The organism is Bradyrhizobium liaoningense (assembly GCF_018130955.1).
Classification (GTDB): Bacteria; Pseudomonadota; Alphaproteobacteria; order Rhizobiales; family Xanthobacteraceae; genus Bradyrhizobium; species Bradyrhizobium liaoningense_C.
Map to the genome: position 1 here is coordinate 1 of NZ_JAFCJM010000011.1, position 56,937 is coordinate 56,937.

The 56,937-nt window shown below is 63.7% G+C and carries 53 protein-coding genes (1 of these 53 only partly in view); 24 read left to right on the forward strand and 29 right to left on the reverse strand.

Going from position 1 to position 56,937, the window contains the following annotated elements; all coding sequences use genetic code 11:
- Positions 1-139 precede the first annotated feature (139 nt).
- Complete coding sequence (locus JQ632_RS11595) at positions 140-1,213, reverse strand: transporter (RefSeq protein WP_249151767.1); 1,074 nt, start codon at positions 1,211-1,213, stop codon at positions 140-142.
- A 623-nt stretch (positions 1,214-1,836) separates the two neighbouring features.
- On the opposite strand from JQ632_RS11595, the gene JQ632_RS11600 reads away from it, so the two are divergent.
- From JQ632_RS11600 to JQ632_RS11620, 5 genes are all read left to right on the forward strand, one after another.
- A complete protein-coding gene (locus JQ632_RS11600; protein WP_212402449.1) occupies positions 1,837-4,518 on the forward strand; it encodes an arylsulfatase in 2,682 nt (893 codons plus the stop codon).
- Positions 4,519-4,796: 278 nt separating this feature from the next.
- Positions 4,797-6,533 (forward strand): adenylate/guanylate cyclase domain-containing protein, encoded by a 1,737-nt coding sequence (locus JQ632_RS11605; protein WP_212402595.1) that lies wholly within the window; start codon positions 4,797-4,799, stop codon positions 6,531-6,533.
- Positions 6,534-6,552: 19 nt separating this feature from the next.
- Positions 6,553-6,822 (forward strand): hypothetical protein, encoded by a 270-nt coding sequence (locus JQ632_RS11610; RefSeq protein WP_249151769.1) that lies wholly within the window; start codon positions 6,553-6,555, stop codon positions 6,820-6,822.
- 98 nt (positions 6,823-6,920) lie between these two features.
- A complete protein-coding gene (locus JQ632_RS11615; RefSeq protein WP_212402450.1) occupies positions 6,921-9,326 on the forward strand; it encodes a cytochrome c3 family protein in 2,406 nt (801 codons plus the stop codon).
- Between the two features lie 127 nt (positions 9,327-9,453).
- On the forward strand, positions 9,454-10,029 hold the full coding sequence (locus tag JQ632_RS11620; RefSeq protein ID WP_212402451.1) for a cysteine rich repeat-containing protein: 576 nt from the start codon (positions 9,454-9,456) through the stop codon (positions 10,027-10,029).
- A gap of 67 nt (positions 10,030-10,096) precedes the next feature.
- On the opposite strand, the gene frc is transcribed toward JQ632_RS11620, so the two are convergent.
- From frc to JQ632_RS11635, 3 genes are all read right to left on the reverse strand, one after another.
- A complete protein-coding gene (gene frc / locus JQ632_RS11625; protein WP_212402452.1) occupies positions 10,097-11,374 on the reverse strand; it encodes a formyl-CoA transferase in 1,278 nt (425 codons plus the stop codon).
- 151 nt (positions 11,375-11,525) lie between these two features.
- A complete protein-coding gene (gene oxc, locus JQ632_RS11630) occupies positions 11,526-13,259 on the reverse strand; it encodes an oxalyl-CoA decarboxylase (RefSeq protein ID WP_212402453.1) in 1,734 nt (577 codons plus the stop codon).
- Between the two features lie 62 nt (positions 13,260-13,321).
- Positions 13,322-14,017, reverse strand: coding sequence for a GntR family transcriptional regulator (locus JQ632_RS11635; protein ID WP_249151794.1), 696 nt, complete (start codon positions 14,015-14,017; stop codon positions 13,322-13,324).
- Between the two features lie 347 nt (positions 14,018-14,364).
- Between JQ632_RS11635 and JQ632_RS11640 the strand changes: the two genes are divergently transcribed.
- The 5 genes from JQ632_RS11640 to JQ632_RS11660 all read left to right on the forward strand — a co-directional run bounded on the left by JQ632_RS11640 (position 14,365) and on the right by JQ632_RS11660 (position 20,510).
- Positions 14,365-16,494, forward strand: a complete 2,130-nt coding sequence (locus JQ632_RS11640; RefSeq protein ID WP_212402455.1) for an acetate--CoA ligase family protein — start codon at positions 14,365-14,367, stop codon at positions 16,492-16,494.
- Between the two features lie 117 nt (positions 16,495-16,611).
- Positions 16,612-17,457 carry an IclR family transcriptional regulator gene (locus JQ632_RS11645; protein WP_212402456.1) on the forward strand — a complete coding sequence of 282 codons (846 nt, stop codon included), beginning with the start codon at positions 16,612-16,614 and terminating at the stop codon, positions 17,455-17,457.
- A gap of 103 nt (positions 17,458-17,560) precedes the next feature.
- A complete protein-coding gene (locus tag JQ632_RS11650; RefSeq protein ID WP_212402457.1) occupies positions 17,561-18,529 on the forward strand; it encodes a tripartite tricarboxylate transporter substrate binding protein in 969 nt (322 codons plus the stop codon).
- Positions 18,526-19,011, forward strand: coding sequence for a tripartite tricarboxylate transporter TctB family protein (locus tag JQ632_RS11655; RefSeq protein ID WP_212402458.1), 486 nt, complete (start codon positions 18,526-18,528; stop codon positions 19,009-19,011). The genes JQ632_RS11650 and JQ632_RS11655 overlap by 4 nt, the downstream gene beginning before the upstream one ends.
- Complete coding sequence (locus JQ632_RS11660; RefSeq protein ID WP_212402459.1) at positions 19,011-20,510, forward strand: tripartite tricarboxylate transporter permease; 1,500 nt, start codon at positions 19,011-19,013, stop codon at positions 20,508-20,510. Before JQ632_RS11655 ends, JQ632_RS11660 begins: the two co-directional genes overlap by 1 nt.
- 31 nt (positions 20,511-20,541) lie before the next feature.
- Here the strand turns inward: JQ632_RS11660 and JQ632_RS11665 are convergent, their stop codons facing one another.
- Positions 20,542-21,744: a tetratricopeptide repeat protein gene (locus JQ632_RS11665; protein ID WP_212402460.1), complete on the reverse strand. Its 1,203-nt coding sequence runs from the start codon at positions 21,742-21,744 to the stop codon at positions 20,542-20,544.
- A 440-nt stretch (positions 21,745-22,184) separates the two neighbouring features.
- Between JQ632_RS11665 and gcl the strand changes: the two genes are divergently transcribed.
- From gcl to JQ632_RS11685, 4 genes are all read left to right on the forward strand, one after another.
- Positions 22,185-23,975, forward strand: a complete 1,791-nt coding sequence (gene gcl / locus JQ632_RS11670; RefSeq protein ID WP_212402461.1) for a glyoxylate carboligase — start codon at positions 22,185-22,187, stop codon at positions 23,973-23,975.
- A gap of 10 nt (positions 23,976-23,985) precedes the next feature.
- On the forward strand, positions 23,986-24,771 hold the full coding sequence (hyi, locus tag JQ632_RS11675; protein WP_212402462.1) for a hydroxypyruvate isomerase: 786 nt from the start codon (positions 23,986-23,988) through the stop codon (positions 24,769-24,771).
- A gap of 12 nt (positions 24,772-24,783) precedes the next feature.
- Complete coding sequence (locus tag JQ632_RS11680) at positions 24,784-25,671, forward strand: 2-hydroxy-3-oxopropionate reductase (RefSeq protein ID WP_212402463.1); 888 nt, start codon at positions 24,784-24,786, stop codon at positions 25,669-25,671.
- Between the two features lie 113 nt (positions 25,672-25,784).
- Positions 25,785-26,168, forward strand: coding sequence for a DUF1236 domain-containing protein (locus JQ632_RS11685; protein WP_212402464.1), 384 nt, complete (start codon positions 25,785-25,787; stop codon positions 26,166-26,168).
- A 36-nt stretch (positions 26,169-26,204) separates the two neighbouring features.
- On the opposite strand, the gene JQ632_RS11690 is transcribed toward JQ632_RS11685, so the two are convergent.
- The 3 genes from JQ632_RS11690 to JQ632_RS11700 form a co-directional block, all read right to left on the reverse strand.
- The gene (locus JQ632_RS11690; RefSeq protein ID WP_212402465.1) at positions 26,205-26,579 is read right to left on the reverse strand and encodes a VanZ family protein; all 375 of its coding nucleotides are present in this window, start codon (positions 26,577-26,579) and stop codon (positions 26,205-26,207) included.
- A 77-nt stretch (positions 26,580-26,656) separates the two neighbouring features.
- Positions 26,657-27,265, reverse strand: a complete 609-nt coding sequence (locus JQ632_RS11695; RefSeq protein WP_212402466.1) for a thiamine pyrophosphate-dependent enzyme — start codon at positions 27,263-27,265, stop codon at positions 26,657-26,659.
- Between the two features lie 8 nt (positions 27,266-27,273).
- Positions 27,274-27,840: a thiamine pyrophosphate-binding protein gene (locus JQ632_RS11700; protein WP_212402467.1), complete on the reverse strand. Its 567-nt coding sequence runs from the start codon at positions 27,838-27,840 to the stop codon at positions 27,274-27,276.
- Between the two features lie 250 nt (positions 27,841-28,090).
- Between JQ632_RS11700 and JQ632_RS11705 the strand changes: the two genes are divergently transcribed.
- Together JQ632_RS11705 and JQ632_RS11710 are read left to right on the forward strand one after the other, a co-directional pair.
- Positions 28,091-29,140, forward strand: a complete 1,050-nt coding sequence (locus JQ632_RS11705; protein ID WP_212402468.1) for a hydroxyacid dehydrogenase — start codon at positions 28,091-28,093, stop codon at positions 29,138-29,140.
- A 126-nt stretch (positions 29,141-29,266) separates the two neighbouring features.
- On the forward strand, positions 29,267-29,479 hold the full coding sequence (locus JQ632_RS11710; protein ID WP_212402469.1) for a hypothetical protein: 213 nt from the start codon (positions 29,267-29,269) through the stop codon (positions 29,477-29,479).
- An 84-nt stretch (positions 29,480-29,563) separates the two neighbouring features.
- On the opposite strand, the gene JQ632_RS11715 is transcribed toward JQ632_RS11710, so the two are convergent.
- Positions 29,564-30,043 (reverse strand): Lrp/AsnC family transcriptional regulator, encoded by a 480-nt coding sequence (locus tag JQ632_RS11715; RefSeq protein ID WP_212402470.1) that lies wholly within the window; start codon positions 30,041-30,043, stop codon positions 29,564-29,566.
- Between the two features lie 152 nt (positions 30,044-30,195).
- Here JQ632_RS11715 and ald point away from each other — a divergent pair, with 152 nt between their 5' ends.
- Complete coding sequence (gene ald / locus JQ632_RS11720; RefSeq protein WP_212402471.1) at positions 30,196-31,308, forward strand: alanine dehydrogenase; 1,113 nt, start codon at positions 30,196-30,198, stop codon at positions 31,306-31,308.
- Between the two features lie 195 nt (positions 31,309-31,503).
- Here the strand turns inward: ald and JQ632_RS11725 are convergent, their stop codons facing one another.
- A complete protein-coding gene (locus tag JQ632_RS11725) occupies positions 31,504-33,414 on the reverse strand; it encodes an NAD(P)/FAD-dependent oxidoreductase (RefSeq protein ID WP_212402472.1) in 1,911 nt (636 codons plus the stop codon).
- Positions 33,411-34,058 carry a TetR/AcrR family transcriptional regulator gene (locus JQ632_RS11730; RefSeq protein WP_212402473.1) on the reverse strand — a complete coding sequence of 216 codons (648 nt, stop codon included), beginning with the start codon at positions 34,056-34,058 and terminating at the stop codon, positions 33,411-33,413. The genes JQ632_RS11725 and JQ632_RS11730 overlap by 4 nt, the downstream gene beginning before the upstream one ends.
- 188 nt (positions 34,059-34,246) lie before the next feature.
- On the opposite strand from JQ632_RS11730, the gene JQ632_RS39425 reads away from it, so the two are divergent.
- The 3 genes from JQ632_RS39425 (at position 34,247) to JQ632_RS11745 (ending at position 36,109) form a co-directional block, all read left to right on the forward strand.
- A complete protein-coding gene (locus JQ632_RS39425; protein ID WP_249151771.1) occupies positions 34,247-34,387 on the forward strand; it encodes a hypothetical protein in 141 nt (46 codons plus the stop codon).
- Positions 34,381-34,896: a hypothetical protein gene (locus JQ632_RS39430; protein WP_249151781.1), complete on the forward strand. Its 516-nt coding sequence runs from the start codon at positions 34,381-34,383 to the stop codon at positions 34,894-34,896. The genes JQ632_RS39425 and JQ632_RS39430 overlap by 7 nt, the downstream gene beginning before the upstream one ends.
- A gap of 154 nt (positions 34,897-35,050) precedes the next feature.
- Positions 35,051-36,109 (forward strand): putative sulfate exporter family transporter, encoded by a 1,059-nt coding sequence (locus JQ632_RS11745; RefSeq protein ID WP_212402475.1) that lies wholly within the window; start codon positions 35,051-35,053, stop codon positions 36,107-36,109.
- Between the two features lie 170 nt (positions 36,110-36,279).
- On the opposite strand, the gene JQ632_RS11750 is transcribed toward JQ632_RS11745, so the two are convergent.
- From JQ632_RS11750 to JQ632_RS11770, 5 genes are all read right to left on the reverse strand, one after another.
- The gene (locus tag JQ632_RS11750) at positions 36,280-37,152 is read right to left on the reverse strand and encodes an ABC transporter ATP-binding protein (protein WP_212402476.1); all 873 of its coding nucleotides are present in this window, start codon (positions 37,150-37,152) and stop codon (positions 36,280-36,282) included.
- Complete coding sequence (locus JQ632_RS11755) at positions 37,149-38,051, reverse strand: ABC transporter permease (RefSeq protein ID WP_312015598.1); 903 nt, start codon at positions 38,049-38,051, stop codon at positions 37,149-37,151. The genes JQ632_RS11750 and JQ632_RS11755 overlap by 4 nt, the downstream gene beginning before the upstream one ends.
- The gene (locus JQ632_RS11760) at positions 38,048-39,469 is read right to left on the reverse strand and encodes an ABC transporter substrate-binding protein (RefSeq protein WP_212402477.1); all 1,422 of its coding nucleotides are present in this window, start codon (positions 39,467-39,469) and stop codon (positions 38,048-38,050) included. Before JQ632_RS11760 ends, JQ632_RS11755 begins: the two co-directional genes overlap by 4 nt.
- Before the next feature lie 181 nt (positions 39,470-39,650).
- On the reverse strand, positions 39,651-40,424 hold the full coding sequence (locus JQ632_RS11765; protein WP_212402478.1) for a Crp/Fnr family transcriptional regulator: 774 nt from the start codon (positions 40,422-40,424) through the stop codon (positions 39,651-39,653).
- A gap of 185 nt (positions 40,425-40,609) precedes the next feature.
- Positions 40,610-40,915 (reverse strand): gamma-butyrobetaine hydroxylase-like domain-containing protein, encoded by a 306-nt coding sequence (locus JQ632_RS11770; protein ID WP_212402479.1) that lies wholly within the window; start codon positions 40,913-40,915, stop codon positions 40,610-40,612.
- Positions 40,916-41,113: 198 nt separating this feature from the next.
- Between JQ632_RS11770 and JQ632_RS11775 the strand changes: the two genes are divergently transcribed.
- The 4 genes from JQ632_RS11775 to JQ632_RS11790 all read left to right on the forward strand — a co-directional run bounded on the left by JQ632_RS11775 (position 41,114) and on the right by JQ632_RS11790 (position 45,041).
- Positions 41,114-41,887, forward strand: a complete 774-nt coding sequence (locus tag JQ632_RS11775) for a ferredoxin--NADP reductase (protein WP_212402480.1) — start codon at positions 41,114-41,116, stop codon at positions 41,885-41,887.
- 163 nt (positions 41,888-42,050) lie between these two features.
- Positions 42,051-43,793: a fumarate reductase/succinate dehydrogenase flavoprotein subunit gene (locus tag JQ632_RS11780; RefSeq protein ID WP_212402481.1), complete on the forward strand. Its 1,743-nt coding sequence runs from the start codon at positions 42,051-42,053 to the stop codon at positions 43,791-43,793.
- 34 nt (positions 43,794-43,827) lie between these two features.
- On the forward strand, positions 43,828-44,061 hold the full coding sequence (locus JQ632_RS11785; protein ID WP_008141081.1) for a ferredoxin family protein: 234 nt from the start codon (positions 43,828-43,830) through the stop codon (positions 44,059-44,061).
- 2 nt (positions 44,062-44,063) lie between these two features.
- Complete coding sequence (locus JQ632_RS11790; RefSeq protein ID WP_212402482.1) at positions 44,064-45,041, forward strand: HEAT repeat domain-containing protein; 978 nt, start codon at positions 44,064-44,066, stop codon at positions 45,039-45,041.
- A gap of 3 nt (positions 45,042-45,044) precedes the next feature.
- Here JQ632_RS11790 and JQ632_RS11795 read toward each other — a convergent pair whose 3' ends face one another.
- The 13 genes in view from JQ632_RS11795 to JQ632_RS11855 are tightly spaced (at most 37 nt apart) and all read right to left on the reverse strand, a layout consistent with a single transcriptional unit that may run on beyond the window.
- Positions 45,045-45,671, reverse strand: a complete 627-nt coding sequence (locus JQ632_RS11795) for an NAD(P)H-dependent oxidoreductase (protein WP_212402483.1) — start codon at positions 45,669-45,671, stop codon at positions 45,045-45,047.
- A gap of 6 nt (positions 45,672-45,677) precedes the next feature.
- Positions 45,678-47,258, reverse strand: a complete 1,581-nt coding sequence (locus tag JQ632_RS11800) for an isochorismatase family protein (RefSeq protein ID WP_212402484.1) — start codon at positions 47,256-47,258, stop codon at positions 45,678-45,680.
- An 18-nt stretch (positions 47,259-47,276) separates the two neighbouring features.
- Positions 47,277-48,125, reverse strand: coding sequence for an MBL fold metallo-hydrolase (locus tag JQ632_RS11805; protein ID WP_212402485.1), 849 nt, complete (start codon positions 48,123-48,125; stop codon positions 47,277-47,279).
- Positions 48,126-48,162: 37 nt separating this feature from the next.
- Positions 48,163-49,053 (reverse strand): amidohydrolase, encoded by an 891-nt coding sequence (locus JQ632_RS11810; protein WP_212402486.1) that lies wholly within the window; start codon positions 49,051-49,053, stop codon positions 48,163-48,165.
- Positions 49,050-50,171: a VWA domain-containing protein gene (locus tag JQ632_RS11815; protein WP_212402487.1), complete on the reverse strand. Its 1,122-nt coding sequence runs from the start codon at positions 50,169-50,171 to the stop codon at positions 49,050-49,052. Before JQ632_RS11815 ends, JQ632_RS11810 begins: the two co-directional genes overlap by 4 nt.
- On the reverse strand, positions 50,168-51,049 hold the full coding sequence (locus JQ632_RS11820) for a MoxR family ATPase (protein WP_212402488.1): 882 nt from the start codon (positions 51,047-51,049) through the stop codon (positions 50,168-50,170). The genes JQ632_RS11815 and JQ632_RS11820 overlap by 4 nt, the downstream gene beginning before the upstream one ends.
- 9 nt (positions 51,050-51,058) lie before the next feature.
- On the reverse strand, positions 51,059-52,081 hold the full coding sequence (locus JQ632_RS11825) for a xanthine dehydrogenase family protein molybdopterin-binding subunit (RefSeq protein ID WP_212402489.1): 1,023 nt from the start codon (positions 52,079-52,081) through the stop codon (positions 51,059-51,061).
- Position 52,082: 1 nt separating this feature from the next.
- Positions 52,083-53,675 carry a xanthine dehydrogenase family protein molybdopterin-binding subunit gene (locus JQ632_RS11830; protein WP_212402490.1) on the reverse strand — a complete coding sequence of 531 codons (1,593 nt, stop codon included), beginning with the start codon at positions 53,673-53,675 and terminating at the stop codon, positions 52,083-52,085.
- A gap of 10 nt (positions 53,676-53,685) precedes the next feature.
- Positions 53,686-54,162, reverse strand: coding sequence for a (2Fe-2S)-binding protein (locus JQ632_RS11835; protein WP_212402491.1), 477 nt, complete (start codon positions 54,160-54,162; stop codon positions 53,686-53,688).
- A gap of 17 nt (positions 54,163-54,179) precedes the next feature.
- Positions 54,180-54,998, reverse strand: coding sequence for a xanthine dehydrogenase family protein subunit M (locus JQ632_RS11840; RefSeq protein WP_212402492.1), 819 nt, complete (start codon positions 54,996-54,998; stop codon positions 54,180-54,182).
- Between the two features lie 2 nt (positions 54,999-55,000).
- Positions 55,001-55,444, reverse strand: coding sequence for an SRPBCC family protein (locus JQ632_RS11845; RefSeq protein WP_212402493.1), 444 nt, complete (start codon positions 55,442-55,444; stop codon positions 55,001-55,003).
- A gap of 2 nt (positions 55,445-55,446) precedes the next feature.
- On the reverse strand, positions 55,447-55,884 hold the full coding sequence (locus tag JQ632_RS11850) for an SRPBCC family protein (RefSeq protein WP_212402494.1): 438 nt from the start codon (positions 55,882-55,884) through the stop codon (positions 55,447-55,449).
- Between the two features lie 11 nt (positions 55,885-55,895).
- A protein-coding gene (locus JQ632_RS11855) for a flotillin family protein (protein ID WP_212402495.1) crosses the window boundary here: on the reverse strand, positions 55,896-56,937 show its final stretch. 1,868 nt of this gene lie beyond the right edge of the window; only the last 1,042 of its 2,910 coding nucleotides appear in the window; its start codon lies beyond the right edge, outside the window; the stop codon is at positions 55,896-55,898.

Sequence of the window (56,937 nt, forward strand, 5' to 3'; positions counted from 1 at the left end):
TCGCTACCACCGCCCAACCGGGCAAATCCAACAGCCGGAGCGAACTCAGGATTGGATAAAACTTGGGGGCAAGGTCAGTGATCATCCGCCTTGGCGGCCTGGTCGGTGGCACCGACGATATGACGAACGTGGGCCGCGATTACTTCGTCACGATCCTTCGCGTCGGCGCGACCGTGCTGGTCGGCGCCATCGGCGACAGCGAGAAAGTCAGCCACGTATTCCAGCCGGCCGGCCGATTTTCTGCGGCAAACTCGCCGTACCCTTTCAGGTTCAAATATCCCTGCAGGTCACCGACCGGAAACAGGTATCCGATCTGAGGGCCGACTCCCACCACGCGCGACCGGAAACCGCCCAGGATCGGCGGCTGACCAAAATCGTCCGTGATCTGTTGATAGTAGTAGCCGACCAGCCCGACGAAGAGCTGCTTCGAGAGAAACTGCGAAGCACCCCAATCGATGTGGAAATCGATGCCATTCTGATATTGCGTGTCAGGGTTCTTGAAATTGTAGGTGAAGCCTGCAACCGCCGAGAATTCGTGCCCCAACTTCTCATTAAAATAGGTATAGCCGCCGCCGCCGTCGATCGCGCCGTGACCGATGCCAAGGTTGGCAAGACGGGTTGAAGAGTAGGCGCCAACCGGAATGTCGCCGGTCAAATAAGTCATGTAATTGTGGACGCCGGCGTTCCACTTCAGCGTTACCTGCGGATACAGATCGCCCACCGAGGTGATTGAATCAGAGAGGCTCCCCGTACGGGTTATCGCAAAGGGCCCGACGGCCGCCGTCAGCGTTCCGTCGAGCGATGCGGCGGATCGGCCAAACAAGCCGATAATGCCGACTGCCAATTGTCCGCCGAGCACCGGCGTCGCGAACGTGTAGGTCGGGTTGAGCAGGACTAGGTCCGCCTGCGCGTTCAGACGCAAATTCAGATCGACATTGACGTTGGCGGGGATCCGGCCGACGCGGATTTGTCTTGCCGCGGCTGCGTTACCGAAGGCGGACACGCTGGTGTGATAATAGACCTCGGCCATCGACCAGCCGGGGACCGCAGGGGCTGCCGCGAGGCTGCTGAAGCGCCCCGGAAGCCAGTACGAAACGCCGTCCTCGTCGGCGTATGCAGCGTCGGACAAGAATCCGGCCAATGCCACAGTCAGGCCGATCGTTGCGCGAGTGAGCCGACATTGAGACTTTGGTTCGGATAGGTTCCGCGTCATTTGCTTGTCCTCCCGCGAACAGATGACAGTGTATCTATCGGGGATTCAATGTCTCGCTCCAACGTAGCAACCTCGTCGGATTCGGCTCAGCATGTTGCGCTAGGGTCACTCAGCACTGCCGCTGACTCCTGGGAATACGGACAGCATCGTTGACCTGAGGTATCCATGTCTAGGCGAGGTGCGCACGTGTGTAGCGAGAAGACTGCAGGATAGTTCATCCTCATTGCCAGAAGCGGCGGTCACATCGCTCCTGGTTGAGTCGCTGTGACACTTCGTCACGCACTCGTGCGGGGTGATCAGCGAGCAAACCTCAGCCGTTGGCGTCGCTCATGTCTCCGGCATCGTTCGGGTGTCATTGATTTAGATCAGCGCTCGACAGCCGGATGCGATCTGAAGTCGAGTGATCGTGCGTGCTCGGAGTATATTGCAATGGATATTCGCAAGATACCCATTGCGCTGATCGCCGCCGTCACCGTCACGCCTCCGGCAACTACACAGCAAACATAACGACCACGAGCTGCTCAAAGCATCGCTCGTGCGCGAACGGTTTTGATTTGGATCAACGCACGAAATCCGGATGCGATCTGGAGTAGAGGCATCCTGCGTACTGGAAGGATATTGCAATGAATATTCGCAAGATCTTTACCGCGCTGATTCCCGCCCTCGTCATCTCGGCTCCGGTGTTTGCACAGCAAACGCAACAAGCCGCGCCTCCACCCGGCTCACCCGCCGCGACCATCACCATTCCCGGCGACCAGCTTCCACCGCCGCCACAAAAATTCGGCGGCAAGATCGAGCGCGATGCCACGAATTCAAAACCGTATTGGCCATCGCGCGTGGTGCCACCGAAAGGCGCACCGAACGTCCTGCTGATCATCACTGACGATGCCGGCTATGGTGTTCCCAGCACATTCGGAGGCGTTATCCCGACGCCTGCACTTGATCGCATCGCGCAGAACGGCTTGCGCTACACGAATTTCCACTCGACCGCATTGTGCTCGCCGACGCGCGCAGCCCTCATCACCGGCCGTAACCATCACTCTGTGGGCTACGGCGTGATCGCCGAACAGGCCACCGGCTTCCCCGGCTATGACAGCATCATCACCAAGGACAAGGCCACGATCGGCCGGATCCTTTCCGACAACGGATATCGCACCGCGTGGTTCGGCAAGAACCACAATACGCCGGAATACCAGGCGAGCCAGGCAGGTCCGTTCGACCAGTGGCCGACCGGTATGGGCTTTGAATATTTCTACGGCTTCATGGGCGGCGACACCAACCAATGGCAACCCGGCAATCTCGTCCGCAACACCACGCCCATCTATCCCTATGAAGGCAAGCCCGGCTGGAATCTGGTGACGGCCATGGCTGACGAGGCCATCGACTATGTCAATCGCATGAACGCGCTGTCGCCGGACACGCCGTTCTTTGTGAAGTTCGCGCCCGGCGCAACCCATGCGCCGCATCACCCGACGCCGGAGTGGGTCAAGAAGATCAGCGACATGCACCTGTTCGACCAGGGCTGGAACAAGCTGCGCGACACGATCTTCGAAAATCAGAAGCGCCTGGGCGTCATTCCGCAGGATGCGAAGATGACCCTATGGCCGAAAGACCTGATCAAGGAATGGGATCAGCTCTCGGCGGACGAGAAGAAGCTGTTCATCCGTCAGGCCGAAGTCTTTGCCGCCTATGCAGCGTACGCCGACAATGAAATCGGCCGCGTGATCCAGTCCATTGAGGACATGGGCAAGCTCGACAACACGTTGATCATCTACATTGAGGGTGACAACGGGACGAGCGCGGAAGGGCAACCCAACGGCACGCCGAATGAAGTGGCGATGTTCAACCAGATCACCCCATCGGTCGAGGACCAGCTCAAATATTTCTACGACGTCTGGGGCACCGACCGCACTTACAATCACATGTCGATCGGCTGGGCCTGGGCGTTCGACACGCCGTTCTCCTGGACCAAGCAGATCGTCTCCCACTTCGGCGGCACGCGCCAGGGCATGGCGATTTCGTGGCCCAAGGTGATCACGGACAAGGGCGGCATCCGCACTCAGTTCCACCACGTCATCGACGTCGTGCCGACCATTCTCGAGGCTGCGCAGATCAAGCAGCCGGAATTCGTCGACGGCATCAAGCAGAGCCCGATCGAGGGCGTCAGCATGATGTACACGTTCGATGCCAAGAACGCGAACGCGCCCTCGACGCACACGACGCAATATTTCGAGATGTTTGCCGATCGCGCCATCTATAGCGACGGCTGGATCGCCAGCACCAAGGTCTTGCGTCCTCCGTGGGTGACGATCGCGAAGCTGCCGAGCCCGGGCGACTACCCCTGGGAGCTGTACGACCTGCGCAACGACTGGACGCAGGCCGACGATGTTGCCGCCAGGAATCCGGACAAGCTGAAGGAGCTGCAGGCGCTGTTCTGGAAGGAGGCGGAAAAGTATCAGGTGCTGCCGCTCGATTCGACGGTGGCTTCGCGCATGATCACGCCGCGTCCCAGTCTCAGCGCCGGCCGCACAAGCTTTGCCTGGACGCGACCGATGACCGGCACGCCGAATGGCGACGCGCCGAGCCTGCTCAACTCCTCCTACAACTTCAAGGCCGACGTGGACATTCCGCAAGGAGGTGCGGAGGGCGTGCTTGTGACCCAGGGCGGCCGGTTTGGCGGCTATGGCCTCTATGTCCTGAAGAACAAGCCCGTGTTCACGTGGAACCTCGTCGACCTCAAGCGCGTGCGTTGGGAAGGGCCGGAACTCACGCCGGGCAAGCACGTGGTCGAGTTTGACTTCAAGTACGATGGTCTTGGTGCGGGCACGATGGTGTTCGGCAACTACACCGGCATCGGACAAGGCGGCACCGGAATGCTCAAGGTCGACGGCAAGGCGGTGGCGACCGAGAAGATGGAGCACACGCTTCCCTTCATTCTGCAATGGGACGAGGCGTTCGACATCGGGTCCGACACCGGCACGCCGGTCGACGACAACGACTATCAGGCACCGTTCGCTTTCACCGGTAAGATCAACAAGCTCACGCTGGACATCGACCGGCCCAAGCTGAGCCCGGACGATATCAAGCGCCTGCAGGAGGCCGCCCGCGCGGCGGGCGATGGACCATCTACCGACGACGGAAAGACCGCGTCGGCCGGACCACAAGTCGGCACCGTCGGCCTGAGCCTGGTCGACAAGATCCAGCTGCGGATCGACAAGCGCGAGGGCTGCCGCAAGCAGGCCGAGGCGAAGGGATTGGGCATGGTGGACCGCATCAAGTTTGTCCAGACATGCGTCCAGCAGTGATGCCGGGCGCCGGAATAGCTCAGTCGACGAACAAGGGCGGGCGCTTCCCGCCCTTGTTCAACAACTCGAGTCGGCCGTAGCAGAGATTGGCTGGGTGGCTCAGACGGGACGCTCGGCGAGGAAGACGAGACCAGGATCTCTCCCTTTGTACTTGCAATCGCTCCCAGCGGGGCGGTGATGTGGGTACCGCGGCGGATCCGAGGTGCGAGGGCAGTACTGTGACAGACATTGCCAGCACGACCGGAGTTCCTCCTCGGCGGGGCAACCAGCTGGGCGGCCTGCTCGTCTTTCGCCAGTCGATCAGACGCAAGATCGTCGGAATTTCCGTGGCATTGATCGTCCTGATGGTGATCACGTCGGTTCTATCGATGGTGATGTCCAAGCGCGTGGAACACCTGCTCGACGAACTGACCGTCCGATATATCCCCGCCTATGGTCACCTGGCACGAGCCAACATCCGCTCGCTCGAACGCGCGCTGGCGCTGCGTCGAATGGTGATCGCCAAGATGCAGGTGCCTCCGGACGAGGAGGGTTATGCTGCGCGCCTGCGTTTCTTTGAGGAAAAGGACGGCGAAGTCGAGCAGGAGGCGAACGCTGCGCGCAAGCTTATCAACGCGATCATAAACGACGTCAGCACCCCGTCAGACAACGCCGCCCTGGCGCGCATCGAGACCCGGATCGACAACGCCATGGCAGAGGGGCGCCGCCAACTGGGCGAGGAACAGGCGAAGTTGCTGAAGCAGATCGGATCCGGGGACTTCGTGGACGCTCGTGGCACGCTCGCGCGCGTGGACACTCTGCGCGATCAGTTCACCCAGAAGATCGATGCAATCCGGGCCGACATGCTGTCGCAGGTGTTTGCAAGTGCATCGACCGTGATCCGCGATCAGCAGCAAGCGATAGACGTATCAGTCGTTGTCACAGGTCTTGCGGCCGCGCTTGGCCTGGGCTTCGCTTTCCTTGTCAGCAGCGGCATCACCCGTCCGGTGCGACGGTTGCTGGAAGGCACCCGGGAAATCGAAGCCGGCCACCTCGATCAATCGATCAGCGTCTCCACAAAAGACGAGATCGGTCAGCTTTCAGCCGCATTCAACCGGATGGTCGAGCAGCTGCGCCGGAATGAACGTATCCGCGAAACGTTCGGTCGGTATATCGATCCGAGGGTCGTGGAAGGACTGCTCGACCGGCCCGACGCGGCGACCCAGGGCCAGCGCCGTGTCATGACCGTGATGTTCTGCGACATGCAGGGCTTCACGTCCATGAGTGAAGGCATGACCCCACAAGGGCTCGTCAAGGTCATGAACTGCTATTTGACGATGATGTCGGAGCCGATCCGGGACCGCCACGGGGTGATCGACAAGTACATCGGCGATGCCATCATGGCCTATTGGGGCCCGCCGTTCATTGACGAAGCGGACCAGACTCGCCTGGCATGCCTCGCCGCAATTGACATGGTCGATCGGGTGCCCAAGCTTCGCAAGCAATTGCCGGAGCTTCTGGGAGTGCGCGTGATACCCGCCGAATGCGACGTCCGCATCGGTATTGCGACGGGCGAGGTCTTGACCGGCAGCATCGGTTCAGAGCTCATGATGAGTTTCACCGTCATGGGCGATGCCGTCAATCTCGCGTCCCGTCTTGAGGCGGTCAACAAGGTCTATGGCTGCCGCATTCTGATATCTGAAGCCACCGCCGCCACGGTCGGGACCGAACTCGAACTGCGTGAGATCGATCGTCTGGCGGTCGTCGGACAGAGCAAGCCACAAACCGTGTTCGAAGTGATGGGAAAGCATGGCGACCTTACTACGCAGCAGGAGCTGTTGCGATCCCGGTATAAAGAGGGACTTGCCGCCTATCGGGTTGGGCGCTGGGAAGATGCACTTAACGCCTTCAACGCTGCTCTTGAGGTATTCCCAGGTGATGGCCCGTCGCTTGCCCTCTTGAGCCGCCTCGACCATCTTCAATCCGATCCGCCACCGGCCGACTGGAATGGTTCGTGGCACATGGAGCACAAGTGAAAGACGGGGAAGGCGAGACATGTATAAGGTTTTTGGCTTACTGGTGCTGGCAGGCACGATGGGCGGACTGACGGCCTCTTTCGCCCAAACCGCTCAGGAAACACCGCAGACCATGCTCGCCGCGCAGATACGCATGCAAGGGTTTGCCTGTGACAAGGCGCTCGGCGCGAGGAGAGACGCGAAGCGCTCCAAGCCGGATCATGCCGTCTGGGTGCTCAGGTGCAGTAACGCGACCTACCGGGTGAGCCGTGCCCCCGACATGGCTGCGAGAGTGGAGCCGCTGCGCTGAAGGCCTCATCGACTGGACTCGCGTGATATGGATTGCGCTTCACGATCATGACGTGAGCAGGTAGGATTGCCGTGACACGCTCAGATCGGTGAGCAGATGTGGCCAAAGGCTCCGGAAAGCACCGCAAGCGCGACAAGGCCCGCAAGGCAGGAACGCCCGCGCGGGATCATTCCGCACCGCAGGTACCGTCCGCCCCACGCGGCATCACGAAGCGGCTGATCGCCGGCGCGAGCGCGCTGGTCGCCGCGATCGCAGTCGGATTGCTCTGGTTCGAGACGTCGAAGGCTCCGGTCCAATCGCCTGAGCATACCGAGTTGGCCCTTATCGGCAGCGAGTCCTGTGCCGGCTGTCACGAAGCGGAGACAAGGCTCTGGCAAGGCTCGCAGCACCGTCACGCCATGGATCATGCGACCGGGCAATCCGTGCGCGGGGATTTCAACGACGCGGCCTTTGACTATGCCGGTACACATTCGCGCTTCTTCCGGAAGGACGGCAAGTTCCTGGTCGAGACCGACGGGTCCGACGGCAAGCTCGCTGTCTTCGAAGTCATGTACACCTTTGGCATCGACCCGCTGCAGCAATATCTGATCGAATTTCCGGACGGCCGCATCCAGGCTCTGTCCATCGCGTGGGACACACGGCCGAAAGAGCAGGGCGGTCAGCGCTGGTTTCATCTCTATCCCGATGGAGCGATCACGCATGACGACCCCTTGCATTGGACCAAGCTGAACCAGAACTGGAATTTCATGTGCGCGGAGTGCCACTCGACCGCCGTGCGCAAGAATTACGACGCCGGCAGGAATAGCTTCGCGACGGCATTTGCCGAGATCAGCGTCGGCTGTGAGGCTTGCCATGGTGCGGGTTCGCGGCACGTCGCCTGGGCCCGCGGCAAGCCTGCCGCGCGCGGCGCCGATAACGGCCTGCTGGTCCGCTTTGACGAGCGCTCCGGCATCACCTGGTCCGCCTCCGCCGGCACATTGACGCCGACACGCAGCGCTCCGGCACCTATGTTGCGCAAGGAGGTCGAGACCTGCGGACGCTGCCATGCGCGTCGCGGCCAGCTTTCTGAGGACTGGACGCCGGGACGGCCGCTGTCGGACACGCATCTGGTCTCGCTGCTCGAACGGCAACGTTTTCATGCCGACGGCCAGATGCGCGACGACGAGGAGATCTACAACTACGCACCGTTCAAGCAGAGCAAGATGTTCGCCAGGGGCGTGACCTGCAGCGACTGTCACGACCCGCACAGCGCTGCGCTGAAGGCGCCTGGGGACGGCGTCTGTGCACAGTGTCATGCGCCCGAGAAGTATCAATCAGCCGCGCATCGGCACCACGCCGATGTCTCTCCGCCCCCCGGCTGCCCGTCCTGCCATATGCCGGAGCGCCGCTACATGGTCGTGGACCGCCGCCACGACCACGGCTTTCGCATTCCGCGCCCCGATCTTTCCGCGCGGACAGGTGTGCCGAATGCGTGCAACGATTGCCATCGCGACAAGCCTGCAACATGGGCTGCGCAACAGGTCGAGAGCTGGTTCGGCCCTGAGCGGCGCGGCTACGAGACCTGGGCGCGCGCATTCGATGCCGCATGGGGCGAGGCTGCCGACGGGCAAGCATTGCTTGCCGCGATCGCGGGATCTGGCGACGTTCCCGGCATTGTCCGCGCCAGTGCGCTGGCCGAGCTTCCTGCGCCGGACATGGACCTGATCCGGCGCGGGCTTTCCGATCCCGATCCGCTCGTGAGGCTGGGCGCTCTCGACGGGCTTGAAGGAGCGCAGGCCGATCAGCTCTGGCCGCTCGCCTCTCCGCGACTGAGCGATCCGGTGCGCGGCGTGCGCATTCGCGCCGCCGAGCTTCTCGCCGCCGTGCCCGCAGCGCGCCAGCCCGCGGCCGATCGCGACCAGTTCGCGCAAGCTGCCGCCGAGTTCCTCGCTGCGCAGAAGCTGAACGCCGACCGGCCGGACGCGCGCACTGCGCTCGGCAGCTTCTTCGCACGCCAGGCCAATGCTGGCGAAGCGGAGACCGAGTATCGCGCCGCGCTCAGGCTTGATCCTTCGTTTGCGGCCGCCGCCGTCAATCTGTCCGACCTGTATCGGCAGCTCGGACGCGACGGTGACGGTGAGCGGGTCCTGCGCGAGGCGCTGGTCACATCGGCGCGGGACGCCTCGCTCCACCACGCGCTCGGTCTGACGCTCGTGCGCCAGAAGCGCAACGATGCAGCGCTCGAAGAGCTACAAAAGGCCGCGTCACTGGCTCCCGGTCAGGCGCCCTACGCCTACGTCTATGCCGTCGGTCTGAACGGGATCGGCCGGCGCGACGACGCGCTGGCCGTGCTGAAAGCGAGTCTGCGCGGGCATCCCAACAATCTGGAGCTGCTCTCGGCTGCGCTGAACTTCAGCCGCGAGAAGGGAGACGTCGTGGCCGCGCTTGAATATGCCGAGCGAATGGCGCTGCTCCTGCCTGACGATTCACGTCTGGCGAACCTGATCAAGGAGCTGAAGCGATAGATGAGCCGAGAAGCCGGATGCCGTTGGGGGCGATAACGGACATCAGGAGGTAAATTACTCAATGATAGGCTTTTACCACCGATTTGCCCGACGTGTCAAGCGAATTTCGTAAAATCCGCAGGGGGCCGTGTCGGTGATCCTCGGCTACTTTGCATGGGGTTGTTTTTCAAGTTTTTGGCGGGCGGGTCGCGAGCGGGAGCTTTCGGCGCTCTGGAACGGAGCGGCGCAGCCGAGACCGAATTCTTCCCGCGGCATCGTCTTTCTGGCGCCGCGGCCGGCGTTCGGTTATGATCCTGTCCTGGCTGAGGGCATCAAAATGACAGGGATCCGATCCGGGCTCGTCATCGTGATAGCGTTGCTGCTGTCAGATTCCGTCGCGGTCGCGCAGCAGGCGGGACCGCCTTGCGCTGGTGACATCAAGACGCTGTGTGCAGGCATTCGACCCGGCGAGGGCCGGATCAAGGCCTGCATCAAATCTCACCTGAAAGACGTGTCGGAGGCCTGCCGGGACCGCCTGCTCACGGTGGCGGTGACCGGAAAGACCTGCAAGGCCGATGTCGCGAAACTGTGTGCCGGTATTAGGCCTGGCACCGGAGGCATCAGGGAGTGCATTAAATCGCATCTCGCAGAGCTGAGCGAGCCTTGCAGGGATGCGATGTCGCAGGCCGCGGCGGGCAGGAAGCTGCTCGGCGGGGATCTCTAGCCCACGCCACTCCCCATGAAAAAAGGCCGCCGAAACCGGCGGCCTTTCGTCGTTTGATGCGGAAGCCTTACTCCGCGGCCTGCTTGCGCGGCGGCTCGAGCGCGCCGGAGTCGTGGATCTCGGCGACCTGATGGTCCGAGAAGCCGAGCACCTGGCGCAGGATCTCGTCGGTGTGCTCGCCGAGCAGCGGAGAGCGGGTGACTTCGCTGGCGGAGTCCGACAGCTTGATCGGGTTGCCGACCGAGATGTACTTGCCGCGGGTCGGGTGATCGACCTCGACCACGGTGCCGGTGGCGCGCAGCGACTGGTCTTCGGCGATCTCCTTCATCGACAGGATCGGCCCGCAGGGGATGTCGTCCTTGTTGAGGATTTCCATCGCCTCGAACTTCGTCTTCGTCATCGTCCACTTCTCGATGCGGGCGAAGATCTCGTTCAGCCGCGGCAGGCGGGCCGGGGGCTTTGCGTAGTTCGGATCCGTCTTCCAGGTCGGCTCGCCGATCACGTCGCAGATCTTCTCCCAGACCGGGGCCTGGGTGATGAAGTAGATGTAGGCATTGGGATCGGTCTCCCAGCCCTTGCACTTCAGGATGCGGCCGGGCTGGCCGCCGCCGGAATCGTTGCCGGCGCGCGGCACGGCATCGCCGAACGGAATGCCTTCGCCGAACTGGCTGTACTCCTTGAGCGGACCGTGGGCGAGGCGCTGCTGGTCGCGCAGCTTGACGCGGGCGAGGTTGAGCACGCCGTCCTGCATCGCGGCGGTGACCTTCTGGCCCTTGCCGGTGCTGGTGCGCTGGTGGAGCGCGGCCAGGATGCCGATCGCGAGATGCAGGCCGGTGCCGGTGTCGCCGATCTGCGCGCCGGTGACGAGCGGCAGGCCGTCGCGGAAGCCGGTGGTGGAGGCGGCGCCGCCGGTGCACTGGGCGACGTTCTCATAGACCTTGCAGTCTTCATACGGTCCGGGACCAAAACCCTTGATCGAGGCGACGATCATCTTCGGGTTGAGGCTGTGGATCTTCTCCCAGGGGAAGCCCATGCGGTCGAGCACGCCGGGGCCGAAGTTTTCGACCAGCACGTCGCACTTCTTGATCAGCTCGGTGAGGACTTCCTTGCCCTTGGGGTTCTTGGTGTCCAGCGTGATCGAGCGCTTGTTGTGGTTGAGCATGGTGAAATACAGGCTGTCCACGTTCGGGATGTCCTGCAACTGGCCGCGGGTGATGTCGCCGACACCCGGACGCTCCACCTTGATCACGTCGGCGCCGAACCATGCCAGCAACTGCGTGCAGGTCGGGCCCGACTGGACGTGGGTGAAGTCAAGAATGCGAACGCCCGTGAGCGCCTTTGTCATCGTATTTGCTCCTGTTACCTATTCTGTTTCCGTCATGCCCGCGAAGGCGGGCATCCAGTATTCGCTGTCGATTCAGTTGGGCTCAGTGTTCGCCATCGAGGATGGTTCGGCGATTACTGGATTCCCCGCCTGCGCGGGGAATGACCCGGAGTTACTTCTTCTTCTGCAGAACGCTCTGCGGATTGAGATTGCCGATGCGGCCGCTCTCCGAGCCCGCCGCCGGATCGATCACCGCGTTGATCAGCGTGGGCCTGCGCGAATCCATCGCTTCGTTGACGGCGCGCTTGAGCTCGTCGGGCGAGGTCGCGTTCACGCCGACGCCGCCGAAGGCTTCCATCATCTTGTCGTAGCGCGCGCCCTTGACGAACACGGTGGTCGCGGGATCCGCGTTGGCGTTGTTGACGTCGGTGCCGCGATAGATGCCGTCATTGTTGAAGATGACGACGCAGATCGGAAGGTTGTAGCGGCAGATGGTCTCGACTTCCATGCCGGAGAAGCCGAACGCGCTGTCGCCTTCGACCGCGAGCACGGGATTGCCGGTCTCGAGCGCGGCTGCGATCGCCTGGCCCATGCCGATGCCCATCACGCCCCAGGTGCCGACGTCCAGACGCTTGCGCGGCTTGTACATGTCGATGACACCGCGGGCGAGGTCGAGCGTGTTGGCGCCTTCGTTGACGAGGATCGCGTCGGGACGGTCCTTGATCACGTTCTTCAGCACGCCGAGCGCGCCGTGATAGTCCATCGGCGACTTGTTGTTCATCAGCTTCGGCGCCATCTTGGCGACGTTCTCTTCGCGCTTCGACGACACGGCCTTGGTCCAGTCGGCAGGCGGCGCGGTCCAGTTCGATCCCATCGCCTGGTTGAAGGCCGAGACGACGGAGCCGATGTCGCCGACCACGGGCGCGACGATCTCGATGTTGGAGTCCATCTCCTTCGGCTCGATGTCGACCTGGATGAATTTTTTGGGCGCTTCGCCCCAGGTCTTGCCCTTGCCGTGCGAGAGCAGCCAGTTGAGCCGCGCGCCGATCAGCATGACGACGTCGGATTCCTTGAGAACGGTCGAGCGCGCCGCACCGGCGCACTGCGGATGCGTATCGGCCAGCAGGCCCTTCGCCATGCTCATCGGCAGGAAGGGAACGCCGCTCTTTTCGACAAACGTCTTGATCTCTTCATCGGCCTGCGCGTAAGCCGCGCCCTTGCCGAGGATGATGAGGGGACGCTTTGCGCCCTTGAGCACGTCGAGCGCGCGCTTGACCGAAGCGGGCGAGGGGATCTGGGCAGGCGCAGCATCAATCACCTTGACCAGCGATTTCTGGCCGGCGTCGGCGTTCATCACCTGGCCGAACAGCTTTGCCGGCAGGTCGAGATAGACGCCGCCGGGACGGCCCGACACTGCGGCGCGGATCGCGCGGGCGAGACCGATGCCGATGTCCTGGGCGTGCAGCACGCGATAGGCCGCCTTGCACAGCGGTTTTGCGATCGCAAGCTGATCCATCTCTTCATAGTCGCCCTGCTGGAGGTCGACGATCTCGCGCTCCGACGAGCCCGAGATCAGGATCATCGGGTAGCAGTTGGTGGTGGCGTGGGCCAGCGCAGTGAGGCCGTTGAGGAAGCCGGGCGCCGACACGGTGAGGCAGATGCCGGGCTTCTTGGTGAGGTAGCCGGCAATCGCAGCTGCGTAGCCGGCGTTCTGCTCGTGGCGGAAGGAGATCACGCGAATCCCGGCGGCCTGCGCCATACGGCCCAAATCCGTGATCGGGATGCCCGGCACATTATAGATGGTGTTGATGCCGTTCAGCTTGAGCGCGTCAATGACGAGATGGAAACCATCCGTCAGTTCCTGCTCGGAGCCCGGTGCTTCGGACTTGGTCGCGGTATTCAGCATGGGCCTTGTCTCCCTGATCTCAAGGTCGTTGGGACGAGTGCTCGTCCTTCTGGTGAACGTTGCTAACTAAAAAGTTCCTGGCCGTGCGCCTCGACGTAGGCTGCCAGGCCCAGCGTGTGGTCACGCGCGCGCTTCTCGGCAAGTTCGGTGTCGCGTGCTTCCAGCGCTTCGATGATGCCGAGATGCTCGGGCAGCGAGGTCGCGGTGCGATCCTTGCGTCCGATGGTCAGTTGCCGGTAGCCGCGCACGTGCAGCAGCAGATCGTTGGTCAGGTCGACCAGGATCGGCGATTCCGACAGCGAGATCAGCGCCTGGTGGAAGGCGATATTCGCCTTGGAGTACTCCTCGACGTGATCTTCCGGCAGGCGGTCCTTGCCAAAATCCTTGAAGAAGTCGCGCAGCGCCGAGATGTCTTTCTTGCGCGCGGTGGTGGTGATCAGGCGCGCCGCCATGCTCTCCAGCGCCGCCCAGGCGCGGATCATGTCGACGATCTCGCTCTTGGTCCGGCGCACCACCATGATGCCCCGGCGCGGCACGGTCTTCACAAAGCCGTCCTGCTCGAGCATGGCGATCGCTTCGCGGATCGGCGTGCGGCTGACGCCGAGGCGTTCGGAGAGGGCGCGCTCGTCCAGCATCACCGGCTCGGGCGTGGAATAGATGTCCATCTTGAGGATCGCTTCCTTCAAGGCGTCATACGCCTTGTTCTTGAAGCTGCTCTCCGGGGCAATGCGGACGATTGCGATGTCTGCCTCGGCCATGTTGGACGGCGCCTTGGTCTGTTTCCGTAGGGACACGACGATTCTCCTCCTATGAAGGAGTCGTCTTTTACAGGAATATTTACCGAAATGTTTTTGGCATACCACATGCCAGAATGTCAAGCAGCCTATTTTTTGCGGCGTTCTCCCCGCTGCGGCGGCTTGACAAGTTGGCTTCTGGCATACCAAATGCCATCGCCAGCCATTTTTGATCCAGGCCGGCGGGAGAGAGTTGGGCAAATTGCCACTCCGTTCCGCCTGAGGGAACAGGGCGCGGCGAATGGCAGGCGTCACGGGCAGCCCAACGGGCGCCCCGCAAAGCAAGAATTTGAGGTCAAGGAGGAAGCCACATGTCCAATTCCAAAGATGTCGTTCGCAAGGTTCTTGACCAGGTCAAGGCGGACAATCGCACCAGCCTGACGGCACCCGAAGGCAAGCTCGTCTGCGACGCCTACGGCATTCCGGTGCCGAAGGAGGGCGTTGCGAAGTCGGCGGGCGAGGCCGGCAAGATCGCGGCCTCCATGGGGTTCCCCGTCGTGATGAAGATCGTCTCGCCGGACATTCTCCACAAGACCGAAGCCGGTGGCGTCATCGTCGGCGTCAAGACGGCGCAGGATGCGGAGAAGGCCTACGAGACCATCCTCGGTAACGCCAAGAAGTACAAGGCTGACGCCAAGATCGAGGGCATCCAGGTGCAGCAGATGCTGGCCGGCGGCACCGAGGTCATCGTCGGCTCCATCACCGATGGCTCGTTCGGCAAGCTGGTCGCCTTCGGCCTCGGCGGCGTGCTGGTCGAGGTCCTGAAGGACATCACCTTCCGCCTCGCGCCCGCGACCAAGGAGGACGCGCTCTCGATGCTCGACGGCATCCAGGCGCATGAGATCCTCAAAGGCGTTCGCGGCGGCGAGCCGGTGAACCGCACGGCGCTTGCCGACGTTATCGTCAAGGTTTCGCAGCTCGTCACCGACTTCCCGGAGATCGTTGAGCTCGACCTCAACCCGGTGTTCGCCACGCCGAAGGATGCGACCGCCGCCGACGTGCGCATCGTCGTCGACTTCGCCTACGTGCCGAAGCCCAAGCCGCGTCCGACCGAAGAGATTGTCGCGGCCATGAACCGCATCATGCAGCCGAAGGCGGTTGCGGTGGTCGGTGCCTCGGCCGAGGACGGCAAGATCGGCAACTCCGTGATGAAGAACCTCGTCAACGGCGGCTACAAGGGCGACATCTATCCGATCCATCCGAAGGCCGCCGAGATCCTCGGCTACAAGGCCTACAAGAGCGTCAAGGACGTGCCCGGCGTGATCGACGTCGCGGTGTTCGCGATTCCCGCGAAATTCGTGGCCGCAGCGCTCGCCGAATGCGGTGAGAAGAAGATCCCGGGCGCGGTGCTGATTCCGTCGGGCTTTGCTGAAGCCGGCGCGCCCGAGCTCCAGGCCGAAATCGTCGAGGTCGGCAAGAAGTACGACATCCGCCTGATGGGGCCGAACATCTACGGCTTCTACTATACGCCCGCCAATCTCTGCGCGACCTTCTGCACGGCCTACGACGTCAAGGGCCACGCGGCGCTGTCCTCGCAGTCGGGCGGCATCGGCATGGCGATCATCGGCTTCTCGCGCTCGGCAAAGATGGGCGTCTCCGCGATCGTCGGCCTCGGCAACAAGTCCGACATCGACGAGGACGATCTGCTCGCCTTCTTCGAGCAGGATCCCAACACCAACCTGATCGCGCAGCACTGCGAAGACTTGAAAGACGGCCGTGCCTTCGCGGAAGCCGCAAAGCGCGTCTCCAAGAAGAAGCCTGTCGTCGTGCTCAAGGCCGGCCGCACCTCGGCCGGCGCGAAGGCGGCGTCGTCGCACACTGGCGCACTCGCCGGCAACGACCGGATCTACGAGGATGTGTTCAAGCAGTCCGGCGTGATCCGCGCGCGCAGCTTGCGTCAGCTGCTCGAATTCGCCCGCGGCGTGCCGGTGCTGCCGACGCCGAAGGGCGAGAACGTGCTGATCATCACCGGTGCTGGCGGTTCGGGCGTGCTCTTGTCGGACTCCTGCGTCGACAACGGCCTGTCGCTGATGTCGATGCCGCCGGATCTGGATGCTGCCTTCCGCAAGTTCATCCCGCCGTTCGGCGCGGCCGGAAATCCTGTGGATATCACCGGCGGCGAGCCGCCGATCACCTACGTCAACACGGTGAAGCTCGGCCTCTCCGATGAACGCATCCACTCGCTGATCCTGGGCTACTGGCACACGATCGTCACCCCGCCGATGGTGTTTGCCCGCAACATGGTCGAGGTGAAGAAGGAGATGGAGGCCAAGGGCTTTGTGAAGCCGATGGTCGCCTCGCTCGCCGGCGACGTCGAGGTCGAGGAAGCCGCCGAATATCTCTACCAGAACGGCATTCCGGCCTACGCCTATTCCACCGAGCTGCCGGTCGAGGTGCTCGGTGCCAAATACAAGTGGGCGCGCGGAGCAGGGTTGCTCTGAGCGTTATCTCTCCTGTCATCCCGGGGCGATGCGAAGCATCGAACCCGGGATCTCGAGATTCCGGGTTCGCGCTTTCGCGCGCCCCGGAATGACGTCAGCCAAAGGCGGCAGGTCGCGATGAGCAAGAACGTGATCCGGCGCAAATCGCTCGAGCCCCGATCGCCATCGGAGGCCGAGCATGACACACGCGATGGCGGCGTGCAGTCGGTCGACCGCGCGCTGTCGATCCTCGAAACGCTGGCTGAGGACGATGAAGGCTATCGCCTCAGCGATCTCGCCGTGCGTACCGGCCTGTCGGCCTCCACCGTGCACCGCCTGCTGGCGACGCTGGAGAGCCGCCGCTTCGTGCAGTTCGACCGCGCCGAATCCAAGTGGCATGTCGGTGTGCGCAGCTTTACCGTAGGCGCAAGCTTTGCGCGGCGGCGCAATTTCAGCGCGCAGGCGATTCCTTACTTGCGCAAGCTGCGTGATCTCACCCGCGAAACCGCCAACCTTGCCGTGGTCGACGACGAATTCATTATCGTGCTGACCCGCATGGAAAGCCGCGAAATCATGCGCTCGCTGACCCAGGTCGGGGGCCGCGTCGCTATGGTGACGTCGGGCGTCGGCAAAGCGGTGCTCGCGACTTACTCCGACGAGGACGTCGGCGCCGTCATCCGCCATCACGGCATGCCTCGCCTGACCGAGAAGTCGATCGTGCGGCCGAGCGACCTGTTCAAGGAGCTCGAAAAAATCCGCAAGCAGGGCTACGCGCTCGACGATGAAGAGGCCTGCATGGGCCTGCGCTGTATTGCCGCAGTGGTCTACAACGACTGCGCGGAGCCCCTCGCGGCAATTTCCGTCTCCGGCATGACCAGCCGCCTGACCGACGACAGATTGCCGGAAATCGGCCAGATCGTCCGCGACGTCGCTGGTGAGCTGACGGTTGCGCTTGGCGGAGTGATGCCGGCTTCTGGCTCGTAGGGAATCCCGGGGGAGTCGCTGGACAGCATCGGCCGTTTTGGCTGATATGCGGCCAAACGACACAATGCGGCAAACGTCCGCGTGAGCCTTGGAGAATGCCCTCATGTTTCAACTTCCCGCGCGCCTCGTCGGCGCAGCCGTCGCGCTGACCCTTGCGGCAGCTACGCCGACCTTGGCCCAGCAGCTCGAGCTCAAGCTGATGGCGCCGGCGGCGCCGGGCGGTGGCTGGGACCAGACCGCGCGCTCGATGCAGCAGGCATTGGTCGCTTCCGGCGTGGCGCGCAGCGTGCAGGTTACCAACGTTCCTGGCGCAGGCGGTAGCGTCGGCATCGCGCAGTTCGTCAACGGCGCCAAGGGCGACGGCAACCAGCTGATGGTCAACGGCTTCGTCATGGTCGGTGCGCTCGCCATGAACAAGTCGCCGGTGACGCTCGAGCAGGTGACGCCGATCGCGCGGCTCACCGAGGAAATCCAGGTGATCGTGGTGCCGGCGAATTCGCCTATCAAGACTGCGCAGGATCTGGCTGCGGCGGTGAAGGCGGATATCGCCAAGGTCACCTTTGCCGGCGGCTCGGCCGGTGGCGTCGACCATGTGATGGCAGCGTTGTTCGCTGGCGCCGTCGGCGCCGACGCGAAGAAAATCAACTACATCCCGTTCTCCGGCGGTGGCGAGTCACTGGCGGCGATCCTCGGCGGCAAGGTCACCGCGGGGATTTCGGGGCTGAGCGAATATGAAGGGCAGATCAAGTCCGGCAAGCTGCGCGCGATCGGCGTGACCTCGGAGAAGCGCATCGCAGGCAGCGACATCCCGACCTTCAAGGAGCAGGGCATAGACCTCGTGATCGCCAACTGGCGCTCGGTCGTCGCGCCTCCTGGCATCACGCCGGAGCAGCGCAAGACGCTGAGCGATGCGATCGAAAAGATGGTGAAGTCTGACGCCTGGCGGGAGATTCTCAAACAGAAGGGCTGGGAGGACGCCTATCTCGGCGGCGACGCTTTCGCCGACTTCCTGAAGAAGGAAACCGTGCGCGTCACTGATGTGCTCAGGTCGGTCGGCCTGGTCAAGTCATGACCCCAGGTGATCCTGCGCAGCCGCTGCGGCGCGTCGATCGCGCCGGCATCGTCATCGCTATGCTGCTCGCGGCGCTCGCCGCGGTGCTGGTCTGGGACGCGCGCGACCTGCAATCCACGGCAATGTACGGGATGGGGCCGGAGGCCATGCCGGTCTTGGTCGCTACCGGCCTCGCGCTGCTCGCGATCGGCAATTTCATCGACGCGCTGCGCGGTAATCTTCCGGCGCGAGAAAGCGCCGATCCCGTGCCGGTGATTCTGATCCTCATTGGCCTTGCGCTGCTGATCGCCATCATCGGCTTTGGCGGAGGCTTCATCCTGGCGACGTCGGCACTGTTCGTGACGACGTCGGCCGCCTTCGGGCGCCGTGCCGTCCTTGTCGACAGCATAATCGCCATCGTGATGTCGACCCTCATCTATCTCGCGTTCGACCGCCTGTTGACGCTGAGTCTTCCGACCGGCCCGCTGGAGCGAATGCTGTGATGGACACCTTTGCTGCGCTGGCGCATGGCATGGCGGTTGCCATCCAGCCGATGAATTTGCTGTACGCGTTGATCGGCGTGTTCCTCGGCACGGCCGTGGGCGTGCTGCCCGGCATCGGTCCGGCGTTGACGGTCGCGCTGCTGTTGCCGGTGACCTACAAGCTAGACCCCGGCGGCTCGCTGATCATGTTTGCGGGCATCTATTACGGCGGCATGTATGGCGGATCCACCACCGCGATCCTGATCAACACGCCCGGCGAGAGCGCCTCGATGGCGACCGCACTCGAAGGCAACAAGATGGCCAAGGCCGGCCGCGGCGGACCGGCGCTTGCGACATCCGCCATCGGCTCCTTCGTCGCTGGCACCATCGCCACCATCGGGCTCGCGTTCCTCGCGCCATGGTTGGTCGATTTCGCCGTACGCTTTGGCCCTGAGGATTACTTCGCGCTGATGTGCGTCGCCTTCGTCACGGTGTCGGCGACTTTCGGAGATTCCCCGATCCGCGGCCTGACCAGCCTGTTCGTTGGCCTGACGCTCGGCCTCGTCGGCATCGACAAGCTCACGGGACAGGCGCGGCTTGCGTTCGGCATCCCCGAGCTGCTCGACGGCGTCGAGGTGACGACGCTTGCAGTCGGCCTGTTCGCGGTCGGCGAGGCGCTCTACGTCGCGTCGCGCCGCCACCACACCGAGGAAAAGCTCGAGCCTGTGCGCGGCTCGCTGTGGATGACAAAAGAAGACTGGAAACGGTCGTGGAAGCCGTGGCTGCGCGGCACGATGTTCGGCTTCCCGATTGGGGCGCTGCCCGCAGGCGGTGCGGAGATCCCGACCTTCCTGTCCTATTCGACCGAGAAACGGCTGACCAAGCACCCGGAGGAATTCGGCAAGGGCGCGATCGAAGGCGTCGCGGGACCGGAGGCCGCCAACAATGCGTCTGCCGCTGGCACGCTGGTGCCATTGCTGACGCTGGGGCTGCCGACCTCTGCGACGGCCGCGATGATGCTGGCGGGTTTCCAGCAATATGGCCTCAACCCGGGGCCGCTGCTGTTTGCCGAGCGGCCCGATCTGGTCTGGGGCCTGATCGCCAGTCTCTTCATCGCCAATTGCATGCTGCTCGTGCTCAATCTGCCGCTGGTCGGCCTCTGGGTGCGGCTGCTCGCGATCCCGCAGCCGTGGCTCTATGCTGGCATTCTCGTCTTCGCGACCATGGGCACCATCGCCGCAAAGCCGTCGGTGGTCGAATTGTCGATGCTCGCCGGCTTCGGCGTGCTCGGCTTTCTGATGCGCCGGTTCGATTTTCCGATCGCGCCCGTCGTCGTCGGCCTGATACTCGGTCCGATCGCCGAAAGCCAGCTACGTCGCGCGCTCGCGATCAGTCTTGGCGACCCCATGGCACTGGTCCAGAGCCCGATCTCGGCGACGCTGCTCGCGCTTGCGCTGATCGCGCTGCTGGCACCCTTCGTGTTGAAGGGCCTCGGGCGATTCAAGGCGAACGAGGACTAGCGGAACCCGACGCACGCACTTGATGCTGTGTCTAGTCGATTCCATATCTCGCCATGTAGTCTGCCACACTCGGCCTGATGGCTCGTGCGGCAGCAAGATCGGCCTCGCTGCCGACGAGGTCGCCTTTCCGTCGTTTGACGATCGCGCGCCCGTAGAGCGAGGCGGCCATTCGTGCATCAACGCGAAGTACGGCGTCATAGTCGGTCAGGGAGTCGTCGAGCGATCCCTTCATCAGATAGGCGAGGGCGCGACTGTCGAGAATGTTGGCGTCGTTAGGTCGTACCTGCAAGGCCTCATTGCAATCCGCGATGGCCGCCTCGAAAGCACCCGCAAACGAACGGGCCATGCAGCGGCCATTCAGCGCCCGGGCATTTCTGGGTTCGAGTTTTAGCGCTTCACCAAAGTCCTGGATTGCATGATCGTAATCACGTTTCTCACGATAAACGTGCGCCCGACGCATAAATGCGAAGGCATTTCCCGGGGTTGGATCAAGTTCAATCGCCCTATCGTAGTTGGCCGTAGCAAGGTCGCGCTGCCCCTTCAGATCATAAGCAAGAGCTCTCGCCGCGAAGCCGGTAGGGCAAAGCGGGTCTAACTTGATCGACGCGCCAATATCCTCGATTGCTCGATCGTACTCGCGCATATTTGAGTAGATAGAACCCCGAAGCAGGTAGCCGCTAGCGTTACCGGGAAAAAGCTTGATGGCTTCGGCAACGTCCTCAAGGGCACGGCCAAATTCGCCCATGCTAGCGTAGAGCCTACCACGTTCGAGAAAGGCAACGGACGAGCTGGGGTCGAGGTTTATTGCTTGATCGAGGTCTTCCCTGGCTTCACTTAACCGGTGGTTCGCAGCACGAGCCGCGCTCCTTTCAGCATAAAAACGCGGGTTTTGCGGATCGAGTTTGATGGCTTGATCAATTTGTTCAATGGCCCGCTCGTAGTCGTTCGCGAACTTGAAGCGGGTCGCCGCCAGGATGAAGGTATAGCCCTTCTTGCTTTCGGGTGACGGCTTTCGAATTTCGCCGAGTGCCGCGCGCGGTGGAATGCGACAAGCTGACAGGATCGCGGTTGCCGGATCCTCCGCTTGAGCAGTGTCTGACATCACACTCAGAATGACGAGTTGTGCCAACAGGACGGTAGCAGATCCCTGGAGGCGAAAATCCACACCGGGCACGACACCGCTGTGGGCCTGGTAGGGTCGCAGCCGGGCCGCCAAGCGCTTCAGAAAGTTCATGAGGAAAGTTTTCCGAGCTGTTTGGCGGATAGTGATACAACGTTAGCATGTAGTGTTTGCATGAAGCAATCGGCACAAGAACGGTAACCCGAACGCTAGCAAATCTATGGCGGCTTATGCGACTGTGAAGGATTCCAGAGAAAGTCGTGCTCAAGGGCGTCTCGAGGTGACCGAAGATGTCGAGGTGCTGCAGACGGAATGGGTCGAGGCCGGCTGCACCATCCCTACATGCGCTTTGATTTGATTCCGCTATCGGTCATTCCAAAAGTTTGCATCTTCGCGTGATCCGCTTTCACGCATGTCTCGATCTAAATGATTGAACGCGCCGCGATTTTTTCTGCGGCTGCCGCATCGTGGAAAATAAAATCGATCTCGTTGAGATCGCATCTCGCGCCACCGATGATCACGCTCGAGAACACCGCAACCGAGCGAGGTCCGACATGGCGAAGATGCGAGCCGTCGATGCAGCCGTCCGTATCCTGGAGAAGGAAGGCATTTCCACTGCCTTCGGGGTTCCTGGCGCTGCGATCAATCCGCTCTATTCGGCGCTGAAGAAGCGCGGCTCGATCCACCATATTTTGGCGCGCCATGTCGAGGGCGCTTCCCACATGGCCGAGGGGTATACGCGGGCGAAGGCCGGCAATATCGGCGTCTGCATCGGCACATCGGGGCCGGCCGGTACCGACATGATCACCGGGCTTTACTCAGCGATCGCGGATTCCATTCCGATCCTCTGCATCACCGGCCAGGCGCCGCGGGCGCGGCTCTACAAGGAGGATTTTCAGGCTGTCGACATCGAGTCGATCGCAAAACCCGTGACCAAATGGGCGGTGACGGTGCGCGAGCCCGCGCTGGTGCCGCGCGTGTTCAGCCAGGCCTTTCACGTGATGCGCTCGGGACGGCCAGGGCCGGTGCTGATCGACATGCCGCTCGACGTGCAACTCGCCGAGATCGAGTTCGACGACGAGACCTACGAGCCGCTGCCGGTCTACAGGCCGACCGCGACGCGAAAGCAGGTCGAGAAGGCGCTGGAGATGCTCAACGCCGCCGAGCGGCCGCTGATCGTCGCGGGTGGCGGCATCATCAACGCCGACGCCTCGGACCTCCTGGTCGAATTCGCCGAGATCGCGAATGTGCCGGTCGTGCCGACCCTGATGGGGTGGGGCGCGATTCCCGATGATCACGTGCTGATGGCCGGCATGGTCGGCCTTCAGACCAGCCACCGCTACGGCAACGCCACGATGCTGGACTCCGATTTCGTGCTCGGCATCGGCAACCGCTGGGCCAACCGTCACACCGGCTCGATCGAGACCTATACCAAGGGCCGAAAATTCGTTCACGTCGATATCGAGCCGACGCAGATCGGGCGCGTATTCAATCCTGATCTCGGCATCGTCTCGGATGCCAAGGCCGCACTCGAACTCTTCGTCACCGTCGCCAGGGAGTGGCGCCGGTCCGGCAGGTTGCGTGAGCGCCAGGCGTGGCCCGCCGCCTGCCTCGATCGCAAGCGCTCGATGCTGCGCAAGAGCCACTTTGACAACGTGCCGATCAAGCCGCAGCGCGTCTATGAGGAGATGACCAAGGCCTTCGGCCGGGACACCTGCTACGTCACCGTGATCGGGCTCTCGCAGATTGCCGGCGCGCAGTTCCTTGGTGTCTATCGCCCACGCAACTGGATCAACGCGGGGCAGGCGGGGCCGCTTGGCTGGACGTTGCCTGCTGCGCTCGGCGTGCGCGCCGCGTGCCCGGATCGCGACATCGTCGCGCTCTCGGGCGACTACGACTTCCAATTCCTGATCGAGGAGCTCGCGGTCGGTGCGCAGTTCAATCTGCCCTACATCCACGTCGTCGTGAACAATTCCTATCTCGGCCTGATCCGACAGGCGCAGCGCGGCTTTGACATGGACTATCACGTCCAGCTCTCGTTCGAGAACATCAACGCGCCCGAGCTCGGCGTCTACGGCGTCGACCATGTCGCGGTCGCCGAAGGGCTCGGCTGCAAGGCGATCCGCGTCCGGGATCCGAAGGACGCGCAGGCGGCGTTCGCAACCGCGCGCGAATTGATGGCCAAGCACCGCGTGCCTGTGGTGGTGGAGTTCATCCTGGAACGCGTGACCAACATCGCGATGGGCACGGAGATCGACAATATCGTCGAGTTCGAGGAGGTGTTGGACCTGCCGCTCGACGAGGTCGAGCGCGCGCCGTCTGGCGTGCTCCAGCCGGCGGAATAGGGAGGACAACATGCCGAAATTCGCCGCCAACCTCACCATGCTCTTCAACGAGATGCCGTTTCCCGACCGTTTTGCCGCGGCGAAAGCTGCTGGTTTCAGCGGGGTCGAGTATCTCTTTCCCTATGACTTCGACAAGGCGATGCTGCGCGAACAGCTCGACAGCCACGGCCTTACGCAGGTGCTGCACAATCTGCCCGCAGGCAATTGGGCGGCGGGTGAGCGCGGCATCGCCATCCTGCCGGACCGCGTCGCCGAATTCCGCGACGGCGTCTTCCGCGCCATCGATTACGGCAAGGCGCTCGACTGCGATCAGCTCAATTGCCTCCTCGGTATCGCGCCGGCGAATGCCGATCCGCGCGAGTTGAACGAGACGCTGGTCGGGAATCTGCGCTTTGCGGCCGCGACGCTGGCGCGGGAGAACATCAAGCTGCTGATCGAGCCGATCAACACGCTCGATATTCCCGGCTTCTTCCTCAACAGGACCGAGCAGGCCGTGCAACTCATGTCTGAGGTGCGCTCGAGCAATCTGTTCATCCAATACGACATCTACCACATGCAGATCATGGAGGGCGATCTCGCCCGCACCATGCAGAAGCATCTCGATCGCATCGCCCATATCCAGCTCGCCGACAATCCCGGCCGCAACGAGCCGGGGACCGGCGAGATCAACTATCCCTTCCTGTTCCGCCACCTCGACGCGATCGGCTATCGCGGCTGGATCGGCTGCGAATACAAGCCGCGCACCACGACGCTGGAAGGACTTTCGTGGCACGCGGCGCAGACGTTCGAGACCTGAGGAGTATTGGACATGATCGATATCGGTTTCATTGGACTGGGCACCATGGGGCAGCCGATGGCCGGCCATCTCCTGACCGCGGGCCATCGCCTATTCCTGCATGATGTCAGCGGAATCGCGCCGGACCTGATCGCGGCCGGCGGGATTGCCTGCAAGTCGGCAAAAGAGGTCGCGCAGGAGGCGGATGCCGTCGTCATCATGGTGCCGGATACGCCGCATGTTGAGGCCGTGCTGTTTGGCAAGGACGGCGTTGCGGAGGGTATCTCGAAGGGCAAGATCGTCGTCGACATGAGCTCGATCTCGCCGCTGGCGACCAAGGAATTCGCTAAGAGGATCGAGGCACTCGGCGCAGACTATCTCGACGCGCCGGTGTCGGGCGGCGAGGTCGGCGCGAAGGCTGCGAGCCTCACCATCATGATCGGCGGCCCCGAGCGCGCCTTCAACACCATGAAGCCGATCTTCGACAAGATGGGCAAGAACGTCACCCGGGTCGGCGCCAATGGCGACGGCCAGACCACCAAGGTCGCGAACCAGATCATCGTTGCGCTGACGATCGAGGCCGTGAGCGAGGCGCTGCTGTTCGCCTCCAAGGCGGGCGCCGATCCGGCACTGGTGCGGCAGGCGCTGATGGGCGGATTCGCCTCGTCGCGGATTCTCGAAGTGCATGGCGAACGCATGGTGAAGCGAAATTTCGATCCCGGCTTCCGGATCGAACTGCACCAGAAGGATCTCAACCTCGCGCTCGAAGGCGCGCGTTCGCTCGGCCTGTCGCTGCCGAGCACGGCGGTCGCACAGCAGTTGTTCTCTTCCTGCACCGCCCATGGCGGCAAGGCCTGGGATCATTCAGCGATGGTGCGTGCGCTCGAACTGATGGCGGGCCACGAAATCGCCGCCGCCTGAAGTGTTACGCAGTAACGCTCTCCAGTTTTGTGCCGCGCTTCGGCCATGTTGGAACCGGAACGATCGCCGTTTCCATCGGTTGTGAGCGCATAACAAACACTGGAGATTTGGACATGAAGACCCGTCTTGCGATCTCATTGGCTGCCGCGTCGCTGCTGGTGTCAAGCGCAGCCTTTGCCCAGTCCACCACTGCCCAGGGCGCGCAGGAAGGCGCGCGTGCGGGCGGCGAGGTCGGCGGTCCGATCGGCGCGATGGTCGGTGGCACTGTCGGAGCGGCCGTCGGTGCAGGCCTTGAAATTCCGAACGCAGTGCTCGGCGGAATCCCGCGCGATCACTCGGTCGTGGTGCAGGAGCGCGTCGTTGTCGGCGAGCCGCTGCCGCCGACCGTAGTGCTGCGCCCCGTTCCGAACTACACCGAGTATCGCTACGCGGTCGTCAACGACCGACGCGTGATCGTCGAACCGCGCACGCGTCGCGTCGTCAAGATCATCGACTGACCGCGCTCCGCGAACGTCAATGGGCCCTGCGGAGATCTACTCCGCGGGGCCTTCGCTCGTAATGGTGTTGGTGCGAAAGCGCGCGATGGCCCAATCGATGGCCGCCGACAGCACGAAGCCGACGCAGGCGGTGAGCGCATCGACGACGAAATCTTCCAGCCGCGCATGGCGGCCGGGGGCAATGAATTGCAACAATTCGAGCACACCGATCAGGACGACCGCGATGATCGCAGCCGACCAGCGTCGCGTCGAATAGGCAAGCCCGAAGGAAAGGCCAACCAGCACGAAGGCGAGCGCGTGCTCGCCATCCTGGCCGAGTTGGGCATGCGGGCGGAGGTCGGGCGGACCAAGCGTCGCGAAGGCGACGGCCGCAGCGAGCAGCCAGGCAAATAGCTTCAAAAGAACGGTCATCCAGTTCGCTTAACACAATTTTGCAATGCAATAAAAGCCGTCAGGCGTCAGATCGCCGTGTAGTTAATTACAGATCGTTAAAGTGGCTGGCGCACGCCGAGGCCGTGCATGAACCGTTCACGAATCTGAACGGGATCGCGGCGGGTGGTGCCGACGCCCGGCTGGTCGTCGATGCGCAGCGCAATCAGCGTTGGCTCAGACGCGTCCAGCGACTCATCAACCAGACGCTCAAAATCCTCCTCGTCTGCGGCCCAGACGCTGTTGGTCAATCCTGAGCCGACGCTGATAGCCACGATATCGGCAACGGAGGCGGCAGGCGTCGGCTGCGAGCCGGTAATTTGGTAGATGCCGTTGTCGAACACGATCATGGTGAGGTTCTTTGGCTTCAACGACGCGATGGTGGACAGCGCGCCGAGCTGCATCAGAAGCGAGCCGTCACCCTCAAGCGCAATGACGCGACGATCGGGCTGCGCCAGCGCAACCCCGAGCGCGATCGGGAAGGCCAGCCCCATGCTGCCGAGCATGTAGAAATTCTGCGGACGGTGGCCCGCAGCCCAGAGGTCGAAATTTGTGTTGCCGATGCCGCCGATCACGGCCTCCTCGTTATGGAGCTTTCCGATCAAGCGCGAGGTGACATCGTAGCGGTTCATCACCTTGGTATTGCGTTTGGCGGTGTCCTTGCTCATGGCTGATCTCACTTGTCAAACGTCTTGCCGCCGGTGAGCAGCGGATTGAGGATCAGCGCCACCGGCGCCTGCGTGGTGACGGCCTGCTTGATCGAGCGATCGACGATGAATTCGAGCTCGTCGAGCCGGGTAATGGTGTGGTGCTCCAGCGCCAGCGAATCCAGCACCGGGCGCATGGTGCGGCAGACCAGCGCCTGGCCGTAATTGAACTCGCCGAGCGTGCCGCGCTCGGACACGAACATGATCAGCGGGATCTGGTAGGGCACCGCGAGCGAGGCCAGCACGTTGGCGAGTGTGGCAAAACCGGAGGTCTGCATCAGCAATGCGCCGCGGCGGCCGCCCATCCAGGCGCCGGCGAGGATACCGACGGCTTCCTCCTCGCGCGCGGTCGCAAATGTCGTGAAGAAGGGATCGGCGTGCAGGCTCTTGATCAGCGGCGTCAGCACCCGATCCGGCACGTAGGGAATGAGGCCGACGTCGTTCCGCTTCAGGGTCTGGAGCACGATGCCGTGCCAGGTTCGCTCAGCCGTGTCGTGAGACGTCAGGGGCGGGGTGTGCTGCTCCACAATCGCCATCTCGTCCTCCCTTCCGCGACCATCCTTCTTGATCTTAAGCGCAATCGCGGCTGCCTTGAGGTCCGAACTTGACGCCACCGGCGGGATTGTCAACATGTCCGCACCGGCATGGTGGCCTGCGCTATGAGCGCTGCCTCGGCTGGTACCGTCGTGTCATAAGCAACCACAATTAGAAGAACGGGAGGAAAGCAGGGGGAGCGCATGCCGCGCGGGTCCCGCATGGCCTCCGCGAGGAGCCGGAAGTAGGTCGATGTCGGTCAACAGCAAGCGCGTCTTTTACGTCAAATATCTCGCCAACCCCATCTATATCGACATCCTGAAGGCGCGGGCCGACGTCCGGCTCGATCGGCTCGAGAACGAGAGCCCGGAAGCCGACTTCGCGCCGATTCTTGAGGCTGCTCATGTCTATCAGATTGGCGCCGCGCGCGACGAGCTGGCGCCGCATTTCCATGTCCATGCCGATCTCCTCAAGCGGACGCCGAACCTCCTGATCGTGTCCTCCAACGGCGCCGGTTTCGATCCCGTCGACGTCGAAGCGTGCACGGCGGCGGGCGTGCTGGTCGTCAACCAGTCCGGCGGCAATGCGCATTCGGTCGCCGAGCACGCGCTCGCCATGATGCTTACGCTATCGAAGCGGATCATCCAGTCCGATCGCCGCCTGCGCCGCGAGCGCAACGTCAACCGCAACGATCTCGTCGGCAACGAGGTCGAGCACAAGACCGTCGGCATCGTCGGGCTCGGCAACGTTGGCCGCCGCATCGCCGCGCTGTGCAGCACACTGCTCGGCATGAAGGTGCTGGCCTACGACCCGTATCTAACGGCAGAGGAAATGGCTGCGCGCGGCGGCGAGAAGGTCGAGCTCGACGAGCTCTTGCGCCGCGCCGATTTCGTGTCGATCTCGTGCCCCCTCGACAAGGGCAGCCGCGGCATGATCGGCGTGCGCGAGTTCGCGCTGATGCAGCCGCATGCCTATTTCATCACCACGGCGCGGGGCTTCATTCATGACGAGGACGCGCTGCTTGGGGCGTTGCGCGACAAGCGCATCGCCGGCGCCGGCCTCGATGTCTGGTCCAAGGAGCCGCCGCCGCCGGACCATCCGCTGCTGCAGTTCGACAACGTGCTGGCGAGCCCCCACACCGCAGGCGTCACGACGGAAGCCCGCCAGAACATGGGCCGCATCGCCGCCGAGCAGGTTTTGGCCGCGCTCGATGGCAAGCGCCCGCCGCGTGTCATCAATCCGGACGTCTGGCCGCACTACGCAGAGCGCTTCCGCAAGGCGTTCGGCTTTACGCCGGGGTAGGGCCTGGGCGGCTAAAATTTGAGCGGGAACCGCGGCCCGGCGATTGATCCGTGTCAAAATCCCTCTCCCTCGGCCGGGCAGAATAGGATTAGAGTGCTGCCGGGGCAGCAAGAGGTCCGAGGTTCTATGTCACGCTATGTCGTCAGGTTCATGAAGGATGTGCTCGGCGAGTACGGCCGGCAGAGCGAAGTCTGCCAGGGGACCCTGGAAATCGAGGCTTCGTGCGAGAGCGAAGCCACCGAACAGGCGAAGCAAAGATTCTGCAAGGATCAGGCGTTGCATCATTGGTCCCTGCATGCGGACCGCATCCATGTGAAGGCGGCCGATTTTCCGTCGTAAGCACCGCTTCGATGTCTGTGCGTTGAACGTCGATAGACCGTATTGGACGTGTGTGCCCGTCCGCGCGACGGGGCGCAGGTCGCGCTAGCGTTGCGTCTCCCGAAACACCACCGGCGGCACGGCGCGGTTGACCACCTCGCGCAGCGCAAAGCTCGATTGCACGCGCGCGACGCGCGGCAGGCGCGACAACTCGGTGCGGTGGATGCGCTCGAAATCCTGGATGTCGCGCGCCAGCACGATCAGGATGTAGTCGTCGGTGCCCGACATCAGGAAGCAGCGCACGACCGAGGGGCATTTCACCACCTCCGCCTCGAACGCCTTCAGCGCGTCGTCGCTCTGGCTCTCCAGCGCGATGCGGACCAGCACCGTCGTGGTGAGACCGAACTGCGCGAGATCGAGCGCGGCCTGGTACGCCTGGATATAGCCGTCATCCTCCAGCGCTTTCTGCCGCCGCGCCAGTGCCGTGCTCGAGAGCCCGACCTTGGTGGCGAGTTCGGTGTGGCTCGCGCGCGCGTTGGTGGTGAGTTCCGCGAGGATGGTCAGGTCTTTTCGGTCGAGGCCCACGGTTTCGTTTCCAGCGTGAAAAAGAGGAACGGCGCCGGAAACCGGCGTCGATCGGGTGAAACTACGCGATATTTGCACGAAACCAAACTGGAGGTGTCGGTAACATCGGCAGGCGATTCAAGGCTTTAAGGAATTTAAGGAAGGAGCGCGAGATGCGCGTCGGTGTCCCCAAGGAAATCAAGCTGCAGGAATATCGCGTCGGGCTCACCCCCGGCGCCGTCCGCGAATATGTCGCGGCCGGGCACAAGGTCACGGTGGAAACCGGCGCCGGTGATGGAATCGGCGCCTCGGACGAGGTCTACCGGCGGGCAGGTGCCTCGATCGAGGGGAACGCGCGCGACATCTTCGCCAAGTCGGACATGATCGTGAAGGTCAAGGAGCCGCAGAAGAGCGAATGGACCCAGCTTCGCGAGAACCAGATCCTCTTCACCTATCTTCATCTCGCGCCGGATCCGGAGCAGACCAGGGGTCTGCTCGCCTCCGGTTGCACGGCGATTGCCTATGAAACCGTCACTGACGCGAGCGGTCGCCTCCCGCTGCTCGCGCCAATGAGCGAAGTCGCCGGCCGCCTCGCGATCGAGGCGGCCGGCGCCGCGCTCAGGCGGTCGGCTGGCGGCCGCGGCGTGCTGCTCGGCGGCGTGCCGGGTGTGCAGCCGGCCCGCGTCGTGGTGCTCGGCGGCGGCGTGGTCGGAACCCAGGCTGCACGCATGGCCGCAGGCCTTGGCGCCGAGGTTACCGTCATTGACCGCTCGATCCCGCGGCTGCGCGAGCTGGACGATCTCTTCATGGGCCGCGTGCGTACGCGCTTCTCCACCATCGAGTCGATCGAGGAAGAGGTTTTCACAGCCGACGCAGCAATCGGCGCGGTGTTGGTTCCCGGCGCCAGCGCGCCAAAGCTCGTCACGCGCAAGATGCTTACGTCGATGCGGCCGGGCTCGGTGCTGGTCGACGTTGCGATCGATCAGGGCGGCTGCTTCGAAACCTCGCGGCCGACCACGCATGCCGATCCGACCTACGAGGTCGACGGCGTCGTGCATTACTGCGTCGCCAACATGCCCGGCGCGGTGCCGGTGACGTCGAGCCAGGCGCTCAACAACGCGACGCTGCCGTTCGGCCTGCAACTTGCGAAGAACGGCTTTGCCGCCGTGCTCGAGAACCCGCATTTGCGCAACGGCCTCAACGTCTATCGCGGCCGCATCACCAACAAGGCGGTGGCGGAGAGTCTCGGCCTGCCGTTCTCACCGACGGAGGGACTTGCGGCGTAAGGGCGCGCGAGTTACGCGGCATCGTTGTCTCCTCTTTCTTCCTTCTCCCCTTGTGGGAGAAGGTGCGCGCAGCGCCGGATGAGGGGGTCTATCCGTCGTTAGAGATTTGTCCGCGGAGAGAGACCCCTCACCCGGCTTCGCTGTCGCGAAGCCACCCTCCCACAAGGGGAGAGGGTGCACCGCCTGCGCGGTAAGTCATGCCTTCGTCAGCCTGTATTGCCCGAAATCCGGATCGTGCGTCATGCGCCAGTAGTCGACGAAGCGCCAGGGCATCGCCGAGAATACGCGGCCATTCTTGTTTCGATAGTAGGTCGTCATGCCCGGATGGGTCCAGATCATGGCCTCGTGCTCGGCGTCGACCTTGCGGACGTAGTCGTCGAGCACGTCCGGGCGGACGTCGATCGCGGCCACGTTCTGTTCGATCATGTCGACGAGGCAGGCCGAAATGTAGCGGCTCTGGCATTCCGACTGGAAGATCACGCTACCGCCATGCGCCGGACCGGAGTTCGGACCGAGCATGCAGAAGAAGTTTGGGAAATCGGGCACGGTAAGGCCGAGGAATGCCGTCGGATTGTCGTTGGCCCAGGCGTCGCGCAGGTTCTTGGCCCCGCGCCCGGTGATATTGAGGCGTGCAGCCATCTCGGTGACCTTGAAGCCGGTCGCGATCACGATGATGTCGGCGGGACGCTGCTCGCCATCGGCGGTGACGATGCCGTCCCGGCTGAAATGGTCGATCGCGTCGGTGACGAGCTCGACATTGTCCCTCGTCAGCGTCTTGAACCAGTTGTTGTCCAGAAGGATACGCTTGCCATAGGGCGGGTAGGTCGGCACGCATTTTGCGATCAGATCAGGACGGCCCTTCAACTCTGACAGAATGAAATCAGTCAATTCCTGCCGGTGCCGGTCGTTGCCCTTGTTGACGGCGCGCTCGGGATGCAGCCAGGCCGGGTCTTTGCGCAGGAACGGCAACAGGCCGTCGCCATAGCGCCAGAACATGTTGAAGCGGTACCATTTCACATAGAAGGGCAAATGCGCGAGCAGCCATTGCGCGCCTTCGGTGATCGGATCGGAATAGCCCTTCACCGGGCGCGCCCATTGCGCGGTGCGCTGGTAGACGGTGACGGAGGCGACGCGGTCGGCGATGTCAGGCACGAGCTGCATCGAGGTCGCACCGGTGCCGATCACGGCGACATGCTTGCAGTCGAGCTTGATGCCATCAGACCACAGCGCGGAATGCAGGATCTGTCCCTTGAAATCCTCCTCACCCTTGAAGCGGGCGCGCGAGGGATCGTTGAGCTGGCCGATCGCCGAGACCAGTGCTGTCGATTCGAATGTCTCCTCGCCGTCTTTGGTCTTCAGGGTCGAGATCCAGCGGCGCTTGCCTTCGTCCCAGCGCGACGACGTCAGTTCGGTGTTGACGCGCAGATGCTCGCGGATGCCGTACTCGTTCGCGACCTTCTGCAAATAGGCGAGCAGCTCCTCGCGCTGGCAGAAATAGCGCGTCCAGGGATTGAGCGGGCCGAAGGAGTAGGAATAGGAATGGTTCGGCGTGTCGACGCCGCATCCGGGATAGCGGTTGATCCACCAGGTGCCGCCGAGCTCGGCATTCTTCTCCACGATGGTGTAGGGGATGCCGAGATGACCGAGAGCGACCCCGAGCGCGATGGCGCAGACGCCGGCGCCGACGATGAGGACGTGCTGCTGCGCCAGCGTCTCGTTGGACGGGCGCTGGCGCCAGCCTGCCTCGCGCGGCACAAAGCCCATCTCCTCGCGCATCAGGGCTGCATATTCCGGCGCGACGTTCTCGCCGAGGCAGGCGCGCATCATCTTCAGGAGCAGCTCTGCGCCGGGATCGGCGATGACAGGTCTTGGCGTGCCGTCGGCAAAGAGCCTGACCACGGCGGCGCGGATTTCGTCCTGGACTTCCTTCGGCACGCCTGCATCAGGGTCCGGAATGAGACGGATGTCGCGCTTGGGCAGATAGGGCGGCTCGAGCCAGCGCTCTTCGCCGGTCATGTGCACCAGCACCATCAGGAGGCAGCGGATGTCGCCTTCCGCGATCGCAGAGGCAAGGTCGAGTTGCTTTCGCGGGAGCTCGATGTTCATAGCGTCGTCTTCTCCCCGGAGGCATTGAACAGGCCGCGCGTCATCAGCTTGCGATAGGCTGAAATGACATGGTCAGGCACGGCGGTGACGCCGTCGGCCGAATAGGAATAGCGCCGGCTGAGATAGCCGCGCGCGCCCATCAGCATGTGGACGATGGCCTCGAATTCCTCGTCGCTGAAATCCTCGATCGCGCCGGCCAGCCGGGCGCGGCGTAGGATGCGCACATAGGCGGTGGAGATGTTGTCGAGATGCTTCTGGTAGCCGGAGGGCGCGAAGAACTCGGCCTCGTTGAGGATGCGCAAGAATTCCGGCACCTCGCGGATGAAGTCGAAGAAGGCGGAGAAGCGCTCGATCTCCTGGCGCGCCGCATCCGCCGTGCCGGTGCGGGCGCGGATGAAGTGTACCATGTCGAGACCGATCTTTGGCAGGAGCTGGTCGAGCAGCTCCTGGCGGTTCTCGAAATGATTGTAGAAGGTGCCCTGCGCCACACCGGCCTGCTCGGTAATGCGAGCGACGGAGGCTTCCGCATAGCCGTATTTGCCGACGACTTTTGTCGCGGCCTCAAAGATCTTCTGCTTGGTCCAAGCGTTGCGTTCGACGCGATTGAGCTTGGTCACCTTGGCCGTGGCTCGACCTTCCGTCATTCGACGCTCTCCAGTTCGGCGCGCAGCACGCGCTTGAGAATCTTGCCCGATGGGCTGCGCGGCAGGCTGTCGCGAGGCGTGCATCTCGATGAATTCTGACTCGTAATTCATCCTTGGCTTGACGTCACCCCCTGCTTGAGCCGCTTAATGCTCGCATCGCGGGCGGGCTCTCCGGCGGTGAGGAGCAGATGCTGGTGATCGCGCGTACATTGATGGGCAATCCGGCGCTGTTGCTGCTGGACGAGGCGAGCGAGGGGCTTGCCCCGATCATCGTGCAACGGATCGGCGAATTGCTGAGGCAGCTCCGAAAGCTCGTTCGACCGTGCTGATCGCCGAGCAGAACACGTTCTGCTTAGGCCTGGCGAGCCACGCCACCGTCATCGACAAGGGCCAGATCGTCCATGCCGCAGGAATCGACGAACTGACGCCAACGACGCGATCCGGCGCCGGTCTCTGGCCCTCCGAGCGGTTCAAAACCGCCCCTGAGAAGAAAACTATCGTCCGTTCGTTGCCCGCGGGAAGGAGTTTCCCTCGGGAGGGGCAAAAAAGCCAATCGCTTCCATTGCCGTTTCGGCCGGAAACGACGACATTTCAGCCAGAAATCGATGGATTGGCTGCGATGGAACGCGTGAATTTCGAGCCGTTTGGCGAGCGCCTGGCCCCCGAGGGGAGTGCCCAGCCGCAGTCGCGCGCGTCCAAATATCTGCTGTGGACGGGCACCGGCCTGTTCTGGTCGCTGGTCGGCGCCATCGTTCTGGCCCGCGCGGCCTTCTTCGAGCCCGGCGTTTTCGACGGTTTTAACCGCGTGGCCGCGCTCGCCAAGAGCCTTATCTTCTAAGCTTCTGAGCGGTCAAAGACTGCGCGCGAAACTCGTTCGCACGTGTGGATGATTCACGCCGAAGGACATTACTTGCTTTCATAGCTCCCGCTTGGAAATATATTACCCACTCGCGCCTCCGGGCGTATAAAATCTTCTCCTTCGGGAGATTTGAGTGGCCGATAACAAAGTATCCTCCTCGGCCGGCGCAAGACCGGCAACCCCCGCGAGCCGTATCGCAGCGCTGATTCCGGGCATCCTCCTGTGCATCGGGGTCGCCGGCATTTCCGCGAGCCTCGAAGGCGTCGAACGCCACCTGTTCGCGCACCCCTACGTCGAGGCGCTGGTCATGGCGATCCTGCTCGGCATGGCCGTGCGCAGTTTCTGGAAACCGTCCCAGCGCTGGCAGGCCGGCATCGCCTTCAGCGCCAAGCAGCTCCTCGAAGTCGCTGTCATGCTGCTGGGGGCCTCCATCAGCTTTGCGGCAATCGCCGCCTCTGGCATCGCTTTGCTCGCCTCGATTGCGGCCGTTGTTGTGATCGCGCTGGCGGTCAGTTTTAGCCTGAGCCGCTTGCTCGGCCTCGGGACGCGGCTGTCGATCCTGATTGCCTGCGGCAACTCCATCTGCGGCAACTCCGCGATTGCGGCGGTAGCGCCGATCATCGGCGCCGACAGCGACGAGATCGCGTCCTCCATCTCCTTCACCGCGATCCTCGGCGTGATGATGGTGCTGGGCCTGCCGCTGCTCATTCCGCTGCTGCATTTGTCGGCGACGCAATACGGCATTTTGGCGGGCCTGACCGTCTACGCGGTGCCGCAGGTGCTGGCCGCGACCCTTCCGGCGGGGCTCGTCAGCACGCAGATCGGGACGCTGGTGAAGCTGATGCGCGTGTTGATGCTGGGACCCGTGGTGATCGGACTCTCGCTGTTCGTTTCCCGGCGGGGCGGAGCGCAGAAGAAGTCCAGCGTCGGCTTCTTCCGCCTGGTCCCGTGGTTCATCCTGGGCTTTCTGGCGCTGGCGACGTTGCGCTCGCTCGAAGTGGTGCCCATCAGTGTGGTGAGCCCGCTGACGACGATCACCGGATTTCTCACCGTGGTGTCGATGGCCGCGCTCGGCCTCGGTGTCGACGTGCGCGTGCTCGCCAATGTCGGGGGGCGCGTGACCGCCGCGGTGACGCTGTCGCTGATGCTGCTGCTCGCGATCAGCATCGGGCTCGTGCACTGGTTCAAGTGAGGTTGTGTTTCCTCTCCCCTTGTGGGAGAGGGTGGCTCGCCGCGTAGCGGCGAGACGGGTGAGGGGTTCTATCCGGGAATGGATCTCTTGCAGAGATGCGTGGACAGAACCCCTCATCCGGCGCTTCGCGCCACCTTCTCCCACAAGGGGAGAAGGGAAAGCCGGTGAGGTTACAGCACGTCCGCCAGCGAATGGCCGTGCAGTTCGATGTTCAGGCCTTGCATGCCCAAATCGTTGATCTCGCCGCCCATGGCCTTGAGGCTTTCTTCGCGGATCAGGGACATCAGTCCGCGGCGCAGCGCCAGAAACTCCGACGACATCATCATCGATTGCTGCCGCGGCCGCTCCAGCGGGATCGGAATCTCGGCCTTGATCGAGCCGGGACGCGCAGTCATGCAGTAAACGCGGTCGGAGAGGAAAATCGCCTCGTCGATGTCGTGGGTGACGAACAGCACCGAGATCTTCAGCCGCTGCCACATGTTGGTGAGGATCTGCTGCATGATGACGCGGGTCTGCGCATCGAGCGCGCCGAAGGGTTCGTCGAGCAGCAGCACCTTGGGACCCGTGGCAAGCGCCCGCACGATGCCGACGCGCTGCTTCATGCCGCCGGACAGTCGCTCCGGATAGTGCTTTTCGAAAGCCTCCAGCCCGGCGAGGCCGAGCAGGGTACGGGCCGCGCGTTCGCGCTGCGAGCGCGGCATGCCGCGCATCTTTAGCCCGAACTCGACATTCTCCCGCACGGTCTTCCAGGGGAACAGGGAATATTGCTGGAACACCATGCCGCGTTCGGCGCTCGGTCCGTTGACAGGCTCGCCGTCGACGGTGACGACGCCGGTGGTCGGCTTGAGGAAGCCCGCAACAGCATTAAGCAGGGTCGACTTCCCGCAGCCAGAGGGGCCGACGATGGAGACGAACTCGCCCGGCTTGACGTGGATCTGCGTATCGGTGACGGCCTGCACCGGCCCTTCGATGCTGTCGTAGCTGAGGGAGAAATTCTTGACCTCGATATGGCCCTTCGGCGGGCTGACCTGGATCTCGCTCATTTCACCCTCCACGGCATCACGAGTTGTCCCACGCCGCGGATCAGGAGGCTCGATCCCAGTCCGAGCACACCGATCGCGATCATGCCGAGCGCGATGTCGGCATACTGGACCAGTGAGTAGGCTTCCCAGGTGAAATAGCCGATGCCGTACTGGCCCGAGATCATCTCGGCGGCGATCAGCGACACCCAGGCCACGCCCATGCCGACGGTGAGCCCGGTGAAGATGTGCGGCAGCGAGGCCGGGAAATAGACCTCGCGGAAGATCGACCGCTCGCGTGCGCCAAGACATTGCGCCGCACGAACCAGCACGGGATCGACCAGCGACATGCCGTGCAGCGTGTTGACCAGGATCGGGAAGAACGAGCCGAGGAAGGTGATGTAGACGATGCTCTGCTCGTTGGTCGGCCACAGCATGATCGCCATCGGCACCCAGGCGATCGCCGGGATCGGCCGCAGCACTTCCGCAACCGGGAAGACGATCTCGTGGATCAGCTTGAAGCGGCCCATGATCAGCCCGAGCGGCACGCCGATCAAGGCGGCCAGTGAGAACCCCATCAGGATGCGCCGGCAACTGAGCAGGATGTGCATCAGGAATTTGGGATCGTGGATCGCCTTGGTGAAGCTCGCATAGACCGCGAGCGGCGAGGGCACGTTTGTGAAGCGCACGAAGAACACGACGCGGTAGGTCGTGAGCAGGTGCCAGACGAGAAGGAAGGCGATCAGCGAGGCGATGCCGATCGCGGTTGCCCGCAGGGTGCCCTGGTTGAGCCGGAACCAGCGCAGCGCGAGCGTCCCGAACGACGGCGGCGTGCTCTGCGTGGCGGCGGGCGCCGGCGGCACGTCTGCCATCGCTGATGCCATGGTGTCCTCGGAATGCCGCAGAAGGGCGGGGCTGCTCACGTCTTGCCTCCGGTCACCGCCGACTTCACCGCGTCCTCGAAACCGAGCACCTTGCCGCTGATCTTGGCCGCATGGGCTTCGGCGTCCTTCTTGAGCAGGAACGGCGCGATCTCGTCGCCGCCGACCGCGAAGAAGGCCTGGTCCGCAAACAGCTTGATGCCGCGGGCGGTGTCGAACACGTAAGTCACGTTGATCTTCTTGCCCTTTGCCTTGAAGTCAGCATATGCGCCAAGCGTGCAGGCGGCGCTCGCAAAGGGCAGGATGCCGGCGTCGTCGACCCAGACTTCGCCTGCCTTGCGCGGATCGCCGATCGGTTTCTTGCAAAAACTGTCTTCGCCCGCGATCTCATAGTTCTTGGTGCTGGCGAGCCGGGCGTCATAGTCGAGCTTCATCTCGGCATAGGCCTTGCGGATGTAGCTGTCGTCGACCCATTTCTTCGGGTCGAACTCCTTCATGCGTCCGAGATTCTGCAACACCTTGACGTCGGTGGTGGCCGCATCGATCAGCGCGGGCTTGATCGAGGGATCGGTGGTCATGTTGCCGCTGGGACCCAGGAAGATGTAGACGACCTCCTTGCTGATGCCGGTCCATTCCTGGATCTTTTCGGCCGCGAGCTTCGGATTGTCGCGCAGCCATTGGTTGGCGGCGATGATCGCCTTCATGTAGGCGACGACGACTTCAGGATATTTTTCGGCGAAGTCGGTGCGCACGACGATGCCGTGGAAGGTCGGCAGATTGGTCTCGACGCCGTCAAAGATCTTTCGCGCAAAGCCGCGGAACGGCAGCAACTCGGCGAAGGGGACGAAGTCGGCATGCGCGTCGATCTTCTTCTCCTGCAGATTGGTCGAGCCGACCTCGGGGCTCTGGCTCACGAGCTGGAAGAAATCGGCGGGATAGCCGCGGTCCTGCAGCGCCTTCAGCACCATGCCGTGCGCGGCAGAGCCGAAGGGCACGCTGACGAGCTTGCCCTTGAGATCGGCGAGATCGTAGTAGGCCGACTCCTTGTGCACGACCATGCCGTTGCCGGAGCCGGACAGGCTATAGGCGGCAATGCCGATCAGGCGGCTCTTGCTTTCCGGATTGCTCTCGAAAGTGAAGCCGTTCACGATCAGCGGATAATCGCCCATCATGCCGATCTGGAGCTTGTTCGCCATCATCGCATTGGTGACGGGCGGACCGGAGGTGAAGTTCTGCCACTCCATCTCGAACTTGATGTTCGCGTATTTGCCTGATGTCGGCAGGTATTTTTCGAGGAGCTTGAGCTGACGGATGACGACGCCGGCGGTCACCGTGTTGGTGGTCGTGTCCTGCGTGCCGATGCCGATCGTGACCGTTTCCGCCGTCGCCGGCTGCGCGAGGAGAAGCGCGAGCGACGTCACTGACATCGCGATCGAGAGCGTGGGAAGATGGCGGACCATTCTCATCCTCATTCGGTTGGATGTGCTGTGGTTGCCATGATTGGGTGGGGGAGCCGGCGGGGCAAACCCGGATTTACCGCCGCAGTCGATTAGTTGCCGGGAAAAGGTGATTGCATACTCCTTGGGCAGTTCTGCACTTGAAAGCCACTTGCATGTGCATGGTCGTTAGTCGCCGGCCTTTTCAGTCCGAGGCTTGGCCGCGCATCTCCTCGAGCACGTCGGGGCGGCAAACCACGATCTGGGAGCGCTTGGTCAGGACGATTCCCTTTTCCTGCATGCGCTTCAGGCTGATGGTGACCCACTGCCTGGTCGCGCCGACCATGTGGGCGATGTCGGCATGGGTGAAGGCGGCCGCGATCACGGTGCCGTCGGCATCCTCTACGCCATAGAGCTCGACGAGGTGGAGCAGCAGATGCGCCAGCCGCTGCGTGATCGAGCGCGTTCCCAGCATCTGCGCCAGTGCCGAATAGCATTTGCCCTTGAAGGTCAGGCCTTCGATTAGGCCGATGGCGAGGTTGGGGATCTCGGCCGCGAGCGTCCTCAGCTCCTTGCCGGGCAGGTGCACGACTGCGCAATTGCTGGAGGCAACGCCGGACCATTGATGCACGGTGCCCTCGAACACTTCGGGTCCGCCGACGAAGTTCCCGACATGCCAATAGGCAAGCGTGATCTCGCGCCCAAGCGGTGAAGTGTAGAAGACGCGGATCCTGCCGCTTTCGATCAGCCAGATGCCGTCGTGGCGGCCGCCTTGGCTGAACAGGGTTTGGCCGCGATTGAGCACCTTGCGGCGGCCCTGTTTCAGCACCAGCTCGCGTTCGCGCAGCGTCAGCTTGTCCATCAAGGGCGGCGGTCCGCCGATGGATTGCTGGTTTTCGGTCAGCAGCAGCGACGAGTTACCTGCGGATCGGACCGCGGGAACAGTCCCGCGCCCCGCATTTGCCGCCTGCATCAGCATTCTCCGCCTCCGGAACGTTCAAATCGTTCTAAAGAGGAGCAATGTCCGTGCCAAACTCACTCCGCCGTCATCGCCCGGCTTGTCCGGGCGATCCAGTATTCCTGAGACGTCAATGGGTTACGGTTATGCCGCGGCGCGCTGGATTCCCCGCCTTCGCGGGGAATGACAGCGGAGCAAGAGGCGCCTCAGCGCTCCGCCAAACTCAACAAATACGGCTTCGGGTAAATCCCCCGATTGTGCCCGTCCGAGAACGAGATGTTCAGCCCGTAGCCGAGATCGCCGATCTCGGTGATTGCGATGCCCGGGAAGCGTTCGGGGAAGCGGCCATCGAAACGGGCGCGGGTGCAGTGGGCGCATTTGCAGGCCAGCCGAAGCTGCTCGGCACCAAGCGCGAGCTCGTCATCGTGTGTGGTACGCACGACGAGCGCGGCGAGATCGGCGCTGGCCTCGTAGTCTGCGACGGTCGGTGCCACCATTGTGGTCATGGTCATGACGGTTCTCCGACGTCCTCCTAAGCATCCAATGCGGCGCTGCCGATAGCAACTAATTGCCGGGCGGCGCATGGCGAACCGATCGCAGCGATATTTCGCAACTAATCGACCGAGTGCAGCAGTTCGGCGTTGCGAGAAGACCGTCTCTCCGAAACCTTTCGCCGCATCGCGAAAGCCATGACGAAGGAGAGACGGACGATGAGCGCCTTTCAGAAGGAAACGGTTCTGTCGGTGAAGCACTGGACAGAATCCCTGTTCTCTTTCACGGCAACGCGCGATCCCGGCTTCCGCTTCCAGAACGGCCAGTTCGCCATGATCGGCCTGGAAGTCGAGGGCGAGCCGCTGATGCGGGCCTACAGCATGGCGAGCGCCAACCACGAGGAAGCGCTCGAATTCTTCTCGATCAAGGTGCAGGACGGTCCTCTGACCTCGCGGCTCCAGAAGATCAGGGAAGGCGACATCATCCTGGTTGGTCGCAAGGCCACGGGCACGCTGATTACCGGCAATCTCATTCCGGGCAAGCGGCTGCTTCTTCTCTCGACCGGGACCGGCCTTGCGCCGTTCGCGAGTCTGATCAAGGACCCCGATGTCTACGAGAATTTCGAGACCATCGTGCTGGCCCATGGATGCCGGCAGGTCTCAGAACTCGCCTATGGGGAACACCTCGTCGAGAACCTCCTGAGCCACGAGTTCTTCGGTCCGCTGATCAAGGACAAGCTCGTCTACTACCCGACGGTGACGCGCGAACCCTTCAGGAATCGCGGCCGCATCACCGATCTGATCGAGCAGGGGCAGCTCTTTGCCGACATCGGGCAGCCTCCGCTCGACAAGGACACTGACCGCATCATGCTGTGCGGCAGCCCCGCGATGCTGGAAGAATTGCACGGGATGTTCACGGCGCGCGGCTTTGCGGAAGGCAATCACAGCCAACCCGGCCACTTCGTGATCGAGAAGGCCTTTGTCGAGCGCTGAGCCGTCTGCTCACGCCGCGGTCAATCGAGCGGCTGCGGTTTGGGCAAATGAACCAAAGAGCGGCAATTCTCTCCCGGCGACAACTAATTGCTATCGCCGGAAACTCCCCTGAACAAATCTGATGCAAAGGCGCCGGATCGCGCCGGCGAACCAGGAGCAAGCGATGGCACTAGATCAGATCGTCGACGGACTTTCCGAGGTTTCCTGCGACGTGCTCGTCATCGGCGGCGGCACGGCCGGCCCGATGGCGGCGTTGAAGGCAAAACTGAAGAATCCGAAGGCCAACGTCGTCCTGCTCGAAAAGGCGAACGTCAAGCGCTCCGGCGCGATCTCGATGGGCATGGACGGGCTGAACAACGCCGTCATTCCCGGCTACGCGACGCCGGAGCAGTACACCAAGGAAATCACCATCGCCAATGACGGCATCGTCGATCAGAAGGCGGTCTATAAATACGCCCAGAATTGCTTTGCGATCATCGAGGAGCTCGACAGTTTTGGCATCCGCTTCCTGAAGAACGAAAACGGCGACTACGCCGTGAAGAAGGTGCACCACATCGGCACCTACGTTCTGCCGATGCCGAACGGTGAGACCGTGAAGAAGGCGCTGTACCGCCAGCTTCGCCGCGCCCGCATCCTGATCTCCAATCGCTACATGGCGACGCGCCTCTTGAAGTCCACCGACGGCCGCATTGCCGGCGCGATCTCGGTCAACACCCGCACCGCCGAGATGCTGGTGATCAAGGCCAAGGCCGTGATCCTCTGCATGGGCGCGGCCGGCCGCCTCGGTCTGCCGACCTCAGGCTACATGTTCGGCACTTACGAGAACGCCGCCAATTCCGGCGACGGCTATGCGATGGCCTATCACGCCGGTGCAGCTCTCGCGAACCTCGAATGCTTCCAGATTAACCCGCTGATCAAGGACTATAACGGCCCGGCCTGCGCTTATGTCGCCGGTCCCTTCGGCGCCTACACGGCCAACAACGAAGGCTCGCGCTTCATCGAATGCGACTACTGGTCCGGCCAGATGATGCTGGAATTCTATAACGAGCTCTTGTCCGGCAAGGGCCCGGTGTTCCTCCAGCTCAAGCATCTCCACCCTAACACCATCGAGGAGATCGAATCGACCTTGCATAAGGTGGAGCGGCCGACGCGCGGCCTGTTCCAGCAGGGGCGCGGGGTCGATTATCGCAATGAGTCGATCGAGATGCACATCTCCGAGATCGGCTTCTGCTCCGGGCACAGCGCCTCGGGCGTGTTCGTCGACGACAATGCGCGCACCACCGTGCCGGGCCTCTACGCGGCCGGCGACATGGCGAGCGTGCCGCACAACTACATGCTGGGTGCCTTCACCAACGGCTCCGTCGCCGGCATCGACGCGATGGAGTTCGCCAACAGCCACGATTTTGCGGAGTTCGACGCGAGCGAGGTGGCGAAGGAGCGCGAGCGCGTGATGGCGCCGACCAAGCGTGAGGACGGCATTCCGCCGAACCAGATCGAGTACAAGACGCGACGCCTGGTGAACGACTATCTCCAACCGCCGAAGGTGACACGGAAGTACGAGCTCGGCATGCGCCGTCTCGCCGAGGTGAGGGAGGACATGCAGGAGCACATGATCGCGCGCAACGCGCACGAGTTGCTCCGCGCGCTCGAAGTGCAGTCGATCATGGACTGCGCCGACATGGCTGCCCACGCCTCGCTCTACCGCGAGGAGAGCCGCTGGGGCCTCTACCACTGGCGCACGGATTTCCCGGAGAAGGACAACGAGAACTGGTTCTGCCACACGCTGCTCTCCAAGCAGGACGGCAAGATGACCAGCGAGAAGCGCGCCGTGGAGCCCTATGTCGTGCCGATCGCCGACGATGAGAGGGACCTCTACGACAAGCAGCGCATTCGCGCCACAGCCTGATCCACCGCCAACAGAAAGCAACAGGAGACCAAAGATGCCTCTCGCTTCATATCAGACATCGGTTCCGGTGGTCGTGGACGACGCCAAATGCATCGCGGACAAGGGCTGCACGGTGTGCGTCGACGTTTGCCCGCTCGACGTGCTCCGTATCAGCGACATGACCGGAAAGGCCTACATGGCCTATGACGAGTGCTGGTATTGCATGCCCTGCGAAGCGGACTGCCCGACCGGTGCCGTCACCGTCAACATTCCTTATCTGCTGAGGTAGTCATGTCGAGCCCGTTTGAATCCTACGACGATCTCGAGGATGCCGATGAGCGGCTGCAGGCCGCCGATCCCGCAGAGCGTCGCGTCGCGATCATCGCGCTCGGTCATTCCGGCGATCCCGCCGCGGTCGGCCATCTCGCCAACATGGTGTCGGATCCCGATGCCGGCGTGCGCCAGCAGGTCGCGATGGCGCTCGGCGAGTTTGACGGGTCGGAAGCCGCAAGCGCGCTGGTGAAGCTGCTCGTGGACCCCGAAAGGATCGTGGCGGCGGCCGCCGCCGACAGCATGGCCGAGTTCAAGGACCCCGCTTGCGCCGATGTGATCCTGCCGCTGGTCAAGCACGCTCATGCCTTCGTGCGCATGGGCGCGTTGCGTGCGCTGAGGGAGTTGCGGCGCAAGGACACGTTGAAGCCGGCGCTGGAAGCGCTGCAGGACCAAGATGCGGCCGTGCGCGTGCAGGCGATCGGTGTCATCGGCTTCCTGAAGCTGGAGGAGTCGATCCCGGCGCTGACCGCACTGATTCACGATCCTGACGCCCATGTGCGACGGGCGGCGGTGAGCGCGCTCGCCTTCTCGCAGATGAAGCCGGCGGCGGAGACGATCACCCGCGCGCTGAAGGATTCCGACTGGATGGTTCGCGAGATGGCGGCTGAAACGCTCGGGCTCAACGTCAACGGTGCGCTGGCCGCCGATCAACTGGTGGCCTCGCTCGGCGACGAGTTCTGGCAGGTGCGGCTGAAGGCGATCCGCAGCCTTGGCAGGATGAAGATCGAGCGCGCGGTGCGCCCGATTGGTAACTGCGTGACCCATGAGCAGGCGAACTTGCGCAAGGAGGCCGCCGCGGCACTCGGTGAGATCGCCCATGCCGACGGCGAGGCGTTCCTGGCGGCGATCGCCGACGATCCCGATCCCGACGTGCGCAAGAACGCGCGCTGGGCGCTCCAGCAGATTGCGGCCCGAAAAGCGAGGGCGGGGGCGTAGGGATCAGAACCGCTTCGCCAGATCGGCGAGGCGGCGATGGGCGCTGTCACGCGCGGTGCGGATCGGCTCGGCCGGCCCAGCGGTCGGGCCGATCGGCACAAAACTGACGCTGCTGACGCCGATGAAGCGCAGCGCCTCGCGCAAGTATGGCGTCGCCATGTCGATCCGGCCGCGGTTCATGCCGGTGGCAAAGTCGCTGCCGGAGGCGAGGATCACCAGCGTCGGGCGGTCCTTCAGCAGCGGAAGATAACCTTGCGCCGGATCGAACCGGAATGTGAGCCCGGGCTGAATGATGATGTCGAACCACTGCTTCAGCTTGTAGGGAATGCCAAAATTCCACATCGGCGTCGAGATCAGCACGCGATCGGCCAGTGAGAAGCGCATCGCCATGCGCTCGGCTTCGGCAAACTGCGCGGCTTGCGGATCGCTGAAAGCCTGGCCCTTCATGCGGGCATACTTGGCCTCGACGATGGGGCCGACGAACTCTGGCATCCGCTCCCGCCAGAGATCCATGACGTCGATGTCCCAATCGGGACGGGCCTGGCGAAAGCCGTCAAGGAAGATGCGTGCGCCGGCGGTCGACTCGGAGTCGGAACGCGGCGAGCAGGAGAGGTGCAGGAGCTTTGGCACCGCGCATCATCCCAGCGCCCGGATGACGGCATCCGCCCTGGTCACGACGGCGACGTTCTGCATGGCAAAGTTGATCGAGGCGTTGTGCCAGTCGGCATTCATGGTCGAGCAGCAGTCCTCCGGCACGATCATGAAATAGCCCTTGTCGGCGCCGGTGCGCGCGGTGTGCTCGACCGACATGTTGGTCCAGGCACCGGTGTTGATGATCATGTCGCGGCCGGTGGCTTTCAGGATCGTTTCGAGCCGGGTGCCTTCCCAGGCGCTCATCCGCATCTTCTCGACCACGAAATCGCCGGGCCGCGGCTCGAGGCCGGACACCGGCGCCGCACCCCAGCTTCCGCGCACCATGGCCTTGCTGTCGACAAGTCCCTCGAACAGGGGCGCGTTGAGGGTGACGCCGGGCGCGCCGGGCTCGACGACGAACCAGACATGGATGATGACGACGCCGCGGGCGCGCGCGGTTTCCGCCAGGCGCCGGACGTTCTCGACGACATGCTGCTGCTTCGCATGACCCGGCGCGCCGGAGTCGGAGAAGGCGCCACCGTCCATGATGACGTCGTTCTGGAGGTCTTGGATGATCATGGCGCAGCGCCGCGGGTCGAGCTGCATCTCGCCGTCGGCGAGGATCGGCGCTGCAGGCGCGGAAGTCGCGCTCGCACTTGCGCCGCCGCCGCTGCGCCTGCCACTCATGTAGGGTTCGTGGCGCGGGCCGACCTTGGTCTGGATCGCATACACCGAATGCGTCGAGGTCAGATAGAGCGTGCGGAAATCCGGTCCGCCCCAGGCGAGGTTGGCGACGAGCTCGGGCACGCGCACCTTGCCGAGTAGTTCGGCCCGCGGCGAATAGACCCAGACGCCACCGGGCGCGGTGACCCAGACATTGCCGTGCTGGTCGCATTTCATGCCGTCGGGCAATCCCGGCTCGAGCTCCGAGCGGATGCGGCTAGCGAAAACGCGCGCGTTGGAGAGCGAGCCGTCGGCATTGACGTCGAAGACGCGGATCAGCGCCTGCACGGTGTCGTTGACGTAAAGCAGTTTTTCGTCGGGCGAGAAGCAGAGGCCGTTCGGCTGGTCGAACAAGGTGCGCTCGACCAAGAGCTTCGGCTCGCCGCCGGGGACGATCCGATAGACACCCTGGAAGCCGAGCTGGCGCGGCCGCTCGACGCCGAAGACGGGCATGCGGCCATACCAGGGGTCCGAAAAATAGATCGCGCCTGAGGAGTGCACGCAGACGTCGTTGGGGCTGTTGAGCTCCTGGCCGCCAAAATGCGAGGCCAGGACCTCGCGGCGGCCGTCGGGCCGCTCACGGATCAGCGAGGACGTCGCGTGCTCGCAGACAATCAGATTGAGTTCGGCATCATAGGTCATGCCGTTGCATTTGTTCGAGGGGCGCCTGATCTCGACGACGCCGCGCCGCGCGTCCCAGCGCCGCCGCACGTCGCCCGGCATGTCCGAGAACAGCAGGTAATGATCGACCGGATGCCAGATCGGTCCCTCCGTAAAGTCGAATCCGGTGCCGACCTGCGCGACTGGCGCATAGGGGTCGATCAGGTGTTCGAACTCACTTCTCAAGGTGACGTGGGTCATCGGTCGATCCTCAACACATCAGGCCGGAAACCAGTTGCGTGCGGGTAGGGATTGCACGATCGGTCCAGGGACCTGGTCGTGCAGGCGGCCAACGACCATGCCGCCTTCGATCTTGGCGGGCCGGTCGTGTACAGGCAGGAGGTAGCGCGAGTTGCTGAGCAGCTTCTTGATCGCCGCCTTCTCGGCGCGCTTGGTGGTGCCGTGGTTGCCGGTGGTCCGCGGCTCCCAGTCGTGGATTTCGTTGAACGGCGTCACGATCTGGTCGTTGAAATCGTAGATCACGTCGCCGCAGATCGTGGCGATGCCGTCGGCGGTCTCGACGATGATGTTCATCGATCCCTCGGTATGGGCGTTGGCGGCATCGCAATAGACGCCAGGCATCAGCTCGATGGGGCCGGTGATTTCGAGGTCGAGGAAGCGCAGCGCGCTCTTGGTGTGCAGGCGGTCGATCAGATGCTTGATGTCGGGCGCCGGATATTGTGGGTGCATCAGGCCGGATACCGAATATTCGAGCTCCCTGCGGTTGAGAACGACAGTTGTGTTCATCGGGAACAGGTCGTCCTTGCCAGCGTGGTCGATGTGGAGATGGGTGTGGCAGACGAAGCGGACGTCGCCCATGCGCACGCCGTGCCGCGCAAGCTGGTTCTCGATCATGTTCTCATGGTATTGCAGGCCCCGCATGCCCAGCGTTTCCATGATCTGGTTGGAGCGATAGCCGGTATCGACCACGACGGGATATTTGCCGCCGAGGATGAGGAAGCCGAGGGTCAGGACGCGGCGGGTCCGGCCGCAATCGCGGCCGAGCACCAGAAAGCTCGATTCCAGTTCGATATCTCCGTAGTCCAGGATCTTGATCTCCAGCGCCATTCCTTTGCCCTCCCTGTCCGTGTCCTGTTGGTTGCGCCTATGGTCCAAGCCGATAGACGCGCGTCGCAGTTGTCCTGAAGATGGCCTCGCGCTGGGCTTCGCTGAGCGAAGCCGCCGCGGCGCGGAACGCGTCCACCAGCTCGCGGGAGCTGGTCCACAATTTCTCGATCGGGAAGTTCGAGCCGAACAGGCAACGCTCGGCGCCGAAGAGCGCGACAGTGTCGGTGATGACTTCAGCGATATGAGCGGGGTCGTTGCGGTGGATGAAGGTGCCGAGTCCGGAAAGCTTTGAATAGACGTTGGGACATGAAGCGAGCTGCGCCATGCGGGCGCGCCAGGCGGCGCGGCCGGCCGGTGAGAGATCTTCCAGCATGCCCGCGTGCTGAAGGATGAACGTCACGTTGGGGCAGGACTCGGCGAGATGCGCGGCGTCCGGCATCTGCGACGTGAACACCTGGAGATCAAAGCTCCAGCCATAGTCGGCAAGCCGCGCGACGTTGCGGCGGATTGTGGGATCGACGCAGAGATCGGGCCGAGCAGCAAAGCGATAGAGCGAGTTCTCGTGCCAGTGCAACTGCATGCGCACGCCGCGCACCAGCGGATAGCGCCTGAGCCGGTCGAGTTGTGGGCGCACGTCGTCGACCGCGAAATTGGCATAGGCGACGATCGCATGTGGCCAGCCGTTTTCGTCGGCAGTCCGCTGCACCCACGCTGCCTCGTCCTCAAAACGGTCATTGGCCCAGTTGGTCTGGACATAGACCGAGCGGGTGACGCCGGTACCCTTGAGATCGGCGAGATACTCCTTGATCGGATAGTCGCGCCGGATCGCTTCGTAAGGGCCAAAAATGCGCGGCTGCATCGGTCCGACCAGCCAGGGCAGATCCGCCTGCCGCCAGATATGATGATGGCCGTCGACGATATCGGTCACGCCGCTCTCCTTCGTCCGAGCGCCAGCACATGCGCCACGATCGACGCGCTCGACCCGCCGTCCACGAGATCGTCGACGAAGCGCTCGATCGCGACGAGCGCTTCGGTCTGCGGGCGGAAGCCGGGACCCGTCGCGAGCGGCGTCAGCCAGCTCACGCGCCACGCCCGCCGCGATAATTTTGCGACCGCGTCGCGCAGGGCATCCGGTTCGCCGCGCTCGAGACCGTCGGAGATCACGACGACGGCCGCGCCCCGCGCGTAGCCGCCGAACCGCGGCACGGCGAGGAACGCCTGCAGCGCGTCGCCGATCCGCGTGCCGCCGTCCCAGTCGCTGACGAGATGGGCCGCTGCATTCAGCGCCTGTTCGCGACGTTTCAACCGCAAGGGGCGGGTCACCCGGGTGAGCCGCGTGCCGAAGGTAAAAACCTCGACATTGGGCGCCGCCTGCACCAGCGCGTGCGCGAGCTTCATGTTCTCTTCGGTGCGGCTCTTCATCGAGCCGGAGACGTCCATCAGCAACAGGATCTTGCGCGGGCGCTGCCGCCGCTTCAGGTGGCCGAGCCGCAAAATCTCGCCATCGTTGCGCACGGTGTCGCGCAGGGTGCGGCGCAGGTCGGCAAAGGGACCGCGGCGTGTGCGCATGCGTCGGTGGCCGCGCCGTTTCGGGAGGCGTCGCGGTGCCTCACGGGTCAGGCGGCGCAAGGCATCGGTGGTCGACGTGACCGCGAAGCGGCGCTCGACCAGGGCTTCGGTGCGGGTGGCGGTGAGGCCGGATTCGTTGGCGTCGTCGGTGAGCAGGGGCTCTTCGTCGCCGCGGCCTTCCTCCTGGAGCCGGACGGTCTCGTCGTCCTCGCCCTCGTCGGCGCGCTCGAGTGCCTCGCTGCCGCGGAAATGGAGATCGAACAGGCGGTCGAAGGTCGCCCGGCGCTCCGGCGGCGGGGCCAGCGTTGCGAGGGCAGCCTGCCTGATGTCATTGAGGTCGCGCGGGCCGAGCAGGTCGATGGCGGACAGGAACGCGGTGGTCTGCTCGGGCGCAACGGCAAATCCGTTGGCGCGCAGCAGGGCGACGAAGTCGACGAAGACGCGCGCGGCGCGCGGTAACCTTGGCTCGGTGCTCATGCGGCCGCCTCCGCAAGTATGGTGTCGAGCCGGGGCGAGATGAAATGCAGATCCTCCTCGTCCTTGAGCGCGACCCCGATCGAGCGCCTGAACGCATCCGGCCAGCGGGCGCCGCCCTTGTGCAGGAGCGTCGCGGCCTCGGCCCAGTCGACGGCCTCCGCAATCCCGGGCGCCTTGCTGAGCGGCTCGCGGCGCAGCTTTTCGACGGCGGCGACCACGGCACGTGCCGTGGATTCCGCGACGCTCGAAGCCCGCATCATGATGATGCGCGCCTCGCGCTCGGCGGTGGGATAGTCGATCCAGTGATAGACGCAGCGCCGCCGCAACGCCTCATGCAGGTCACGTGTCCGGTTCGAGGTGAGCACCACGACCGGCCGCTCAGCGGCGCGGACCGTTCCGCGTTCCGGAATCGAGATCTGAAAGTCGGACAAAAATTCGAGCAGGAAGGCTTCGAACTCCTGGTCGGCACGGTCGATTTCGTCGATCAGCAGCACGGTCGAGTCGGGCGCGCGCAGTGCTGCGAGCATGGGACGTTCGATCAGGAACGACTCGCCATAGATGTCGATGCTCTCGTCGCCGGCCTGGCGGATCGCGAGCATCTGGCGCGGGTAGTTCCACTCGTAGAGCGCGGCGGAGGCGTCGATGCCCTCGTAGCATTGCAGGCGGATCAGCCGGCGGCCGAGCACGGCGGCAATGGCCTTGGCGGCCTCGGTCTTGCCGACGCCCGGCGCGCCCTCGAGCAACAGCGGCTTGCCGAGCGCGAGACCGAGATAGGCCGCGGTCGCAAGCCCTTCGTCGGCGAGGTAATAGGCCGCGCGCAGCGCCTTCTCCAGCGCCTCCGGGCTGTCGATGCCGACGATGTTGCTGCGAACCGCCACGAATATCCTCTAACGTCGTGCCTGCGGCCGCGCGCCGCCCTGGGCTTTGATCGCGCGCAAGACTCTCTCTGGCGTGATCGGCAGTTCGTCGATGCGCACGCCGACCGCGTTGAAGATCGCGTTGGCGACGGCCGGCAGCACCGGATTGGCGCACATCTCGCCCGGCCCCTTTGCGCCGAATGGACCGTCAGGAGCAGGGCGCTCCAGCACCGCAATGTCGTGCGGGCAGATGTCACCGGGGCCAGGCATCAGATATTCGACGAAGTCGCGGGGGCCGTGCACCGGATCGGGATAGTAGGGCTCCGGAGTCTCATAAAGAGCGTGGCTGATGCCCATCCAGGCGCCACCGACGAGCTGTTGCTCGACAAGGCGCGGGTTGAGCGCGCGGCCGAGCTCATAGGCGGAATCCATCCGCACCATTTCGACCTCGCCGGTCTCGTCGTCGACCTCAACCTCGGCCACGAGACAGGCATGCGCGTAGCAGGTCGCTGGCGACATCTCGCCGGTCTCGGGGTCGACGTTGGAGAGCGGCACCAGAAAGATGCCGCGACCGGAGATGGTCTTGCCCTGCTTGAACTGGGCGGCGATGGCGACGTCCTTGGTCGAGATCGAGCGATGCGGTGCACCCTTGACGTGGATGTTGCCGCGTCCGTCTGTTTCGAGATCGGCGGCGTTGACTTCCAGCTCCTCCGCGGCGGCCTCCATCATCACCCCGCGCGCCTCGCGGGCCGCGGCCATCACGGCATTGCCGACGCGATGGGTGCCGCGCGAGGCAAAGGAGCCCATGCAGTGCGGGCCGGTGTCGGAGTCTGCTGTGTCGACATAGACGTCCTCGACCGGCACGCCGAGCGTTTCCGCGCAGATCTGCCGCGTCACCGATTTCATGCCCTGGCCGAGGTCGATCGACGACAGCGCCACCGTGAACTTGCCGCTGGGATTGGAATGCACCAGCGCCTGGCTCGGATCGCCGCCGAGATTCATGCCGATGGGGTAGTTGATCGACGCCATGCCGCGTCCGCGATGCCGGGTCATGTCAGCGTCTCCTTGTACCGAACACCGACGAGAAGCGGGTGGCGCCATGCGAGGGGGCGGACGGCCGCGGCGGTGGAGGCGGCGGTGCCGGTGGAGGCGGCTCGCGCGGCGGTTCTCGCGTCACATTCACCGGTGCGCGGTCGTAGGTCGTCCGCTGTTGCGCAGGTGTGGTCGGCCGTGCCCGCGCATCGGTCGGAATCGGCGGAATGACGGCGCGGCTGCCGCCGCCGTCCTTGCGCGAGGAGGCGCGGCGGAACTCGTCGCGGATCGGCCATTTGGCTTTTTCGGCCGCGACCTGCACGCATTCGATCAGCGCGGTGTTCTTGGCCTCGCGCCGATGCGCCTTCATGTCGCCGTCGCGATAGGCGTTGAGGATGCGGAACTCCATCGGGTCCATTCCGACGAGGTTGGCGAGCTTGTCCATCTGGCATTCGATCGCAAAATCCATCGCGGTGACGCCGAAGCCGCGCATCGCGGTCGCGGGCGTGCGGTTGGTGAAGACGCAATAGACGTCGCCATAGACGTTGGGGATGGTGTAGGGGCCCGGCAGGTGTGCCGCGCATTTCACGGCGGCGTAGCTCGACAGCCGCGTATAGGCGCCACTGTCAAAGTAGGCGCGGATCTTGCGCGCGACGATGCGGCCATCGCGCATCACGCCGTCCTTGATGTAGATGCGCTCGGCGCCGCGCGGCGGACCGTATTGCATCTCCTCCTCGCGCCCGAACACATAGCGCACGGGCCGCCCGGTCAACATCGCGCCCAAAATGGCGAGCGGTTCGGTCAGCGTGTCCACCTTGCCGCCAAAGCCGCCGCCAACAGTGCCGCCGATGAAGTGGAAGGTGTTGGACGGTACGTCCAAGATCTTGGCGCAGGTGTCGACCGAGAAGAACAGCGCCTGCGTCGAGGTATAGACGACGTAGCGGCCATTAGTATCCGGGGCGGCAATCGCGCCGTTGGTCTCGGTCGGCGCGTGCTCGATGGGCGACATCTGATAGCGCTGCTCGAGCACGTGGTCGGCTGTGGCCAGCGCCGCGTCGGCATCGCCAAAGCGCAGCCGCTGGTGATCGTAGGCCTCGTGATAGATGAAGGCGTTCTTCGGGTATGTCTCGTTGACGACGGGCGCGCCGGGCTTGAGGGCGTCCTCGACGTCGAACACGGTCGGCAGCGGCTCGTAGTCGATCCGCACTTTTGCGATCGCCTCAAACGCCTCGCGCTCGCTGTCGGCGACGATGGCGAGGATCGGCTCGCCCTTGTAGCGGACCTTGTCCACCGCCAGCGACGGCTCGTCGTCCTTGCCGAAGTTGATCAGGCTGAGCAGCGTATTGAGATTGACCGGCACGTCGGCGCCGCGGATGATTTTGCGCACGCCGACCGAGCGTTCGGCTTCCGTGGTGTCGATGCGGCGGAGCCGCGCATGCGCATGCGTGGACCGAACCACCTTCAGATGCAGCATGCCCTGGAGCTTGTGGTCGTTAAAGTAGCTCGACGTGCCCGTGATGTGGCCGAGCATATCCTGGCGCTGCGTGCCCTTGCCGATCTCCTTGAGGTTATCGTCGCGCTCGTCGGCGAAAATGTCCTTGCGCAATTCCAGCATGACGGGGTCCTTAGGCGCTGGCCCGGCCGCCCGAGGCGGCGAGGATGGCATTGATGATGGATTCGTAGCCGGTGCAGCGGCAGATGTTTCCGGAGATCGCTTCGACGACCTCGGCCCGGCTCGGCGACGGATTGCGGTCGAGCAGGGCCCTTGCCGCCATCAGCATGCCCGGCGTGCAATAGCCGCACTGGGCGGCAAAGGCGTCGGCGAAGGCGCGTTGCAGCGGATGCAGGTTCGGCCCTTGCTTCATGCCGTCGAGTGTCTCGACCGAACGGCCGGCAACGGTCTCGGCGAGCGTCAGGCAGGAGAGGTGCAACTCGCCGTCGATCAGCACGCTGCAGGTGCCGCAGCCGCCCTGGCCGCAGCCGAATTTTGGCGTCATGTCGCCGATCAGTTCGCGCAGCGCAACCAAGAGGTTGGTGCCGCCATCGACGAAGATCGCGACGTCGCGGCCATTGTGACGAAATTGCAGGGGAGTTTTTGACATGACGATCTATTCCCTGTCTATTCCTGGCCGGACAAGAGACGACGCAGATGCACGCCGACGATCTCGCGGCGATACCAGGCGCTGCCGAGCGCGTTGTTGGAGGGCGATGTTCCCTCGGTGACGGCTGACGCCGCGGCGGCAATGGTTGCAGCATCCAGGGTGCGCCCCTCCAGCGCACGCTCGGCGGCCTTGGCACGGATCTGCGTCGGTGCCATCGAGCCCAGCGCAATGCGCGCGCCGGCGATGCGCCCGCCGCTGATCGGCAGATGCGCCGCGAGCGTGATGACCGAGCCACCCTTCGGCTTGATGCGGGCGACCTTGCGATAGCGGAAAGCATCCGCACTGGCCGGCCGCGTGCAGGAGACCGAGAGCACCAGGGCGCCCGATTGCCGTTCGCGCGATTGCAAAAATTCTTCGATCGCGATGTCGCGGGACCCAAAGCCGCCTTGCACCGCCACCGTGGCATCGAGCGCCAGCAGCGCCACGGCAAAATCGCCGTAGGGGTTTGGCGCAAAGAGATTGCCGCCGACCGTTCCCATGTTGCGCACGGCCGGGCCGCCGATCGAGCGGGCCGGGGCGTGCAGGAAGGCGAGGTCGCGCTCGCTAAGGATGCGCGCGAAGGTGATGCCGGCACCCAGCGTGATCCGCGGGCCCGATGCGTCGATCCGGGTCAGCGCCTGGTCGTTGGCGCGAACCACGGTCGAGATCGAGACGTCGCCCTCGTTCAGCGCGCGCATCACGAGCGTGCCGCCGCCGAGATAACGCGCCGTGCGATCAGACGATAGCGCGGTTGCGGCCTCATTGGAGCTGGCAAAGGTCTTTACCGTGACAGCCATGACTATGCGGCCTCCTTCAGATGGCGGCGGATGGCCTCGAATCCGGCCTGGTAGATATCTTCGGCGACCATGTGGGTGATGCGGTCGCGGTCTTCCGGTTTTGTGGTGAAGCGCGATTCCCAGTGCCAGAAGGTGCGGTCGCCGTCGGTCACCGGCAGTAGCCGAACGTGGGCTACGTAGTTGAACATCGGCACGGGCGTATCGAGCAGGCAGTAGCTGAAGGACTGTTCGAGGTCGGACAGCGCCAAAAGTTGCTCGCGCAGCTCCGCGCCGTCCCTGAGCTTGAAGCGCCTGACGCAGCCGATCTTGTCCGATGATTGCGCCCGCTCGATGGTCGAGGTCGCGACCGCCGGATGCCAGCGATCATGGCCATTGAAATCGCGCAGCACGTTCCACACCGCGTCGGTCGGTGCGTCCAGGATCGTGCTCTTGACGATATGCGGCACGGCTAGCCTCCGAACACTCGCTTCAGGGCATCGAAGCCGCCCTGGAACACACCGCCGCCGATGTTGCCGACGAGTTCCGCTTCCCGCTCCGGCGCGCAGTCGAACTCGGCGGTCCATTCCATGAAGGTCTGGTCGCCGTCGGTGACCGGCGTGAGCCTTAAGGTCGCGACGTAGTTCTCGACGCCCATCGGGGATTCCAGGATCGAGTAGGTGCAGAACATGTCGTAGTCGGAGAGGCCCAAAAGCTTCTCGCGGATGCGGTCGCCGTTGCGCAGGCGAAAATCCCTGACGCAGCCGATCTTGTCCGCGGGCTCACCGCCTTCGATGCGGCTTTCCGCAATCGCGGGATGCCAGTTCGGCAAGCCGTTGAAGTCGCGCACCCGCGCCCAGACGCGGTCGTTGCGGGCGTTGACGACGGTGGAGACGTAGACGCGGGCCATGGACTGGATCCTCAACTCTTCTTCCGCGGACCGCGCTCGGCCGGCGGTTCGCCTTCAACGGAGGGGGCGGCCGGGCCGGCCGGCTTGTCGCCACCACCACCGCCGCCGCTCTTGCGGGCGGATTCCTTGATGCCTTGCATGTCGCGGGCCTCGCGGATCAGGCCCGGCATCTTTGCGAGGCTGCCGCCCTCGACGCCGATATCCGACAGGATCGAGTCGATCAGCGGTGCCTGGACGCGGTAGCGCAGCGCCGAGTCGATCACCTCGTCGGTCGCGCTGCGGCCGCCACCACCGCCATTTCCGCCACCGTTGAGGCCGTCGACCTGGAGGATGCGGATGCCCTCGATCTTCTCCATCGGCTTGACGCTCTCGCGGACGATGCCCTCGATGCGGTCGAGTAGCTTTCTGCGGAACAGCGAGTAGCGTGCCTGGTCGGTGAGCACGTTCTCGGCCTCGTTCAATAGGCGCTGCGCCTCTGCTTCCACGGCGGCGCGAACACGCTCGGCTTCCGCGGCGATGCGGGTCTCCTCCGCCTGCTTCTCGGCGATCAGGATCTCCACGGTCTTGCGGCGCTTTGCGATCTCGTTTTCGCGGGCGGTGATGACGCGCTCTGTGGCCTCGGTCGCGCGCATCCGCGCTTCCTCGGCCGAGGCCTTGGCCGCGGATTCCTCCAGCGACTTCAGGTGGATCGCAATCGCCTTCTCCATCAGGACGGTTTCGACCTCCTTCTCGCGGTTGACCTCGAGCTTGCGCAATTCGCGCTCGCGGCCGATGCGGGCCTCGTCGAGGCCACGATCGGAAGCGATGCGGGCGCGCTCGACTTCCTCGCGGGAGGCGATCTCCGCCTCCTGGAGCGACTGGACGCGGGCGACCTCGAGCTGCTCGATCGAACGGCGGCGCTCGATGCGGGCGGCCTCCAGCGCCTGCTCGCGCGAGACGTCGGTGGTCTCGACCTCCTTGCGAGCGACGATCTCGGCCTGCTTGACCCGGCTGTCAGCGTCGATCCGTTCGGAGCGCTTCGCGGAGAGGGCGATCACGCGATCCTCGTCGGCG

What these genes read in the sequence shown, in the direction of transcription:
- JQ632_RS11595 (WP_249151767.1), bottom strand. Translation starts at nt 1,213, where the DNA reads ATGACGCGGAACCTATCCGAACCAAAGTCTCAATGTCGGCTCACTCGC.
- JQ632_RS11600 (WP_212402449.1), top strand. Translation starts at nt 1,837, where the DNA reads ATGAATATTCGCAAGATCTTTACCGCGCTGATTCCCGCCCTCGTCATC.
- JQ632_RS11610 (WP_249151769.1), top strand. Translation starts at nt 6,553, where the DNA reads ATGTATAAGGTTTTTGGCTTACTGGTGCTGGCAGGCACGATGGGCGGA.
- frc (WP_212402452.1), bottom strand. Translation starts at nt 11,374, where the DNA reads ATGACAAAGGCGCTCACGGGCGTTCGCATTCTTGACTTCACCCACGTC.
- oxc (WP_212402453.1), bottom strand. Translation starts at nt 13,259, where the DNA reads ATGCTGAATACCGCGACCAAGTCCGAAGCACCGGGCTCCGAGCAGGAA.
- JQ632_RS11635 (WP_249151794.1), bottom strand. Translation starts at nt 14,017, where the DNA reads ATGGCCGAGGCAGACATCGCAATCGTCCGCATTGCCCCGGAGAGCAGC.
- JQ632_RS11640 (WP_212402455.1), top strand. Translation starts at nt 14,365, where the DNA reads ATGTCCAATTCCAAAGATGTCGTTCGCAAGGTTCTTGACCAGGTCAAG.
- JQ632_RS11645 (WP_212402456.1), top strand. Translation starts at nt 16,612, where the DNA reads ATGAGCAAGAACGTGATCCGGCGCAAATCGCTCGAGCCCCGATCGCCA.
- JQ632_RS11650 (WP_212402457.1), top strand. Translation starts at nt 17,561, where the DNA reads ATGTTTCAACTTCCCGCGCGCCTCGTCGGCGCAGCCGTCGCGCTGACC.
- JQ632_RS11655 (WP_212402458.1), top strand. Translation starts at nt 18,526, where the DNA reads ATGACCCCAGGTGATCCTGCGCAGCCGCTGCGGCGCGTCGATCGCGCC.
- JQ632_RS11660 (WP_212402459.1), top strand. Translation starts at nt 19,011, where the DNA reads ATGGACACCTTTGCTGCGCTGGCGCATGGCATGGCGGTTGCCATCCAG.
- JQ632_RS11665 (WP_212402460.1), bottom strand. Translation starts at nt 21,744, where the DNA reads ATGAACTTTCTGAAGCGCTTGGCGGCCCGGCTGCGACCCTACCAGGCC.
- gcl (WP_212402461.1), top strand. Translation starts at nt 22,185, where the DNA reads ATGGCGAAGATGCGAGCCGTCGATGCAGCCGTCCGTATCCTGGAGAAG.
- hyi (WP_212402462.1), top strand. Translation starts at nt 23,986, where the DNA reads ATGCCGAAATTCGCCGCCAACCTCACCATGCTCTTCAACGAGATGCCG.
- JQ632_RS11680 (WP_212402463.1), top strand. Translation starts at nt 24,784, where the DNA reads ATGATCGATATCGGTTTCATTGGACTGGGCACCATGGGGCAGCCGATG.
- JQ632_RS11685 (WP_212402464.1), top strand. Translation starts at nt 25,785, where the DNA reads ATGAAGACCCGTCTTGCGATCTCATTGGCTGCCGCGTCGCTGCTGGTG.
- JQ632_RS11690 (WP_212402465.1), bottom strand. Translation starts at nt 26,579, where the DNA reads ATGACCGTTCTTTTGAAGCTATTTGCCTGGCTGCTCGCTGCGGCCGTC.
- JQ632_RS11695 (WP_212402466.1), bottom strand. Translation starts at nt 27,265, where the DNA reads ATGAGCAAGGACACCGCCAAACGCAATACCAAGGTGATGAACCGCTAC.
- JQ632_RS11700 (WP_212402467.1), bottom strand. Translation starts at nt 27,840, where the DNA reads ATGGCGATTGTGGAGCAGCACACCCCGCCCCTGACGTCTCACGACACG.
- JQ632_RS11705 (WP_212402468.1), top strand. Translation starts at nt 28,091, where the DNA reads ATGTCGGTCAACAGCAAGCGCGTCTTTTACGTCAAATATCTCGCCAAC.
- JQ632_RS11710 (WP_212402469.1), top strand. Translation starts at nt 29,267, where the DNA reads ATGTCACGCTATGTCGTCAGGTTCATGAAGGATGTGCTCGGCGAGTAC.
- ald (WP_212402471.1), top strand. Translation starts at nt 30,196, where the DNA reads ATGCGCGTCGGTGTCCCCAAGGAAATCAAGCTGCAGGAATATCGCGTC.
- JQ632_RS11725 (WP_212402472.1), bottom strand. Translation starts at nt 33,414, where the DNA reads ATGAACATCGAGCTCCCGCGAAAGCAACTCGACCTTGCCTCTGCGATC.
- JQ632_RS11730 (WP_212402473.1), bottom strand. Translation starts at nt 34,058, where the DNA reads ATGACGGAAGGTCGAGCCACGGCCAAGGTGACCAAGCTCAATCGCGTC.
- JQ632_RS39425 (WP_249151771.1), top strand. Translation starts at nt 34,247, where the DNA reads ATGCTGGTGATCGCGCGTACATTGATGGGCAATCCGGCGCTGTTGCTG.
- JQ632_RS11750 (WP_212402476.1), bottom strand. Translation starts at nt 37,152, where the DNA reads ATGAGCGAGATCCAGGTCAGCCCGCCGAAGGGCCATATCGAGGTCAAG.
- JQ632_RS11760 (WP_212402477.1), bottom strand. Translation starts at nt 39,469, where the DNA reads ATGGTCCGCCATCTTCCCACGCTCTCGATCGCGATGTCAGTGACGTCG.
- JQ632_RS11765 (WP_212402478.1), bottom strand. Translation starts at nt 40,424, where the DNA reads ATGCTGATGCAGGCGGCAAATGCGGGGCGCGGGACTGTTCCCGCGGTC.
- JQ632_RS11770 (WP_212402479.1), bottom strand. Translation starts at nt 40,915, where the DNA reads ATGACCATGACCACAATGGTGGCACCGACCGTCGCAGACTACGAGGCC.
- JQ632_RS11775 (WP_212402480.1), top strand. Translation starts at nt 41,114, where the DNA reads ATGAGCGCCTTTCAGAAGGAAACGGTTCTGTCGGTGAAGCACTGGACA.
- JQ632_RS11780 (WP_212402481.1), top strand. Translation starts at nt 42,051, where the DNA reads ATGGCACTAGATCAGATCGTCGACGGACTTTCCGAGGTTTCCTGCGAC.
- JQ632_RS11785 (WP_008141081.1), top strand. Translation starts at nt 43,828, where the DNA reads ATGCCTCTCGCTTCATATCAGACATCGGTTCCGGTGGTCGTGGACGAC.
- JQ632_RS11790 (WP_212402482.1), top strand. Translation starts at nt 44,064, where the DNA reads ATGTCGAGCCCGTTTGAATCCTACGACGATCTCGAGGATGCCGATGAG.
- JQ632_RS11800 (WP_212402484.1), bottom strand. Translation starts at nt 47,258, where the DNA reads ATGACCCACGTCACCTTGAGAAGTGAGTTCGAACACCTGATCGACCCC.
- JQ632_RS11805 (WP_212402485.1), bottom strand. Translation starts at nt 48,125, where the DNA reads ATGGCGCTGGAGATCAAGATCCTGGACTACGGAGATATCGAACTGGAA.
- JQ632_RS11815 (WP_212402487.1), bottom strand. Translation starts at nt 50,171, where the DNA reads ATGAGCACCGAGCCAAGGTTACCGCGCGCCGCGCGCGTCTTCGTCGAC.
- JQ632_RS11825 (WP_212402489.1), bottom strand. Translation starts at nt 52,081, where the DNA reads ATGACCCGGCATCGCGGACGCGGCATGGCGTCGATCAACTACCCCATC.
- JQ632_RS11830 (WP_212402490.1), bottom strand. Translation starts at nt 53,675, where the DNA reads ATGCTGGAATTGCGCAAGGACATTTTCGCCGACGAGCGCGACGATAAC.
- JQ632_RS11835 (WP_212402491.1), bottom strand. Translation starts at nt 54,162, where the DNA reads ATGTCAAAAACTCCCCTGCAATTTCGTCACAATGGCCGCGACGTCGCG.
- JQ632_RS11840 (WP_212402492.1), bottom strand. Translation starts at nt 54,998, where the DNA reads ATGGCTGTCACGGTAAAGACCTTTGCCAGCTCCAATGAGGCCGCAACC.
- JQ632_RS11850 (WP_212402494.1), bottom strand. Translation starts at nt 55,884, where the DNA reads ATGGCCCGCGTCTACGTCTCCACCGTCGTCAACGCCCGCAACGACCGC.